Raw genomic sequence first — 55,457 nt, 5'->3', positions numbered from 1 at the left:
CACCACGGAGCGGATGCTGTCTGGGTCGTTTGCCTGACGAGATATGATGATCCCCATATCGTCATCCAGACCGATTAGGCCTCGGTCGAACATCCAATGCGCGGTGCCCGAAAGCGCGATGCCGTTGCTGACGATGTCCGGGCCGTTTGCCTCGACCGGGCGGATATGGGCTGCTTCCACCTCCGCCCGGCCGCCACCATTGATGAGTTTCAGGCCGGTCACCGCGCAGCGTTCGTCGTAGGCGCGTAGCACGATCCGCCGGAACACGCGGTCGCGGACCACCCGTGATACCAGGCTTGAAACGCGCTCACGAGTCTCGTCAAACCCGAAGGGCAGGCGCTCCTCGCGGACGCTAGCGGCATCGGATAGGACATCGGTGCGTGGCAGGAGCGCGTCTCCTTCAGCCAGGCCCGCTTGCACAATGCGGTTGAAGTCGCCTGCCGACAGCCCGCGGACTGCTGCTTGCGCTCGACCGGAGATGCGACCCTCCTCGTTGAGCACGCCGCGCTCGATCGGGCCATTTGTGTCGGCAAAGGGGACCGGCATGGCAAAATCGAGATAGCTGCCGGGCTCGATCAGCGCGAGATACATGCCTGGCGTGGAGGGATCGGGGATAATGCGTTCGACGTTGGCGACCGCATGATAGCCCTTCGTCCCGATGACCTTCCGTGGCTCGTAATAGACGATCCAGTCACCGACGCAGGCGCGCGCCCGGTCAAGATATTGCTTCGGAAATTGGTACTTCTCGGCCGGTGTGTCGTCATAGATCGAATCAGATCGGTGGATGAAGACGCCAAATGCCATGCCATTCGATACGGCCGGCCCGTGCCGAACGGAACGGGATTTTCAGCATGCGAGGCGGCGTAACCTCAGAGGCACTGCTATGAGGTGCGCCTGTAGCGCCCCGCAGGGCTGCGTGCCGCCATCGTGACCCTCACGCTCTCTGCCTCGCCTCCTCGGCCAAGGGGATGCTCGGAAGCCGAATTGGTCCCTCGACTCGGTGTGCGGATCGCCTTGGGCAGCCAGCAGGTACACCCCCAAAAATTGAGGCTCTACGAACTTTGCTGACAATGTGCTGACAATGGCGTGTTTTGACCCATTGTAAGCAGCCTCTTTCGAGGCCCGCTTCCGCCAACAGGCGGTACTATCAGGAAAAAATGGTGCTGCCGGTGAGGATTGAACTCACGACCTCAGCCTTACCAAGGATGCGCTCTACCACTGAGCTACGGCAGCACTCGACCCGTTCGGGCGAGGTGCGCCTAGAGACGACCCGGGACGCATTGTCAAGCGCTTGTCGTCGCGGCTAGGCAGATCGCATGGCGGACAAGGACGAACGGGCGCAGCGGCTGGCGGCGCAATTGCGGGCGAACCTGCATCGGCGCAAAGCGCAGGCGCGTGCCGCGGCCCAAGCCGCGCCGGCCCCCGATACTCCGGAAAAGCCTGCCCAGCCCGACGAATAGCCGCTCAGCCGAGCGGCGCGCATTTCGCCGCAAGCCAGGCGCGCTCGTCCGCGGCCAGTTCGGGGCCGATGCGGGCGAGCACTTCGGCATGATAGGCATTGAGCCAGTCGCGCTCGTCGCGGGTGAGCAGCGCGGGGTCGATCAGCGTCCGCTCGATCGGTGCGAAGGTGAGCGTCTCGAAACCGAGCATCGCGCGATCGGGATCGCCGCCGGCGATCGTCACCGGGATGGTGAGCAGCAGGTTCTCGATGCGGATGCCGTATTCGCCGGCCTTGTAATAGCCCGGCTCGTTCGACAGCATCATGCCCGCGCGCAGCGGCTCGAGCGAGGCGCCGCCGGGGTAATTGGGCGCGGCGATCCGCTGCGGCCCCTCATGGACTGCGAGATAGCTGCCGATGCCGTGGCCGGTGCCATGGCCGAAGTCGAGCCCCGCCTCCCACAACGGCCGGCGCGCGAAGCCGTCGATCTGCGCGCCGCAGGTGCCGTCGGGGAAGATCGCGGTGGCGATGGCGATATGGCCCTTGAGCACGCGGGTGAAGCGATCGCGCATCTCGGGCGTCGGCGCGCCGATCGGCATGACGCGAGTGACGTCGGTGGTGCCGTCGCGATATTGCCCGCCCGAATCGATCAGAAACAGCTCGCCGGGGCGGATCGGCGCGTTCGATTCCTCGGTGACGTGATAATGCGGGCTGGCGCCGTGCGCGCCGGTCGCCGAGATCGTGTCGAACGACGTGTCGAGCAGCAGCCCGGTTTCCTCACGGAAGGCGAGCAGGCGGGCGGCGGCGGACAATTCGGTCTCGCCGCCCTTGGGGCATTCGGTCTCGACCCAGCGCAGGAAGCGGGTGAGCGCGGCGCCGTCGCGCAGCGAGGCGGCGCGATGGCCGGCGACCTCGACGGGGTTCTTGCGCGCCTTGGCGAGCACGACGGGGTCGCGCAGCGGCAGCACTCTGGCGCCCGCCGCGCCCAACGCATCGAAGATCGCGGCGACGGCGCGCTCGGGATCGGCAGCGACGCGCTTGCCGGCATAGCCACCGAGCGCCGCGGCGAAGGCGCTGCGGTCGTGCAGGCGGACGGCGTTGCCGAGATGCTGGCGCACCGCGTCGTCGATCTTCTCTGGGGCGACGAACAGGTCGGTGGTGCCGTCGCTGCCAACGATCGCATAGGACAAAGCGACCGGCGTGTGCGCGACGTCGCCGCCGCGGACGTTGAGCGTCCAGGCGATCGAATCGAGCGCGGTGAGCACGACGGCATCGGCGCGCTGGTCGGCCAGCCAGTCGGCGATGCCGGCGCGCTTGGCGGCGGAGGATTCGCCGGCATAAGCGTCGTCGTGCGGCACGAGCTTCGCAGGCGAGGGGGCGGGGCGGTCGTGCCACACCGCGTCGATTGGATTGGCCGCGACCGGGACGAGCGTCGCACCGCGGTCGGCGAGCGCGGCGGCGGTGTCCTTCACCCAGCCGCCGGTGTGCAGCCACGGATCGTAGCCGATGCGCGCGCCGTCATCGACGTTGGCGGCGAGCCAGCCCGCGACGCTCTCCTGCGGCACCGGCACATAGGCCCAGTCGTCGCCCGACACCTGTTCGCGCACCTGCAACGTATAGCGGCCGTCGGTGAAGATCGCGGCGCGGTCGGCGAGCACCACCGCGCTGCCCGCCGAGCCGCCGAAGCCGGTCAGCCAGCCGAGCCGCTGCGCATAGGCGCCGACATATTCGCTCATATGCTCGTCGGTGAGCGGTACGACGAAGCCGTCGAGCCCGGTGCGGGCGAGTTCGGCGCGGAGCGCGGCGAGGCGGGCGTGATGGGGCGTCATGGGAATGTCCGTAGGTTGGGGCAACTGGCCCTCCGATACTACCGTTCGTGCTGAGCCTGTCGAAGCACGGTGAGACTCGTCTGCCCTTCGACGGGCTCAGGGCGAACGGGGGAGGGCGGATCGGTACGGCACAGCGCCGCTCAGGCGATCCGGTCGGGGACTTGGGCGGCGTCGGCGGCGAGCGACTGTTGCGGCGCGACCGCCTCCCACGGGAAGACGAACCAGTCCTTGGTGTCGCACCGGTCGATCGTGCGCGCGGCGTAATCGACGCGCTCGGCTGAGCTGGCATTGTCGATCAGCGTCGCGAAGCGCAGCACCACGGCGGTCGCGCCGGCCTGTGCCAGCGTCTTGCGGATATGGCCGATCGTCCGGCCCGAATCGTTGATGTCGTCGACGAACAGCAGTTTCTCGCCAGCACGCGTGCGTTCGGCGAGGCGGACCAGCGGCGCCTCGGCGAAATCCTCGACCTGGCTGGAATAATCGACCGAGAGCATCGGCAGGCCGGTGGCGTGGCTGAGATAGACCGCCGGTGCGAGGCCGCCGCGGCCGATCCCGATGATGAAATCGGGCGTCCAGCCGTCGTCGCGCACCGCGTCGGCGAGCGTGTGGACCGCGGCGACGAAATCGTCGTGCGCGATATGGGTGAATTTGGGAAGCGCGGGCATCCGCTTATAATCGTGGCATTGCTGCATCGGGGCAAGGCAGTGTGGTTCGCGCGAAGACGCGAAGACGCGAAGGGGTCCCGCCCGCCGCGGGTGTGGCCCGTTCTCCACGTCCGTAGGACGGGTGAGGCAGCCTGCAACGCGACCTCTTCGCGCCTTCGCGCCTTCGCGTGATTCATTTTCGCGCAGAGACGCGAAGACGCAGAGATAATGCGTGCGAGGTGATCCGGGTGGCTTGCCCCCGTTTTGAAGAGCGCCTGTGGCGCAGAAGGGCGGAACCCCTCTGCGCCTCTGCGCGCAAAACCCTTCTTCGCGCCGCCGCGCGACCCGATCAGATCGCGTTCAGCGCCTGATCGAAGTCGGCGATCAGATCGTCGGCATCCTCGACGCCGATCGAGATGCGGACCAGATTGTCGGTGATGCCGAGCGCCGCCTTGCGCTCCTCGGGCACCGACAGATGCGTCATCGCCGCGGGATGGCTGGCGAGCGTCTCGGTGCCGCCGAGCGATACCGCGAGCTTGGCGATGCGCAGCGCGTCGAGGAAGCGGAACGCCTCCGCCTCGCCGCCCTTGACGATCAGCGAGAAGGTCGAGCCCGCGCCAGTGCAATGGCGGCGGTAGATGTCGGCCTGGCGCTCCATCCCCGGCGTGTCGGGCAGGAAGCCGAGATAGCCGACGCGCTCCACCTTGGGATGGTCGCGCAGGAAGGCGCAGACCTTGACCGCATTCTCGCCGGCACGGCTCATCCGCAGCTCCAGCGTCTCGAGGCTGCGCAGCAGCATCCACGCGGTATGCGGATCGCAGATCGTGCCGATCGTGTTGCGCATCGAGCGGATCGTGTTGATGTGCGCCTTGCTGCCGAGCACGCCGCCCGCGACGAGATCGCTATGCCCGCCGGCATATTTGGTGAGGCTGTAGACGACGATATCGGCGCCGTGGCGCAGCGGCTGCTGCCACAACGGCCCGAGGAAGGTGTTGTCGATCGCGATCGGCGGCTTTTCTTGCGTCTCGGCGAAGATCGCGTCGCGGCTCGCCGCCACCGCCTCGATATCGACCAGCGCATTGGTCGGGTTGGCGGGGCTTTCGAGATAGATCAGCGCGACATGGCCGGTCCTGGCTTCGGTCAGCACCGCGTCGATCTCCTCGCGCGTCGCGCCGGCGGGGAAGTCGAGCCACTTGACTCCGAACTTGCCGAGGATGCGGCCGATCAGCGTCTCGGTCGCCGCATAGAGCGGGCCGGAGTGGACGATCGTGTCGCCCGGCTTGGTCATCGCGAGGAACAGCGTGGCGATCGCCGACATGCCGCTGGAGAAGGCGAGCGCATCCTCGGCCTCTTCCCAGATGCCGAGCCGGTCTTCGAGGATCTCCTGATTCGGGCCGTTGAAGCGCGAATAGACGAGGCCGTCGGCACCGCCCGGGCGCTTGCCGGTGACGCCCTCGAAATGGCGCTTGCCCGCGGCGGCATTGGGGAAGACGAAGGTCGAGGTGAGGAAGATCGGCGGCTTCAGCGCGCCTTCCGACAGCGCCGGGTCGAAGCCGTGTCCCATCATCATCGTCGAGGGGCGCAGCTTGCGGTCGCCGATCTTCTCGACGCCGATGTCGGTGGCGGCAGGGCTCGGGGTGCCGCCGGCGCCGGTCAGTTCTGCTTCGTCGGGCATGGTCTTCTCCTTGATGGCGAAGAGCATAGCCGCGGATCGTAACGGATGACACCAGTTTGCGGTTGGTGGTGGGAGATGTGGGCGGACGCGTCCCAGTTCGTCATCCCGACGAAAGTCGGGACCTATGGATACGGTGCCGTCCGCGACAGTGCGCATCATCGGCCGCCCGCACCCATGGGTCCCGGCTTTCGCCGGGATGACAAGGAGGGCGATCCTTACCCAACGCCGATCACGCTGATCTGCCGCCCGTAATCCGCCTCGCCGCGGTGCGTCGCACGGCGGAAGCTGTAGAAACGCTCCTCGTCGCCATAGGTATCGAGCCCGAGCGCCTCGATCCGCGTCACCCCCGCGGCGGCGAGGCGATGCGCGACATAGGCTTCGAGATCGAACTGGTGATGGCCCGCGCGGCCATCGGCGAAGAAGCGCTCGTTCGCTGCATCGGCTTCGGCGAAGGTGCGCAGGAAGCCGTCGTCGACCTCGTAGGAGGCGCGCGCGATGCACGGTCCGATCGCGGCGATGATCCGCTCGCGTCGCGCGCCGCGCGTCTCCATCGCGGCGAGCGTCGCGTCGGTGACGCCGCCGAGCGCACCCTTCCAGCCGGCATGCGCGGCGGCGACGACGCCCGCATCGCGATCGGCGAACAGCACCGGCGCGCAATCCGCGGTGAGGATACCCAGCAGCAGCCCCGGCCGGTCGGTGACCAGCGCATCCGCCCGCGGCCGCGCCGCCTCGGCATAGGGCGCGGTGACGACCACCGCTTCGGCCGAATGGATCTGGTAGAGGCCGAGCAGCGCCGCGCCGGGCAGCACCGCGTCCGTGGCGAGGCGGCGGTTCTCGGCGACCGCGGCGGGATCGTCGGCCGAGCCCAGGCCGGCGTTGAGCCCGGCGACCATGCCGTCCGACACGCCCCCGCGGCGGCCGAAAAAGCCATGCGGCACGTCGCCGAGGCGGCGCGCGCGGATCACCTCGACGCTCACAGTGCGAGCCGCATCAGATGGTCCTCGTCGGCATGATTGCCGACCATGAAGGTGTAGGTGCCGATCTCCTCGAACCCATAGCGTTCGTAGAAACGCCGCGCGCGATGGTTGTCGACATAGACCGACAGGAACAGCTCGCCTGCGCCACGCGCCCGCGCGGTGGCGATCACCCAGTCCATCATCCGCGCCGCCAGCCCGCTGCCCTGCTGCGACCCGCGCAGGTACAATTGGCGCAGCTCGATCATCGTGCCGGCGGGCGTCACCGGCAGCGAATGCGGTCCAAGCTTCGCGAACCCCACCGCCGCGCCGTCGTCCTCGGCGAGCAGGAAGGCGAAGGCGGGGTCGGCCAGCTCCGCACGCCATTTCTCCACCGTCAGCGCATCGAGGAAGCTCGCCAGATCGGCGGGATCGTAGAGCGAACCGAAGGTCACGGTGAAGCAATCCGCCATCAATGCGGCGATCGCCTCGGCATCGGCAACCGTCGGGTTGCGCAGCCTCGCGGTCATGCGCCGAACGCCGCCGGGGTAGGCCAATCGTGGTGCGTCACCGCCAGCGCCTTGAACAGCATCCCCATGTCTCCCATCAATCGCGCGCGGTCGGCGAGGATCGCCTCGGTCCGCTCGGGCGCATGGCGGGCGAGTGCGGTGGCACGGCCATCGATGCCGAGCTGGCCGAGCAGATCGCGCTGCGTCACCGGTCCCCAGGCGACCGCACCCGCCGCCTGCGCCGCGGCGGCGAGCGTGGTGAAGTCGACATGCGCCGAAAGATCCACCTCGCCCGGCGTCTCGAACGGATTGGCGAAGCCGTGGCCGCGCACCGCCTGCAACGTCTCGCCGAGCGCCGGCCCTTCGTAGCCGTAATCGATCGCGACCAGCGCGCCGCCCTGCGCGGCGATGCGGCGGCCGAGCGCCTGCATCACCGCGACGCTCGCCGACGAAATCTCCAGCACCGATCCGGCGGGGGCGTCGCGCAACGGCTCGGGGAGCAGCGCGACCGGTACCGCCTTGCCCGCGATCGGCAGGAACAACGTGTCCTGACAGGCGACCAGCCGTTCGTGCCAGCCCTCCCCGCGGCGGACGAGTTGGCGGATCGGCAAGGCGTCGAAGAATTCGTTGGCGACGACGAGCAGCGCGACGTCGCTGGGCAAGGTGTCGACGCCGTCGTGCCACGTCGCGCCCGGCACGCGCTCGGCCTGCGCGGCGCGGAGGACGGGGCTGGTCTCGACGAAATGCACCGCGGGGACGAGGCCCGCCTTGGCCATCGCGCGCAACGCATCGGCGGCGAGCGTACCGCGACCGGGACCGAGCTCGACCCAGGCGACTTCGGGGCGGCCGGCGCGGTCCCACAGATCGGCGCACCACAGGCCGATCAGCTCGCCGAACATCTGGCTGATCTCGGGCGCGGTGACGAAATCGCCGCGCGCGCCGAACGGGTCGCGCGTTGCGTAATAATGCGCGTTGGCGGCGGCCATGAACTGCGACACCGGCATCGGCCCGGCAAGGGTGATCGCGCGCGCAAGACGGTCGGGGAGGGGGGCTTCGGTCACCCGCCCGAAATGACGGTGTGGAGTGGGCGGCGCAAGGGTTTAGCCGCCCTCCGCCTTCCTTCGTCATCCCCGCGAAGGCGGGGATCCAGACGCGCGGGTCCCCCTTTAAGCCGCTACGTCGGCGTGTATGGATCCCCGCCTCCGCGAGGATGACGGATGTGTGGGGGAGGGGTGGCCGAGGATAACTCCCCCTACGCCACGCTCTGCGTCCCCGCGATCGGTTCCACCCGCGTGCGGCGTTTTGGCGCGGTCAGCACGAGGTACAGGCCGCCGGCGATCATCGGCACGCACAGCCACTGGCCCATATGGATGCCGGTCGCCTCGATGAACGAGCCGCGGAACTGCGCATCGGGTTCGCGGAAGAATTCGACGATGAACCGCGCGACGCCATAGCCGAGCACGAACAGCCCGACGAGCTTGCCCGGCTGGTAGCGCGCCTTGGTCCGCCAGAAGGCGAACCACAGGATCGCGAACAGCACGATCCCCTCCAGCCCCGCCTCGTAGAGCTGGCTGGGGTGGCGCGCCGGCTCGGGCACGTCGAACGGCACGGTCCGCTCGAACACGATCGCCCAGGGCACGTCGGCGGGCTTGCCCCACAATTCGCCGTTCACGAAATTGGCCAGCCGGCCGAAGAACAGCCCGAACGGCACCACGCAGGCGATGTAATCGTGGACCCGCAGCCAGTCGAGCTTGTGCTTGCGCGCGAACAGGATGATCCCGATCGACGTGCCGATCACGCCGCCGTGGAAGCTCATGCCGCCGTCCCACAATCGCAGGATGCGGATCGGGTGGAGCAGCATCTCGGGCGCGTAGAACAGCACATAGCCGATCCGGCCACCGAGGATGATGCCGAGCGTCGCGTAGAAGACGAGATCGTCGGCATGGCGCCGCGCCATCGGCGCGCCGGGCTGCGCGAGCAATTTCAGCAGATACCACCAGCCGACGAGGATGCCGGCGATATAGGCGAGGCTGTACCAGCGCAGCGTGAAGAAGCCGATCGAGAAGATGTCCGGGTGCAGCCCCAGATCGGCGAAACGGATGTGGCCGCCGCCCGCCGGGACGGCGGTGGGGGCGGCAGCGGCGAGCAACGGCAGGATCAAGGCTTTCCCCCAGGGTTTGGCGTCTGCATAGTGGGCCAAAGGCACAAGACCAAGCGGAGAGAGATATGAGGACGACGCTCGACGTGCGCATGGACGCGACCATGGCGGCGCTGACCGCGCCCGGCGGCATGCTGCCGCTCGGCACGGTGCAGCGCGATGGCCGCGACTATCCGGTCATCGCCGCCGCGCCGCCCTCGCTCCCTTATTATTTTGCCCATTATTGTCAGGAACATGCGGACAAGACCTTCCTCGTCTCGGGTGACGAGCGGCTGACCTTCGCGCAAGTGTATGCGGTCGCGACCGCAGTCGCCCAGGCGCTGGTCGCCGCGCACGGCATCGCGCGCGGCGACCGCGTCGGCATCGCGATGCGCAACTCGCCGGCGTGGATCGTGCTCTACATGGGCGTGGTGATGGCGGGCGGCGTCGCGACCCTGCTCAACGGCTGGTGGCAGGCCGAGGAACTGGCGGCGGCGATTCGCGAGGTGGAGTGCGCCTTGGTCTTCGCCGATGCGCCGCGGGCGAGGCGGCTTGCCGGCGTGCCCGCGCCGGTGGTCGCGATCGACGACACGTTGCCGCTGGCGCAGGCGCTCGCCGCGGTGACCGCCGCCGGCCAGCCCGACATGCCGCTGCCCGCCGTCGGGGCGGAGGATCATGCGACGATCCTGTTCACCTCGGGCTCGACCGGCCAGTCGAAGGGGGCGCTGTGCGACCATCGCAGCGTGATCCAGGGCGTCTTCAACTATCTCGCGCAGGCGCTCACCATGCTCGGCATCGCCGCGCAGGACGGCAACGCGCCGACCGAACAGCCCTCGACGCTGCTGACGCTGCCGCTGTTCCACGTCACCGCCGAAGTGCCGGTGCTGCTGCAGAGCTTCGCGATGGGGCGCAAGCTGGTGCTGATGCCGAAATGGGACGCGGGCGAGGCGATGCGGCTGATCGCGCAGGAGCGGATCAGCTATTTCGTCGGGGTGCCGCTGATGAGCTTCGAGATCCTGACCCATCCCGATCGCGCCGATTACGATCTCTCGACCGTCACCGATTTCGCCGCCGGCGGCGCGCCGCGCCCGGTCGAGCACGTCCGCCGCATCGATGCTGAGATGGGCGGCGGCGCGCCGCTGATCGGGTACGGGCTCACCGAGACCAATGCGGTCGGCACGGGCAATTGGCGGACCAACTATCTCGCCAAGCCGAACAGCGCCGGTCGCGCCTCGCCGCCGCTGGTCGATCTCGCCATCCTCGACGATGCCGGCGCACCGGTGGCGCAGGGCGCGCGCGGCGAGGTGGCGATCCGCTCGATCTGCAACTTCCTCGGCTATTGGAACCGGCCCGAGGCGACCGCGGCCTGCATGACTGCCGACGGCTATTTCCGCACCGGCGACATCGGTTATCTCGACGCGGACGGCTATCTGTTCATCGTCGACCGCAAGAAGGACATCATCATCCGCGGCGGCGAGAATATCTCGTGCCAGGAGGTCGAGGCGGCGCTCTACGCGCATCCCGCGGTGGCCGAGGCGGCGGTGTTCGGCCTGCCCGACGCGCGCTTCGACGAGGTGCCCGGCGCGGTCGTCCAGCCGCGCGAGGGCGAGACGCTGAGCGAGGGCGAACTGCAGGCGTTCCTGTCCGACCATATCGCCGCCTTCAAGGTGCCGACCCGCATCTGGATCGCCGACGCGCCGCTGCCGCGGCTGGGGACCGAAAAGATCGACAAGGTCGCGTTGCGCGAGACGTATCGGGCGCTGGTCGCGGCCTGAGCGGCCGCTAGTCGGTCAGGCCGTGCATCAGCAGCAGCGCGACGAAGGTCAGCAGCGCCGCCCAGGCGAAGACCAGCAGCGCCGCGGTCCGCCACAGCGCCGAAACCCTGCGCAGCGTATAGGCGCCGCGCAGCTGGCGGTACATGTGCAGCGGCGGCAGCGCGAACACCGCCAGCACGATCCAGCCACTGCCCAGCCCCGCGACGCCGAGCAGCATCAGCGCGATGACCATCAGCATCATGAAGGCGAGGCTGTAGGTGACGAAGATCGCATGGTCGTACAGGCCGAAGCGCCGCCGCCACAGGAACAGCAGGGCGACGAACGGCGTCGAGATCGGGATCAGCAGCCAGCTGTATTTATACGCGCTCGATTGCAGCTTGTAGAGCGCGAGGCCCGGGTTCTTGCTCGCCTTCTGCAATCCATGGTCGAGTTTCCCCCATCCCGTCTTCGCATTGGTCATCGCGGAGGGGATGTCGCCGGTTTCACCGCTGTTGACGCGTTTGAGCGCGGCGATGGCGGTGCGTAGCGAGGCGATGTCCTTGTCGACCTGTTCCGTCGGCCCGCCCGTGGCGACCAGCTGCGCACGCTGCGCCTCCGCTTTGTCGAGCCCCTGCTGCGCCTTCTCGGCACCGCGCGCCAGGCCGACGACGTTGCTGTTCATCCGCTCGGGCGTGACCAGTTCGGCGATGTCGCCGCCGAGCGCGCTGATCGTCGCGAACATCAGGAAGACGGTGAACAGGAACAGCGCCAGCGGCGAGACGAAACGGGCGCGCTCGCCGGCGACGTAGCGGCGGGTGAGGTCGCCGGGCCGCCACAGCAGCATCGGCAGCGTCCGCCAGATCTTGCCTTCGAAGTGGAAGACGCCGTGCGCGATCTCGTGGCCGATCGCGCCGACGCTGCGATGGACGTGGCCGCTCTGCCCGCAGGCATGGCAATGCGCGCCGATCAGCCGCGTCCCGCAATTGAGGCACAGGCCACTGCCGTGGCCATGGCTTGCGTGTTCGCCCGCATGGGGCTCGACCGCCCGTGCGCCGAGCGCCCCGGTGATGAGGTCGCCTGCTGCTGTGATATCCCCCGACATGGCATGGACGTAGCAAGAGTGCGATCGTGGCGCGAGAGGGGAGATCGTGGTAACGAACCTTATGGCCGACGCAGAGAATCCGACCGAATTGATCGCCGAGATGGGACGGCGCGCCCGCATTGCCGCCGCCACGCTGGCGGGGATGCCGACCGCCGCCAAGGCCGCCGGGCTGCGCGCTGCCGCGGCGGCGCTGCGTTCTGCGGAGGCGCCGATCCTCGCCGCCAACGCGCGCGACATGGCGGCGGGCGAGGCGCGCGGCCTTTCGGCGGCGCTGCTCGACCGGCTCAAGCTCGACGCGGGGCGGATCGCCGGCATGGCCGCGGGGGTCGAGGCGGTGGCGGGGCTCGCCGATCCGGTCGGGCAGGTGATCGACCGCAGCGAGCGGCCCAACGGCCTGCAGCTCAGCCGCGTCCGCGTGCCGATCGGGGTGATCGGCATCATCTATGAATCGCGCCCCAACGTCACCGCCGACGCCGCGGCGCTGTGCGTGATGGCGGGCAATGCCGCGATCCTGCGCGGCGGATCGGAGGCGGTGCATAGCAACCGGGCGATCCATGCGGCGCTGACGGAGGGCTTCGCCGCGGCGGGGCTGCCGGCGGATGCGGCGCAACTGGTGCCGGTCACCGATCGTGCCGCGGTCGGTGCGATGCTGGCGGCGGAGGGCGCGATCGACCTCGTCGTACCGCGCGGCGGCAAGAGTCTGGTCGCGCGCGTCCAGGCGGAGGCGCGCGTGCCGGTGCTCGCGCATCTCGACGGCATCAACCACGTCTATGTCGACGGCTCCGCCGATCCCGCGATGGCGCGGGAGATCGTCGTCAACGCCAAGATGCGCCGCACCGGCATCTGCGGTTCGATGGAGACGCTGCTGATCGATCGCGCCTTCCCGTCGGCGGCGATGCTGGTCGAGGCGCTCGCCGGGGCAGGCTGCACGGTGCGCGGCGATACCGATATCGTCGCGGCAACCGGCGTCGCTGCAGCCTCCGCCGAGGATTGGGACACCGAATATCTCGACGCGATCGCCTCGGTAGCGCTGGTCGACGGCGTCGCGGACGCGATGGCGCATATCGCGCGGCACGGCTCGCACCACACCGACGCGATCGTCGCGGCGGACGAGGGCGTCGCGGAGCGCTTCCTCGCCGGCGTCGACAGCGCGATCGTGCTGTGGAACGCCTCGACCCAATTCGCCGACGGCGGCGAGTTCGGCCTCGGCGCCGAGATCGGCATCGCCACCGGCCGCCTCCACGCCCGCGGGCCGGTCGCGCTGGAGGGGCTGACGACCTACAAATGGATCGGGCGGGGAACGGGGCAGGTGCGCTGACGAGTTGAGAAGTGGTCGCGCCGCGCCTATACTTGCGGCATGGCCAGCCTTCTGCCGATCACAACCGAAGTCGATGCCGATACGATGGCACTGGTCGATAGCGTCGCGCTGCGCCGTGGTATGAGCAGCCGGGAATTCGCGGCCCAGGCGATCCGTCGTGCAGCGGAGACCGACGCCGATTTTGACTCCTTCATTCAGGCCGGCATCGACTCGCTAGATCGCGGCGAAGGTGTGCCGCACGAACAGGTCATGGCCGAACTTGATGCGATGATTGCCAAGCATCGGGAACGATGCGGATAATTTGGTCGCCGCTCGCGCGCGACGACTTGGCGGCGATCAACGGCTGGCTCACGCGCGAGGCGTCGCCGGCGATTGCGTTGCGGATGCTCATCGCGATCCGCGACCGGGCGCGTTTCCTCGAGAATTTTCCCCGGGGCGGGCGGCCACACCGTCATGGCCATAGAATCCTGCGTATTTTCGACACGCCTTATCTGCTGCGTTACCGTATCCGCGACGAAGCGGTCGAAGTGATCCGCGTTCATCATGAGCGGGAAGATTGGCAAATCGAATTTTGACCCCCACCGGCATTCTCGGCGGGTCGTTCAACCCCGCGCATCGCGGGCATCGCGCGATCACGCTCGCCGCGATCCGCGCGCTCGATCTCGACGAGGCCTGGTGGCTGGTGTCGCCGGGCAATCCGCTGAAGGACGGGGTCGGCGACATGGCGCCGCTCGCGATGCGGCTCGCCTCGGCGAAGCGGCAGGCGCGGCGTGCGCCGATCCGCGCGACCGATATCGAGGCGCGGCTGCACACCCGCTACACGCTCGACACGTTGCGCAAATTGCAGCGCCGCTACCCGCGTCGGCAGTTCATCTGGCTGATGGGCGCGGACAATCTGGCCCAATTCCATCGCTGGCGCGGCTGGCGCGAGATCGCGCGTACGATGCCGATTGCGGTGATCGCGCGTCCGGGGTATGAGCGGGCTGCCCGGGCGAGCGTCGCCATGGGTTGGCTGCGACGCTTCCAACGGCCCGCAAGCCACGCGAAGCATTGGACGATGTGGAGATTGCCGGCACTCGTGCTGTTGCGCTTCCGCCCCGACCCTACCTCCGCTACCGCGGCCCGTGCGGCCGATCCCGACTGGCACCGGCGCCACCCGGCCCAGCAACCCAGGAGTCCCCTTGGCGACTAACCCCCAAGCCGTGCGTCCGGCCGACCCGGCCGAAGTCGACGCGCTGCACCGGCTGATCATGGCGTCTCTCGAAGACGATCAGGCCGAGGACGTGATCACCATCCCGCTCGCCGGCAAGTCGACGATCGCCGATCATATGGTGATCGCCAGCGGCCGTTCGACGCGTCAGGTCGCCTCGATGGCGAACAAGCTCGCCGAGAAGATCAAGGCCGAATTCAAGCGCAGCGTACGGATCGAAGGCCTGCAGACCGCCGACTGGGTGCTGATCGACGCGAACGACGTCGTCGTCCACCTGTTCCGGCCCGAGGTGCGCACCTTCTACAATCTGGAACGGATGTGGCAGTTCGGCGATACCGTGTCGTCGTCGCTGAAGCCGCTCCCCGTTCCCCCCGCCGCTTCGACGCCCGAGGCCTGACATCCTTCTGCATGTCGTGGCGCGCGGACGGATCGGACGTTCGCCCGAGGCCGAGCTGGTCGCGCGCTACCTCAAGCGGATCATCTGGCCAACGCGCGTCACCGAGCTGCCCGACACCGGCGGCAAGCTGCCCGCGCTCGAGGCGCAGACGGTCCGCGTGCTGCTCGACGAAAAGGGCGAAGTGCTGGGGTCGCTCGACTTCGCGCGCCGGCTGGAGCGCTGGCGCGACACCGGCACGCGCGAGGTGCGCTTCCTGATCGGCGCGGCGGACGGCTTCGGCGATGCCGAGCGCGCCGAGGCGGACCTGTTGCTGTCGTTCGGGCGTGCGACCTGGCCGCATATGCTCGCGCGGGCGATGCTGGCGGAGCAATTGTTCCGCGCGACGTCGATCCTCGCGGGGCATCCGTACCACCGGGAGGGGTGATGGCCGCGTTGCTGTCATCCCGCCGCGACGGGAGGGCGTCGAAAGCGCCCGAAGGGGGCAGGCGGATCGCTTTGTGGTGCCTCGCGCTGCTCGCGCTCGCGCTTCCCGCGCAGGGCCAGACCCTCACCGATCAACGCCAGCGCCTCGCCGCTGCCCGGCGCGACGCCACGCTCGCCGCACGCCGCGCCGACGATCTCGCCCGCGATGCCGCCGCCGAACGCGACGCCGCCGACAAGGCACGCGCCGAGGAGGCGGCGCTGACCGCCCGCGTCGCCGCTGCCGAAGCGACCCTCGCCGCCGCTCGTGCCCGGCAGGCGATCGTCGCGCGGCTGCTCGCCGACCAGCAGGGCCGTCTCGCCGCGCAGCAGCAACCCGTCGCGCGCCTGCTCGCCGCGCTGACCGCACTTGCCCGCCGCCCCGCGCTGGTGGCGATCGCCCAGCCCGGCTCGGTCGACGATCTCGTCCACGTCCGCGCGGTGCTCGGTGGCGCGCTGCCGGTGGTCCGGGCGCGTACCGACGCGGTGCGTCAGGCGATCGCGCGCACCCGCGCCTTGCAGGCCGACGCCGCGCTCGCCGCCACGGCGCTGCGCGACGGGCGCGTGCGGCTCGAAGCCGATCGCACCGCGCTCGCCCGTCTCGAGGCGACGCACCGCCAGCGTAGCGAGACGCTCGGCCGCACCGCGATGAGCGAATCGGACCGCGCGCTGGCGCTCGGCGAGCGTGCCCGCGATCTCGTCGATTCGCTCGGCGCCGGCGATGTCGCGCGCGTCCGCGCCGCCGATCTCGCCGCCCTGCCGGGGCCGCTGCCGCGCCCGCTCGCTGCGGGCAGCATCGCGCCGACACCCGCTCGCGGCGTCTATCGGCTGCCGGTACGCGGTCGCCTCGTCACCGGACTCGACGAGATTTCCGACGCCGGTGTCCGCGCGCGCGGCCTGACCTTCGCCGTCGCCGCCGATGCGCCGGTAATCGCGCCGGCGGGCGGCATCGTCCGTTATGCCCGCGCCTTCCGCGGCTATCGCGGCATCGTCATCATCGATCATGGCGATGGCTGGACCAGCCTCGTCACCGGCCTCGGCGCGACCCGCGTCCGGGCCGGCGAGCGCGTCGCCGCGGGCATGCCGCTCGGTCGCGCGGCCGCCGGCGAGGCGCCGCAGATCACCGTCGAGCTGCGCCGCCGCGGCCGGCCGATGGACATTGCCGCGCTGCTCGGCTGAGCCGGCCGCGAAGTCAGCCTGCATTCAGCCGCGCTGCGCTTTGCTCCGGCCCGAGAATGCGGCTAAACGAGCCCAGTCTCTCCGCCTTCAGGATGTTCGATGGCCCGTCCGCTACTTACCGCGACTGCACTCCTCGGCTCGCTGTCCCTCATCCCGCTCGCGACGCAGGCGATGGCCGCGGTCGACACCGATACCTATCGCGAATTCGACCAGTTCCTCGACGTCTTCAACCGGATCAAGTCGGACTATGTCGACAAGGTCGACGACCAGAAGCTCATCAAGGGCGCGATCCAGGGCATGCTCGCCAGCCTCGATCCGCATTCGAGCTACGTCGACGCGCTCGACTACGACAATCTTCGCATCCAGACCGAGGGCAATTACGGCGGCCTCGGCCTGACCGTCCAGATGGAGGACGGCGCGGTCAAGGTCGTCGCGCCGCAGGAGGATGCGCCCGCGCAGCGCGCCGGCGTCAAGTCGGGCGATTACATCACCCATATCGACGGCAAGCTGATCTACGGCGAGACGCTCGACGAGGCGGTGGCGCTGATGCGCGGCAAGCCGGGCACCAAGATCAGCCTGACGCTGGTGCGGCCCGGCCAGACCAAGCCGGTCGAGGTGACGATGAACCGCGAGGTGATCGTCCAGAAGCCGGTGAAATGGGAAGTCCGCGGCGACGTCGGTTACGTCAACATCAATACCTTCTCGGAAAGCACCGGCGCCGACACCCGCGCCGCGATCATGGCGATCGACAAGAGCCTCGGCCACCGCCCGCTCGGCTATGTCGTTGATCTGCGCGACAATGGCGGCGGCCTGCTGACGCAGGCGATCGCGGTCAGCGACGCCTTCCTCGATCACGGCGAGATCGTCTCGCAGCGCGGCCGCGAGAAGAGCGACATCGAACGCTATTTCGCCAAGCCCGGCGACGACGCGCACGGCCTGCCGGTCGTCGTGCTGACCAACCCCGGCACTGCCTCCGCCTCGGAGATCGTCGCCGGCGCGTTGCAGGACCATCACCGCGCGCTGGTGATGGGCGAGCGCAGCTTCGGCAAGGGCTCGGTGCAGACGCTGCTGCCGCTCGGTCCGCAGACCGCGCTGCGCCTCACCACCGCGCGCTATTACACGCCGTCGGGACGCAGCGTGCAGGAGGGCGGGATCGAGCCCGACATCAAGGTGCCGCAGATCAGCGACCCCGATTTCAAGTCGCGCCCGGTGTTCCGCGAGGCCGATTTGCGCCGCCACCTGATCAACGAGGTCAAGGCGGACAACAAGATCCTCGAGGAGGACACCAAGGACGATCCGCGCTTCGCGATGACCGCCGACCAGCTCAAGAAGCAGGGCATCGACGATTTCCAGCTCTATTATGCGCTGAAGACCGTGGCGCGGCTCGGCGGCCCGGCGCAGGTCGCCGCGGCGACCAAGCCCCGACCGATTCCGGCGACAACGCCGACCCCGCCGGCGAAGTGAGGTCGGAATGACCCGCAACGAGCGCCTCGCCCGCTGGATCGCGCTGCTGCTGCCCGCGGCGCTGCTCGCCGGCGCGTGGGGCTCGCAGCTCGTCGGGCATCTCTACCCGTGCGAGATGTGCCATTGGCAGCGCTGGCCGCATTATGCCGCGCTGCCCTTCGCTTTGCTCGCCTTCGTCGTGCCGCAGCGGAGCATCGCCAAGGCGTTCGTCATCGTCGCCGCGCTGCTCATCGCGGTGTCGGGCGCGATCGGCGTCGCGCATGCCGGGGTCGAATATCATTGGTGGAACGGCTTCACCGCCTGCACCCAGACGGTCGACTTGCGCGGTCTCGGACCCGACGCGCGGCTGGCGGCGCTGATGAGGGCGCCGGTGATCCGCTGCGACGTCGCGCAATGGAGCCTCGGCGGGATTTCGCTCGCCGGCTTCAATGCGATCCTTTCGCTTGGCGGCGCCGGTCTTATCTTGTGGCTGATGAGGAAAGCGCGATGACGGCAGAGACCCCGCAGCCCGCCCGCCGGTGGAAGCCCGGCGACCGGCGCGAACCGACCGAGGCGATGATCCGCGTCGATCAGGCCGGCGAATTCGGCGCGATCCGCATCTATGCGGGTCAGCTCGCGGTGTTTGGCGATCGTCATCCGGCGAGCCGCGCGATCCACCATATGGCGAGCCAGGAGGAACGCCACCGCGCCTTCTTCGACGATCTGATCGTCAAGCGCGGCGTCCGCCCAACGCTGCTCCAGCCGATCTGGGACAAAGCGGGGTTCGCGCTCGGTGCGATCACCGCGGCGATCAGCCCCAATGCGGCGATGGCCTGCACCGCGGCGGTCGAAACCGTGATCGACACCCATTATCAGGAGCAGCTCGACGAACTCGGCGCGAGCGAGCCCGAGCTGACCGAGGCGATCCGCGACTTCCAGGCGGAAGAGCTGGAGCATCGCGACCATGCGCTCGCCGCCGGCGCCGAGAATGCCATCGCCTATCCGGTGCTGAGCGGGCTGATCCGGCTCGGTACGCAGGCGGTGATCGCCGCGGCGAAGCGGATTTGAGAGGAAGACCCATGCGTAGGATCATCGCCACCGCCCTGTTGCTGACCGCCGCCGCGGCGCCGGCCCAGCAGGCGACGCCCGGCGCGGCGCAGGTGACGTCGACCCCCGCCGGCCCCGCCGCCGCCAAGCCGGTGGTGATCGCCACGCCGGGCGAGGTCGCCAAACGCGCACCGGTGAACGGCGTGCTCGTCCTCTACGGCAACGAACGCTGCCCGACCAACAACGACGGGCAGGAGATCGTGATCTGCGAACGGCGCAGCGCGCGCGAGCAATATCGCGTCCCCAAGGAGCTGCGCGAATTCCAGGTGACGCCGCAGAACGAAAGCTGGGCGGCGCGCGCGCAGGGCACGCTCGACGCGGGCGTCGGCGTCAACGGCACGGGTAGCTGCTCGACGGTCGGCGCGAGCGGCCAGACCGGCTGCTTCCTCCAGAACGCCCGCGCCGCGCGCAAGGAGAATCAGGCACGCAAAGCCGAAGAGGCGCGCGTTCCCTGATGACCCGCCGGTCGCAGCGGTAACGACGGCATCACGCCGCCCCATGCGTGATCTCCGCATCGTGCTGTTCGCGCTCGTCTGGTTCAGCTGCGCCTGGTTCGGCTCGTGGGAGCTCAACCCCAATAATGCGACGCGGATGTTCGCCGCGATCAGCCTGGTCGAGGATGGCGATGCGACGATCGACGAATTCGCTCCTCTGACGATCGACAAGGCGAGCTTCGACGGTCACGCCTATCTCGACAAGGCACCGGGCATGACGCTGATGGCGCTCCCCGCGGTGTGGATCGCCGACGCGGCGACCGGGATGCGCGCGACACGATTCGGCAACGCCCCCGCCGGCCCCGAATTCGAACGCTACCTCCGGCTGCGCACCCGCATCGCCGCCGCGATCGGCCCGGCGCTGCTCACTGCGCTCGCTGCCGTGCTGCTCTTCGATCTCGCCGCCGGGCTGACCGGCAGCGTCGCGGCCGGGCTGTTCGCCGCGCTGGGCTATGCATTGGGCACGCCGGTCTGGGGCTGGTCGACGACATTGCTGGGCCATGCCGTGGTCGCCGATTGCTATGCCATCGCATTCTGGGCGATCTGGCGCGGCAGCCGGCCCGGTGCGCAGGGTGCCGGCGCGGCGGCGCTCGCCGGCGCGGCGCTCGGCTGGGCGGTGGTGGTGGAGCATCAGGCGGTGCTTGCCGCGGTGCCGATCGCCGGCTGGGCGCTCTGGCGGCTGCGCGACCGGCCCGACCGGTTGCGCCTCGCCGGCGTCGCGATCGCCGCGGGCGTGGTCGCGCTGCTGCCGCTCGCGCTCTACAATTTCGTCGCCTTCGGCACGCCGTTCCGCGTCGGCTATTCCGGCGTCGTCGGCTGGGAGGGGATGCATCAGGGGCTGTTCGGGCTCGGCTGGCCGCGCTTGTATGCGATGCGCGCGGTGCTGCTCAGCTTCCAGCTCGGGCTGATCTGGGTCGCGCCGGTGCTGCTGCTGGCGCCGCTCGGCCTGTGGTACTGGCTGCGCCGTCCGCCGCTGCGGCCGGTGGCACTCGCCGCCACGCTGAGCGCGCTGATCGTGCTGCTGGTCAATGCCGCCTACGTCTATTGGGACGGCGGCAATACCACCGGGCCGCGCTTCCTGATCCCGGCGGTGGCGCCGCTCGCGCTCGGGCTGGCGGCGGAATGGATGCGCGCCGGCGGCCGCGGCGAACGGATCGCGATGAGCCTGTTGCTGGCGCTGTCGATCGCGATCAACGCCATGATCGCCGCCGCCGAGATCTTCGCGCCGCCGCTCGTCACCTTCCCGATCTGGCAATGGGTGCGCCCCGCCTTCATGCGCGGTGGTCTGCGCACCGTGCCGAACGAATGGTTCGGCTGGACGCCATGGGCGGGCTTTGGCGTGTGGGCGGTGCTGGCGCTGCCGATGCTGGGCTGGCTGGTCTGGCGGGTGCGTCGCGCTCAGCCGTGACGCTTGAGCCCGCGCACCCGGTGCCAGATGTAGAAGGCGACCAACGCGACCAGCACGATGCCGATCAGCAGGTCGGCCTGGTGGAAGGCCGCCTTGACGCGCGGGTCGCTGTTCCATTTGTCGCCGAGCTTCATGCCGACCCAGGCGAGGCCGAAGCACCACGGCCATGAGCCGAGGAAGGTATAGACGTGGAACGGCACCAGCCGCATCCGCGCGACGCCGGCGGGAAAGGCGATGAAGCTGCGGATCACCGGCAGCAGCCGCCCGATCAGCACCGCGAGACTGCCCCAGCGCGCGAAGAACCGGTCGGCGGCGTCGAGCTCGCCCGGGCCGATCAGGACGTAGCGGCCCCAGCGCTCGGCCATCGGCCGGCCGCCGCGCTTGCCGACCTCATAGCCGACGATCGAGCCGATGTTGCAGCCGATCGCGCCCGCCGTCGCGGCGAGGATCAGGTCGAACCGCCCGGTCGAGACGAGATAGCCGGCGAACGGCATGATGATCTCGGAGGGGAGCGGGATGCACGCGCTCTCGATCGCCATCAGGATCGCGATGCCGACATAGCCGCCGCTGGAGATCACCCAGATAGTGAAGGTGGCGAGAACGCCCAGGATCTTTTCGAACATGGGACCGGGACTTGGCGGATCGGGGCGGCCAAGGGAAGGGGGAACCGGGCGGCGACCCCATGCGCTCGTGCCATTATGGATGACCTCACCTTCAACAACGGCCGCACGATGCCGCGGCTCGGCCTCGGCACCTGGAAGCTCCCCGACCCGCAGGCGCCACTGGTGGTGCGCCGCGCGCTCGACCTCGGCTATCGGCTGATCGACACCGCTGCGATCTACGGCAACGAGCGCGGCGTCGGCGAGGGCGTCCACGGCAGTGCGGCGTTCCTCACCACCAAATTGTGGAACGACCGGCAAGGCGATCCCGAGGCGGCGCTCGACGAGAGCCTCGCGCTGCTCGGGGTCGACGCGGTCGATCTGTATCTGATCCACTGGCCGGCGCCGGGGCAGGGGGAATATGTCGACGCGTGGAAGGCGCTGGTCGGCTTGCGCGATGCGGGCAAGACGCGGTCGATCGGCGTGTCCAACTTCCTCCCCGAGCATCTCGACGCGATCATCGATGCGACCGGGGTGACGCCGGTGCTCAACCAGATCGAGCTGCATCCCTATCACCAGCGCCGCGAGGAGCGCGCCTATCACGATGCGCACGGCATCGTGACGCAAGCGTGGAGCCCGCTCGGGCAGGGCGGCGAGCTGCTGCGCGATAATGCGATCGTCCGCGTGGCGGAGAAGCACGGCCGCTCCCCGGCGCAGGTGGTGATCGCCTGGCATCTCGCCCACGGCCTGTCGGTGATCCCCAAAGCGGCAGACGCCGAGCATATGACCGACAATTTCGCCGCGCTCGACCTGACGCTGGACGCGGACGATATCGCGGCGATCGACGCCCTCGAAACCGGCGAACGCATGGGCCAGGACGCGCGCGAGATGTGACCAAAGTCCTCCCCCGCCAGGGGGAGCGGGACCGTTCGGCGCGAGCCGAATGGTGGAGGGGGAGGAAAGGGCGGGAGCGCTGTTACAAAGCTCAAGCCCTTTCCTCCCCCTCCGTCACCGCTTCGCGGCGCCACCTCCCCCTGGCGGGGGAGGAATAATCACAATTCCTCCCCGGCACGGGGAGGTGGCACGGCACAGCCGTGACGGAGGGGGGCTTCCACACGCACCGCGCTTGCGGCGATCCCCCCACCCGGCTTACCCCGCCGCCGCCTTCGCCTTCTTCAGATCCTCGACGAACCGCGCGAATTCGTCCTCCTTCTGCGCCGGGTCGGGCAGGCGGAGGAGATAGCTCGGATGCACGGTGATCCACGCCTCGCCACCCTCCGGCAGCCGCAGCGCCTGCCCGCGCTCGCGACCGATCGTCACCGCCCGCCCGAACAGCGAGCGGCCCGCCGTCGCGCCGAGTGCCACCGTCACCTGCGGGCGGACCAGCATCTGCTCCTGCTCGATCCACCAGCGGCACGCCTGGATCTCTCCGGTATCGGGCTTGGCGTGGATGCGGCGCTTGCCGCGCTGTTCGAACTTGAAATGCTTGACCGCATTGGTGACGTAGACGCGCGACCGGTCGATCTCCGCCGCGGCGATCGCGCGGTTGAACACCTGCCCCGCCGGACCGACGAATGGCGTGCCGGCGAGATCCTCCTGATCGCCGGGCTGTTCGCCGACGAACATCATCCGCGCATCGACCGGCCCCTCGCCGAACACCGTCTGCGTCGCATGTTTGTAGAGATGGCAGCGGGTGCACGTCGCCGCCTCGTCGCGCAGCGCCGCCCAGGCCGCCTGCACATTGTCGCCGATCGTCGGCGCCTCGCGTGACTGGGTGATCATCCCGCTCTCCCGTGCCTGCGCGCCGGCGATCAATTGCCCGACGAGCGCCGTCTCCGGCATGTTCTTCCAATATTTGCGCGGCATCTCCTTGAGCATCGCGCCGACCTTGACGCGTGCCGGGTTGAAGATGCTGGCATAATAGGTCTTCCACACCTCTTCGGTGGGATCGCCGTCGGGGGCGTCGCCTTTGCTCGCGCCCGGCCCTTCCGAAAGCGCCTTGCCGTCCCAGTGCAGCGACACCTCGGGCGTCAGGATCGACCAGCGCATGCTGGCGAAGCGGTTGACGAAGAAGGCGGCGTTGGCGCGGACGATATGATGTTCGGGCTCGAACCAGGCGACGTAGCGGCTGGCGCCATCGTCGTCGGCGACCTCACGAAAGCGCAGGAAGGCGCGCATCTTGTGGATGTCGCGACGGACATTCTTGGCGATCACCTCCAGCTTGCGGATGAGTGGATCGGCGTGATCCTCCATCAGCTTGGGTTCGCGGCGCAGCCGGTGCAGCACGGTATAGAGCAAGGCGAACCGCTCGGGCTCGGCCGCCATCACCACGCTGCGCGCGAGGTCGATGAACGCGCGCGGCACCGACAGCGTCCCGACCGGCGGCGGCGGAGCCGATTCCTCGGCGGCGGCGGCGAACAGGTCGGCGGGGGTATCGCCGACCTGCCACACCACGTCGTCCGGCGGCACGTCCCCCGCCGCGAGCGCCCGCGCGGTATCGCGCCAGGCGTCGAAATCGTCGGGCGCGGGGAGGGTCGCCAACCGCATGCCGGATCAGTCCCGCTCGTCGCCGCCGGGCGGATTGTCCCTGGCGATCTCCAGCTCCTCGGGCTTGCGCTCCTCGTAGATCGTCGCGAGCTCCGCCTCGGTGCTGTCGTCGAGTTCCTCGGCGGCGGCGGGGAACATCTCTTCCTCTTCCTCGGTGATGTGATGCTCGTAGCGGCGGCGCATGTGGAAGAATTTCTCGCTCCACGCATCCGAACCGAACTCTTCGTCGGCCATCTCGCCGAGCAGGTCGTCGACTTCCTTGTGCTCGCTCACCGAATGACGCGCATCGTCGCGCAGCTCCGGATCGCGCAGCATCGTCGCGTAGAGCGATTCCTCCTCGGCGGCGGCATGGCTCTGGATTTCGAGGCGGAACGCCTCGAACAGCTGCTGCCGCTCGTCGCTCGCGCCCTGCAGGTCGGCGAGCTGCTTCAGCATACCGCGTTGCTTGTCGTGATCGCGTTTCAGGTCCGCGTAGATCTGCGCCAGCGCCATGATCGTATCTCCTTCGCGGCAACCAACCGGCGAGGACGCGGGGCGTTTCACCTGTGAGTCATTCTCATGCGGCGAACAATTCGAGCTGCTGGCGCCTGGGCGCGACGAGCGGCTTGAGATCGGCGCGATCGGTGAGCAGTACCGGCCGCCAGTCCTCGGCGACGATGAACGGCCGCACTTTCGTGACGCTCACCGTCAGCCGCGCGACATCGTCGAGCCGCAGCCGCCGCCAGCGCCGGCTGGCGACGATCCGGTCGACCGCCTTCACGCCCAGCCCCGGCACACGCAGCAGCATCTCGCGCGGCGCGCGGTTGACGTCGACCGGGAAGCTCTCGCGAAATTTCAGCGCCCAGGCGAGCTTGGGGTCGATGTCGAGCGGCAGCATGCCGGTCGCATCGTCCGCCGCGGCGACCACCTCGTGCGGGCTGTAATCGTAGAAGCGCATCAGCCAGTCGGATTGATACAGGCGATGCTCGCGCATCAGCGGCGGGCGCTGCAGCGGCAGCACCGTGCTCGCATCGGGGATCGGGCTGAACGCGCTGTAATAGACGCGACGCAGCCCGAACCGGTCGTAAAGCGTCGAGGCGCGGGTGACGATCTCGCCGTCAGTCGCGGCATCGGCGCCGACGATCATCTGCGTCGACTGGCCGGCGGGGGCAAAGCGCGGTGCGGATTTGTACTTCTTGCGGGCATCGCCATTGTCGGCGATCGACGTCTTGACGTCCTTCATCGCACCCTCGATCCGCGCGCCGTCCTTTTCGGGGGCAAGCCGCTTCAGCCCGCTGACCGTGGGCAGCTCGACGTTGATCGAGACGCGATCGGCGTACAGCCCCGCCTGATGCACCAGTTCGGGATCGGCGTCGGGGATCGTCTTGAGGTGGATATAGCCGCGGAAGTGATGGTCCTCGCGCAACGACCGCGCGACCTCCACCATCTGCTCCATCGTATAGTTCGATGACTTGATGATGCCCGAGGAGAGGAACAGCCCCTCGATGTAATTGCGCTTGTAGAACGAAATGGTGAGGTTGACGACCTCCTGCGCGGTGAAGCGCGCGCGGCGGACGTTGCTGCTCTTGCGGTTGATGCAATAATGGCAGTCGAAGATGCAGCTGTTCGTCAGCAGGATCTTGAGCAGGCTGATACAGCGGCCGTCGGGCGCATAGGCGTGGCAGATGCCCATGCCCTCAGTCGATCCCAGCCCCTTGCCGTCGCGGCTGTCGCGCTTGGCGGTGCCGGACGAGGCGCAGGACGCATCATATTTCGCCGCATCGGCGAGGATCGCCAGCTTTTCACGGGTGTCGAGCTGGGCCATCCGTTCGATATACGTTCCGCGACCCTTTGGAACAAGGGGCGGTGGAAACACGATTTTCATCGCCGGCAACACGGCCGCAATCCGCGTCGTGCAGACAGGATCGGGCAGGGGGATGGAAGAGGAACGCGCCATGACCCGCAACGACACGCCCTATCTGTCCGACCGATCGTTCGTCGAAGCGGTCCGTGCGATCCAGGCGAATCATCCCGCCGCCGCCGCGGTCCATCAGGAAATGTGCCTGCTGTATACGGGCCGGGTGCTCGCCGACCTGCTGCGCGGGCGGCGGGGGTGATGGGGCCGCGCAAACCCCAATTACTGCCGTTTGCCCTGAGCCTGTCGAAGGGCAGGTGAGTCTCAGGCCCTTCGACAGGCTCAGGGCGAACGGGAAGGAGCGAGTGCCGGCTATTCAGCCGCCAGCAGTGACGTCGCGCCGCCGAGGTCGACCGACACCAGCCGGCTGACGCCGCGCTCGACCATCGTCACGCCGAACAGGCGGTGCATCCGGCTCATCGTCACCGCATTGTGCGTGACGATCAGATAGCGGGTGTCGGTCTCGCGCGACATGCGGTCGAGCAGGTCGCAGAATCGCTCGATATTGGCGTCGTCGAGCGGCGCGTCGACCTCGTCGAGCACGCAGATCGGCGCAGGGTTCGTCAGGAACAAAGCGAAGATCAGCGCCACCGCGGTCAGCGCCTGTTCGCCCCCCGACAACAGCGTCAAGGATTGCAGCCGCTTTCCCGGCGGCTGCGCGAGGATCTCGAGCCCCGCCTCAAGCGGATCGTCCGAATCGACCAGTTCGAGATGCGCCGCGCCGCCGTCGAACAAGGTGCTGAACAGCCGCCGGAAATGTCCGTCGACCGCCGCGAAGGCGGCGAGCAGCCGCTGCCGCCCCTCGCGGTTGAGCGTGCCGATCGAGCCGCGCAGCCGGTTCACCGCCTGCCCCAGTTCGTCGCGCTCGGCGGCATTGGTCCGGCTCGCGCCTTCCAGCTCGGCGAGTTCGCGCTCGGCGACGAGGTTGACCGGCCCGATCCGCTCGCGATCCGCGGTGAGCCGGTCGTGCGTCGCGGCTTCCTCGGCGGGGCCGCGTACCTCGGCAACCGCGAAGCCGAGCCGTTCGGGCAACACCGGCGCCGGACATTCGAACCGTTCGCCTGCCAGCCGGCCGAGCTCGACCCGCCGCTGCGCGTGATTCTCCAGCCGCGCGGTGGTGCCGGCGCGCGCCTCGCGCGCCTGGCTGAGCGTCTCGATCGCGCGACGTTGCGCCTCTTCGGCACGGCGTAGCACCGTCTCGGCGTCGCGCTCCGCGGCGGCCGCGGTTTCGGCGGCGGCGCGCGCGGCGCCGTGATCCGCCTCCTGCGCATCGATCGCCGCGGCGAGCGCGGCGGGCCGGTCCGCCACCTCCGCCGCGGTGGCGGCGAGCGCGGCGTCGCGCTTGTCCATCTCGGCGATGCGCTTGGCCGCTTCGCCGGCGCGCGCGCGCCAGCTCCGCCCGTCCGCCTGCGCCGCAGCGAGCCGCTCGCGATTCGCCTGTACCGCGCGGTCGAGCGTCGCGCGGCGTTCGCGCGCCTGTGCCACCGCGCCGCGCCGCTCATCGGCGGTACGGGCGAGCGCCGCGACCGCCGCGTCACTCTCCCGCCCATCCGGCAGCGCATCGCGCGTCGCCTGCGCGCGCGTGCGGTCGGCGACCGCCTCGGCCAGTTCGTCGGCGATCCGTGCGGCGCGGGCGTCGAGATCGGCACGCTGGCCGGCGAGCCGTTCGAGCGCACTCGCGGCGCGATCCTCGGCGCGCTCGGCGTCGCGGCCGGCGGTCTCCGCCTGCGTCAGCTCCGTCCGCGTCGCCTGTGCCGTCGCCCGCGCCGCGGCGATCGCGCGATCGACCGCCGCCCGCGCCGCCTCCGCCGTCTCCAGCGCGGCGACGGCGGCCGGCCGCGCCGCGGCCAGCGCCTTCAACCGGTTGAGCCGTTCGAGCCGTTCCGCCGCCGCCGCGCCGCTGCCGCTCGCGACGAACCCGTCCCAGCGCCGTAGCTGCCCGTCGCGCGTCACCAGCCGTTGCCCGACCGCGAGCGCCTGACCGGTATCCGCGCCGACGAAGGTCTGCGCGAGCCGCCGCGCGAGCGCTGCCGGTGCCTCGACCCGCATCGCCAGCGCTTCGGAACCGGCAGGCGCCGCCGGGTCCTCCGGCCGCACCGCCGCGCCCGTCCACGCGTCGAGCCCGACGTCGAGATCGTCGCCAAGCGCCGCCGCCAGCGCGCGCTCGAAGCCCGCTGCCGGGACGACATGGTCGAGCAGCCGGTCGCGCCCGTTGCGCTGCGTCGCCTTGGTCAGCGCCGCCGCCTCGCTGTCGAGCGCGGCGAGATCGGCGCGCGCCGCCGCCCGCGCCGTCTCGGCACCGTCCCGCCCGGCGATCGCTGCGCGTTCCGCCGCCTCGGCCTCGGCAAGCCCCGTTCGCGCACGGTCGGCGGCCTGTGCGGCATCCCGCCGTTTGCCGGCGGCCTCCTCACGCGCGGCGGCGAGGGGGGCGGCATCGCCGAGCGCGGCGATCGCCTGCGCGACCTGCGCCGCGTCGCGCTGCGCCCGATCCGCGCGCGACCGTGCCGCCGCGAGCGCGGCATCGGCCACGCGTGCCTCCGCCGCCTCGCTCGCCTGCCGCGCCATGCCCTGCGCCAGCGCGACCTCGGCATCGCGCGCGTCGCGCTCCGCATCGGCCAGCGTCGCGGCCAGCATCGGCGCCTCTTCGGCAGCGGCGGCGATCGCGCGGTCGAGCGCCTTGCCTTCCTCCGCGAGCCGCGCCAGCGCCGCCGCGGCATCGGCGGCGAGCGTTCCCTCGCGCGCGCGATCCTCGGCGATCCGCGCGCGCGCCTCGGCCAGCTCGGCGACCCGCCGCGCCGCCGCCTCCCGCTCGGTGCGCAAGGCGGCGAGCGCATGGCCCGCCTCGCTCGCCCGGTCGCGTGCGGCGAGCGCGGCGGCACGCGCGCCGACGACCGCGGCGGCGGCATCGTGCTGCGCGGCGGCGGCGGTCCGTTCGGCGGCGGCGGCGGCGGTGACCGCCTCCTCGGCCGCTGCCGCCTCCGCCTTGGCCGCTTCCGCGGCAGCGACCGCCTCGCGCCAGCGCGCGAAGATCGTCCGCGCCTCGGCGATGCGGATCTGTTCGGACAAATTGCGATAGCGTTCCGCCGCGCGCGCCTGCCGGCGCAACGCCGCGGCGCGTGCGTCCTGATCGGCGATCAGTTCGTCGAGCCGCACCAGATTGGCCTCGGTGGCGCGCAATTTCTGCTCGGCGTCGCGGCGGCGGACGTGCAGCCCGGCGATCCCCGCCGCTTCCTCCAGCATCGCGCGGCGCTCGGCGGGCTTGGCGGCGATCACCGCGCCGATCCGGTTCTGGCTGACCAGCGCCGGGCTGTGTGCGCCGGTCGCGGCATCGGCGAACAACAGGCCGACGTCCTTGGCACGGACGTCGCGGCCGTCGATGCGATAGGCGCTGCCTGCACCGCGCTCGATGCGGCGGACGACCTCGCGTTCCTCGCCGTCGGCACCGTCGAGCAGGATCGCGACCTCGGCGAAATCGCGCGGCGGCCGCGTCGCGGTGCCGGCGAAGATCACGTCCTCCATCCCCGCGCCGCGCAGCGATTTCGCGCTGTTCTCGCCCATCGTCCAGCGCAGCGCCTCGAGCAAATTGGATTTGCCGCAGCCGTTCGGCCCGACGACTCCGGTCAGCCCGCGCTCGATGGCGAGGTCGGCCGGATCGACGAAGCTCTTGAACCCGGCGATGCGGAGCCGCTTGATCTGCACGCTGTCCGGGTGCCGTTTATGGCGCGCCGTTGCAAGAGGGGGGCGCGAAGGCGCGAAGGGAAGAAGATGGGTTCGCGCAGAGGCGCAGAGACGCAGAGGGGGCGCTCGGTGGTCGGCCTTTGCGACCGCCACGCCCGTTCGCCCTGAGCTTGTCGAAGGGCTTGGGTCTCACCTGCCCTTCGACAGGCTCAGGGCGAACGGCGGGGGGGGAGCTGCGAGGGGAGAGGGGCGCTACGCGCCGGGCATGACCCCTCTGCGTCTCTGCGCCTCTGCGCGCAAAATCCTTCTTCCCGCGTGAACCCACCACTCCGCGCCGCCGCGCGAGATTTAAGCCCCCGCCGCCTTCAGCAACGGCTCGAGCTGGCCCCAGCTCAGCGCGTCGATCTTCTTGCCGTTGAGGATCAGCGTCGGCGTGCCGGTGACGGTGCCGTCGGCGCTCTTGTCCTGCGTCTGCTTGGTCCAGCGGTCGATCTGCGTCATGTCGGCGAGGCAGGCGCGCGCCTTGGCCTCGGGGATGCCGCGCTGCTTGGCGAAGTCGACCAGCCCCATCTGCTCGGCCATGATGCGGATTGCGTCGACCGGCTTGGCGGTCTGCAATTGCTGCTGCGTCGGCTGCGGCATCGCCTGCAGCTTGGTGTTGAAGCCCTCCTGCGCCTGATACATCTGCTCGAGGATCGCGAAGAAGGTCGAAGGATCGGTGCAATTGCCGAGCAGCGCCGGCGGCAGATCGGGCGCGCCGTGGACCAGGAACTCGCGATATTCGAAGCTGACCTTGCCGGTCTTCACATATTTGTCGAGCAGCGGCGCGAAGCCTTCGCGCGCGAGCGCACCGCAGGTCGGGCACAGGCGCGAGCCATATTCGACCAGCTTGATCGGCGCATTGGGGTTGCCGACGATCGTCCCCTCGGCGGTGCGCGCCGCGGTCTCGGTCCAGCTCTGCCCGGCGGGCGCGGCGACCGAGGCGGCGGGGCTGGCGGGTGCGGTCGGCGTTCCCGCCTCCTTCGAGCAGCCGGCCAGCGCCAGCGGGAGGACGAGAAGCGACGCAAGCATTTTCATCGGGTTACGCTCCATATATCTGGCCACTTATTTGGCGCCCTTGGCGCGCAGGATGGGTTCGAGCTTGTCCCAGCCGGCGGGCGGCTGGACTTCGCCGTTGAGGTAGAAGGTCGGCGTGCTGCGCACCTCGACCGGCGCGTCGCCGGTCATTGCGGTGATCCGCGCCACCTCGGCCTTGTCGGCGAAACAGACGTTGATCCTCGCCGGCGTCAGGCCGCGCGCGCGCATCGCCGCGGTCAGCCCGGCGGCCTCCATATAGGCGCGCGCCTGGTCGAGCAGCGGCTTGGCGTCGATGTCGGGATGCGCCTGCTGATACGTGCCCAATTTGGGCAGCCACGTCGCCTGCGTCGCGAAGATCATCGCATGCGCCGCGCCGAAGCCGTGCGGCCCCGCGCACCGCGCGAGGATCGCCGCGCCGAGATCGGCCGGATCGCGGATCAGATGGCGATATTCGAGGCTGACCTTGCCCGAGCGGATCATCTGCCCCTTGAGCACCGGTGCGCTCTCATTGGCGAAATCGGCGCAATGCGAACAGGTGTAGCTGCCATATTCGACCAGCTTGATCGGCGCGGCGGGGTTGCCGAAGACATAGGCGCCCTTGGCGGTCGGCCGGGCGACCTGGTTCCAGTCGGTCGCCGGCGCGGCGGCGAGCAGCAAGGCGACGGCGGGAACGAAGCGCAGGCGGTGGGGCATGACAGGGCTCATCCTATCTTGGGAATGCCGCGGGTGGCGTGGACCCCGGCGGCGAGCGATTCGAGCACCGCGCGCAATTCGGGATCGGCGATCGCCTTCAGCCCGTCGCCGATCTCTGCGGGGGCGGGCTTGAGCGCCGTCGGCGCGCTGCGCGGCATCGGCTTGGCGACCTCGCCCTGGCGGATCGTCAGCCGCGCCACCGCGGCATAGCCGAAGAAGCGGTTGACCCGCTCGACGATCTCGGGCGCGATATGCTGCATCATCGGCGCATGCGCACCGCGCACGACGATCGTCAGCACGCCCTCGGCCTTCTTGCCCGGCGGGAAGCGCAGCGATTCGGGTGCGGAGGCGGCGGCCCAGCGGGTGCCGACGATCTCCGGCCAGCGCGTCACCAGCGCGCTCTGCACGAAGCCGAACCGCTTGAAGGCGGCGCCATGGATCGCGGGCAGCAATTCGCTGACCGCGCGGGCGCGGTTCTGGCGGGGGGGCTCGACATCGGGGGCGCGGACGCGCTTGCTCATCGGCGGTCCCATGCCATAGCCAAGTCGTGGACGCTACTCGCTCTTATCCCGACCCCGCGGCGATTTCCCCGGCGCTGCTCGCCTGGTACGATCGCCATCGTCGCGCGCTGCCATGGCGCGCGCTGCCCGGCGTAACGCCCGATCCCTATCGCGTCTGGCTGTCGGAGGTGATGCTGCAGCAGACGACGGTCGCCGCGGTGTGCCCGCGATTCGCGGCGTGGGTGGCGCGCTGGCCCGATTTCGCCAGCCTCGCCGCCGCGGAGGATGCCGAGGTCATGGCCGCCTGGGCGGGGCTCGGTTATTATGCCCGCGCGCGCAATCTGGTCGCCGCGGCGAAGGCGGTGGTCGCCGATCACGGCGGCGTCTTCCCGCAGGACGAGGCGGTGTTGCGCACGCTGCCGGGACTCGGCGCCTATACCGCCGCGGCGGTGGCGGCGATCGCCTTCGGCAAGCGCGCGGTGGTGGTCGATGCCAATGTCGAGCGCGTCGTCGCGCGGCTGTTCGCGATCCGCACGCCTTTGCCCGGCGCGCGCGTCGCGATCCGCGCCGCCGCCGACCGGATCACCCCCGACGACCGGGCCGGCGACTTCGCCCAGGCGATGATGGACCTTGGCTCGGGCATCTGCACGCCGAAGGCACCATCCTGCCTGCTCTGCCCGCTCGAACCGGAATGTCTCGGCGTGCGGGAGGGCGCGCCCGAGGCGCTGCCGGTCAAGGCGAAGAAGAAGGCCAAGCCGCAACGCCATGGCACGATCTTCTGGGTCGAACGCGACGGCAGCGTGCTGCTCGTCACCAGGCCGGACAAGGGATTGCTCGGCGGGATGCGCGCGCTGCCGACCGGGCCGTGGGTCGGGGCGCCGCCGGGGCTCGCCGATGCGCCGCTCGCCGCCGACTGGGAGATGCGCAACGCGACGGTGGCGCATGGCTTCACCCATTTCGACCTGCAACTGGCGCTTGCCGTCGCCCGGACGGACGCGCATCAGGCGGGCGAATGGTGGCCGATCGCGGAGCTCGACCGCGCCGGCCTGCCGACGGTGTTCGCCAAGGCCGCGGCGGCGGTGCTGAGGAGAGACGGATGACGCGCAACATGATCGCCGGACTGGCCCTCGTCGCCCTGGCCACCACCGCCGCGATCGGCGGGCAGGCGCTGCAACCGCCCGCCCCGACGACGCAGACCGCCGCGCTGCCGCAGACGCAGGCGCTGTTCGACGGCTATGTCCGCGACGGCAAGATGCCCGGCATCGTCGCGGCGTTCGGCGTCGGCGACCGGCCGACCTGGTTCGTCTCGGCCGGTCGCCTGTCGACCGAGGCGGAGGCCGCGCCGGCGACGCCGGACAGCCTGTGGCGCGTCTATTCGATGACCAAGCCGGTCACCGCGATGGCGGCGATGATCCTGATCGAGGAGGGCAAGATCGGCCTCGACGACCCCGTTGCCAAATATATCCCCGCCTTCGCGACGATGAGGGTCGCGACCAGCCCGGAGACGAGCCTCGCCAGCGTGCCCGCGGAACGGCCGATCACGATCCGCATGTTGCTCACGCACACTTCGGGCCTCACCTACAACATCATCGCCAAGGGCGCGCTGCTCAAGGAATACGAGCGGCTCGGCATCCTCCCCGCCGAGGTCAGCGCCAGCGTCGAGCCGGCGATGCGCCGCACCCGCGCGCCGACGCTCGCCGCATTCGCCGACCGGGTCGCGCAGGCGCCGCTGATCGCGCAGCCGGGAACGGCGTGGAATTATTCGGTCGGCCTCGACGTCATGGGCCGGGTGATCGAGGTCGCCGGCGGCATGCCGTTCGACCGCTTCGTCGACACGCGCATCTTCGCGCCGCTGCGGATGACGTCGAGCTCCTGGACCGTGCCGCGGTCGCAGGCGCGCCGGCTCGCGACCAATTACGCCTTCACCGGCGATGCGCTGGTGCCGCTCGATCCCGCCGCGACCTCGGTCTATCTCCAGCCGCCGAGCTTCCCCTATGGCGGCGCCGGGCTGGTGATGTCGGCGCGCGACTATGATCGTTTCCTCCACATGCTCGCCGACGAAGGCACGCTCGACGGCGTGCGGATCATGAAGCCCGAGACGGTGCGGCTCGCCATGTCCAACCTGCTCCCCGCCGGCGTGACCTTCGGCGGGGTCGGCGGCGCCACCGGTGGCGCCACCGCGCGGGCGACGCCGATGGGCTATGGCGCGGGCGGCTCGGTCTATCTCGCCGACGGGCCGGGCGGCATGCCGTCGAAGGGCACCTATGGCTGGGGCGGTGCCGCCGGCACGGTCGCCTTCGTCGATCCCGTGAAGAAGGTACGTGGTACGATCATGGTCAATTACTTTCCCGCCGACCGCTGGCCGCTGCGCCAGGAAACGGTCGCCGCCTTCGTCGCCGACATGGCGCGGTTCCGCCGATGACCCCCGGCTTCACCGGCGGCACGCTCGACCGCGCCGATGCGCTGCGCCACGATCCCGTTGCGCTCGCCGCCAAGCTCGACGGCAACGCCCGCGTGCTCGCGCTCGACGGGCTGATGCCGGAGGTCACCGCCGACGGCCTGCTCGCCTGGACCTCGCTCGCCGCGGTGCCCGAGGGGGCGGAGACGATCCTGCTCGGCCTCGACGGCGCCGGCCGCGCGCATGTCGTCGTCGTCCCGCCCGCGGGGACCGAGGGCACCGCGCCGGCGATGCGCTCGCCGGCGTTGATGGCGGTGCTCGCCGCGTTGCAGCCCGGCGAGGCGGCGACCTATGCCGCGGCGCGCAGCCTGCTCGACTGGCACGCCCGCCACCGCTTCTGCGCGCGCTGCGGATCGACCACGCATCCGTTCCGCGCCGGCTGGGGGCGGCAATGCGACGCCTGCGGCACCGAACATTTCCCGCGCGTCGACCCGGTCGTCATCATGATCGCCGAACATGACGGCCGCGCCCTGCTCGGCCGCGGCAAGGGCTGGCCGGAGGGCCGCTATTCGGCGCTCGCCGGTTTCCTCGAACCCGCCGAATCGATCGAGGAGGCGGTCGCCCGCGAGATCCACGAGGAAGCCGGCGTGCGCGTCGGCAACGTCCGCTACGTCGCCAGCCAGCCTTGGCCCTTCCCCTCGTCGCTGATGATCGCCTGTATCGGCGAGGCGGAGGACGATGCGATCACGCTCGACACCAACGAGCTGGAGGATGCGATGTGGGTCCCGCGCGACATGGTCCGCGCGGTGCTGGCCGGCGAGCCCGGCCCGTTCCTGCCGCCGCCGCCGTACGCGATCGCGCACACGCTGCTGACGGTGTGGGCCAACTCTTAAGCCCTCCCCCGCCAGGGGGAGGTGGCAGCGCGAAGCGCTGACGGAGGGGGAGGAAAGGGTGGGAGCCAGGTGATCGAGCGTCTCCCCGTCCTCCCCCTCCGTCACGCCTTCGGCGCGCCACCTCCCCCTGGCGGGGGAGGATTTGGACTCACCGCATCGCCGCGACCAGCTCGTCGAGCGAGGCGATCGCGAAGCTCGTCATGTCGTCGGCGAGCGCATAGGGCAGCAGCAGCGTCCGCCCGCGCACCAGCGCGCCGCACGAATAGACGACGTTGGGCACATAGCCGTCCCACGTCTCGCCGTCCGGCGCGATCAGCGGTTCGGGCAGCCGCCCCAGCATTTTGGTCGGATCGTCGCGGTCGAGCAGCGCGGCGCCGATGCAATAGCTGCGCACCATGCCCACGCCATGGGTCAGCACCAGCCAGCCCTCTTCGATCTCGATCGGCGAGCCGCAATTGCCGATCTGGATGAACTCCCACGGATATTCCGGCGTCATGATCCGCACCGGATCGGGCCAGGCGAGCGGCGTGTCGCTCTTGGCGAACCACAGATTCTCGTTGTCGTGGCGGAACAGCGCGGCGAACTGGCCGTCGATCTTGCGCGGGAACAGCGCCATGCCCTTGCCGCTCGCCACCGCGCCGTCGACGGGGTGCATGTGGAACAGGCGGAAATCGTCGGTCTGCAACACCTCCTGCCGCGCGCCCTGGCCGCCGACCGCGGTATAGGTGCCGATATAGGTCTCGCGCCCGTCCTCGTCGCAGAAATGGGCGAGGCGCAGATCCTCGATGCCGCGGTTCTGGCTCTCGACGACCGGGAACAGCACCGTCTCCGACGGCTCGCGCGCATCGCGGCAATTGAGCTGGACGAGCGCCTTGGCGCCGATCTCGCGGACCAGTTCGATCGACGGCTCCTCGATCACCGGCGGCACGCCCTGCCGGCTGGGCGTGTCGATAACGAGGTCGTCGTCCGCCGGACCCCAGGTGCCGGTGCGGAAGGTGACCGACGACAGATGCCCCTCGCCGATGCCGCGCAGCGACAGCACGAAGCGGATCGCGCCCTCGGCGCAGCCGCTCTGGTCGGGATGCGGCACGATGCTCGGGTTGAACAGCGCCGCCGCCTCGAACGAATATTCGGCGCTGAAATAGGCGCCGACCAGCATCCTGCGCGATTCCGACAGTCCGGCATCGAGCTTCAGCGGCTCGGCGACCTCGTCGAAGCGGCGCAGTAACAGTCCGGGGATTTCGCGATGCCGCGATCCCAGCCCCTCGACGACGACCGCGACCAGCTCCTCGATCTCCGCATCGGACATCGCCAGCATCCGATCGACGATCCGATCGCCGCGCGGCGCCCCCTCGACGCGGAACGGATCGGGGTCCTCGGGCAGGAACGGGCGGATGACGGTGCGCTTGGGATCGGGGAGCAGCGTCGGTTCGAGATGACGCACGAAGGAAGCGGCCAAGGGGGACCCTCCGGATGGAGTTGCGCCGGCGGCTGCCGGCTTCGCGCATCAGACGCGCGAAGCCAAAGCCCGGGTCCATTCATACTAACGGCTTTGCGTTAGGAATCATTGCCGGTCAGCAGCGCGTCCCAGCGCCGCGCACGCGCTGCGGTCGCCGCCGCCGCGATCGCGGCGAGCAGCGGCGGATCGCCGGCGACCTGCGGCGGCAGGCCGAGCCCCGCCTCGGCGAGGCGGCGCACCACCGTCGCCGGATCGGCATCGTGCGCCGCGGCGGCAAGCTGCGCGCCGGCGGGATCGGCGATGGCGACCCCTGCTTGCGCGCGCGCGATCAGGAACGCGACCCAGCCGCCCAGTGCCGCGACGACATGCGCCGGCATCCGTCCGTCCGCGCGATGCGCGGCGAGCGTGTCGCCGAGGCGATAGGGCAGCTTCTGCGATCCGTCGGTGGCGATCTGGTCGAGCCGGTGGACGATCGCCGGATTGCGGAACCGCGCCAGCACCGCGCGGCGATAGGCGTCGAGGTCGAGCCCCGCCACCACGGGCAGCATCGGCACGATGTCGCGCCGGATCATCGCATCGACGAAGCCCGCGAGCGCGGCATCGGCCATCGCCTCGGCGACGCTGGCATGACCGCGCAGCAGCCCGAGATAGGCGAGCGTCGAATGCGCGCCGTTGAGGATGCGCAACTTGGCTTTCTCGTAACCGGCGACATCGCCGGTCAGCGTCGCGCCCGCGCCGGCGAGGTCGGGGCCGAGCGGCACACCGACATCCTCGATTACCCATTGCGCGAACCGCTCGCGCTGGACGGCGGCGCGATCCTCCAGCCCGATCGTCGCCGCGACCGCCGCGTACAGCGCCTCGTCCGACGCGGGGGTGATCGAATCGACCATCGTCGACGGCACCCGCACCTCGCCCGCGATCCAATCGGCGAGGCCCGCATCGCCGACCCGCGCGAAGGCGACCAGCGCCGCGTGCAGCTTGGCGCCGTTGCTGGCGAGATTGTCGCACGGCATCGGCACGAACGGCCGCAGCCCCGCATCGCGCCGCGCGGCGAGCCCGGCGACGATCCAGCCGATCACGCTGCGCGGCACCGCGGCGCCGGCGAGATCGTGGACGATATCGGCATGGCCGAGGTCGAGCGTGCCGTCGCCGGCGAGGCAATAGCCCTTTTCGGTCACCGTCGTCGTCACCAGCGTCACCGCCGGATCGGCGAGCAGCGCATGCGTCTCCGCCGCAGCATCGGGGGCGAGGAAGCGGCGATGCGCACCGATCACCCGCATCGCCGGCTCGGCGTCGCGGATCGCCAGCGTGTACAGGCCGTCCTGCTGCTCCAGCGCCTCGACCGTGCCGCGGCTGCGCATCGACACCGCCGCGATTCCCCAGCGCGGATCGTGCTGCAGCACCGTGTCGATATAGGCCGCCTGATGCGCGCGGTGGAAGGCGCCGGGGCCGAAATGGACGATACCGACCCCGTAGCCGACCTCGCGCAGCGGCCGGCCGATCGGACCGGAAACGGCGGCGGGCAGCCGGTCGAGCGTGCTGCGGGTCAATCGGGTCACAAGCGTCGTCCCTCGGTGGTGCGGATCGGTGTCTTGCCGCTGCGCGCGGTGGTTGTCTACCGGTGTCATCGGCGCGCTGGCGGAGCCGCGGGTGGGCGGCTATCGTCGTCGTCATGCGCATCTCAGGCCAGCCGACGATCAACGACGTGGCCCGGATCGCCGGCGTATCGAAGAAGACGGTGAGCCGCGTCATCAACCGCTCGCCGCTGCTCCACGCCGAGACCCGCGCGCGGGTCGAGCAAGTGATCGGCGACCTCGGCTATATCCCAAATCCGCAGGCGCGTGCGCTGGCGCTGCGCCGCAACTTCCTGATCGGCCTCGTCCACGACAATCCCAATGCGCAGACGGTGATGAACGTCCAGCACGGCCTGCTCGCCGGGCTGCGCGGCACCGAATTCGAACTGGTCGTCCGTCCGGTCGATCGCGCCTCGCCGACGATGCTCGACGATCTGCGCCATTTCCTCGAACGCCAGCGCCTGTTCGGGGTACTGCTGATGCCGCCGATCAGCGAGGACGACGGCGTCGCCCGGCTCTGCGCGGCGATCGGCTGCCGCTACGTGCGGATGGGCTCGGCGATGCTCGACGCACCCGCGCAGATGGTCGCCTCCGACGATCGCGCCGCGGTGCACGAGGCCGCCGCCCATCTGGTCGCGCGCGGTCACCGCCGCATCGGTTTCGTCGGCGGCCCCGCGGGGTTCCGCTCGGCGCACGAACGCCGCGCCGGCTTCGACGCCGCGCTCGCCGCCGCGGGCCTCGATCTGCCCGACGATCTCGTCGCCGCGGGCCATTATACGTTCGAATCGGGGCTGGCGGCGGCCGAACGCCTGCTCGACGCGGTGCCACGGCCCACCGCGATCTTCGCCGCCAACGACGAGATGGCCGCCGGCGTCGTCCACGCCGCGCGCCGCCGCGGCCTCGTCGTCCCCGACGATCTGTCGATCATCGGCTTCGACGACACCCCGATCGCCGCCCACCTCTGGCCGCCGCTGACCACCGTGCGCTGGCCGAGCACCGCGATGGCGCACGCCGCCGCCCGCAAGCTGATCGCCGGGGACGACGAGCAGCCGGCGCATTTCCCCTCGACGCTCATCCACCGCGCCTCGGTCGCCGCGCCACCTTCCATTCCTCCCCCGCCAGGGGGAGGTGGCAGCGCACAGCGCTGACGGAGGGGAGGACGGCCGAGCCCTCACCCAAACCACGGTTGCACCCCATCCTGACACCGGTTACCACCCGCGCAACGCGAGAGGACAGCGCATGACCCGCAGCCTGGAATTGCACCCCGACCGGCTCTTCCCCGCCGACCCGACGACGCGCGGCATCGCGCGCACGCTCTATGCGGAAATCGCCGATCTGCCGATCGTCAGCCCGCACGGCCATACCGACCCGATCTGGTTCGCCGACGACCGGCCATGGACCGATGCGACGACGCTGCTGCTCGCCCCCGACCATTATCTGTTCCGCATGCTCTACAGCCAGGGCATCGATCTCGACGCGCTGGCGATCCCGCGTGCCGACGGCACGGCGACCGCCGACCGCCGCGCCGCGTGGCGGCTGCTCGCCGATCATTATCATCTGTTCCGCGGCACGCCGTCGCGAATGTGGCTCGACCACGTCTTCGCCGACGTGTTCGGCATGACCGTCGCGTTCGAACCCGCCACCGCCGATCTCTATTACGACGCGATCGCCGAGAGACTGGCGACCGACGCCTTCCGCCCGCGCGCGCTGTTCGACCGGTTCCGCATCGACTTCCTCGCCACCACCGAGGGCGCGCACGACAGCCTCGACGCGCACCACCGCATCCGCGCGAGCGGCTGGACCGGCCGCGTCGTCACCACCTACCGCCCCGACGGCGTCATCGACGTCGAGCACGAGCAATTCGCCGGTGCGCTGCGCCGCTTCGGCGAACTGACCGGCGAGGACGTCTACAGCTGGCAGGGCTATCTCGCTGCGCACCGCAAGCGCCGCGCCGACTTCCGCGCCGCCGGTGCCACCGCCACCGATCACGGCCACCCCACCGCCGCCACCGCCAACCTCTCCGGCGCGGAATGCGAGGCGCTGTTCGCGCGCATCACCGGCGGCGACTGGACCCCCGCCGACGCCGAGCTGTTCCGCGCGCAGATGCTCACCGAAATGGCGGGAATGAGCGTCGAGGACGGCATGGTGATGCAGATCCATCCCGGCAGCGTCCGCAACCACAATGCCGGCCTGTTCGCCAGCCACGGCCGCGACAAGGGCGCCGACATTCCCGGCCGCACCGATTACGTCCACGCGCTCAAGCCGCTGCTCGACCGGTTCGGCACTTCGACCGACCTGTCGATCATCCTCTTCACGCTCGACGAGAGCGTCTACGCCCGCGAACTGGCGCCGCTCGCCGGCCATTATCCCTGCCTCAAGCTCGGCCCCGCCTGGTGGTTCCACGACAGTCCGGAAGGCATGCGCCGCTTCCGCGAGATGACCACCGAGACCGCGGGCTTCTACAACACCGTCGGCTTTAATGACGACACCCGCGCCTTCCTGTCGATCCCGGCGCGGCACGACGTCGCGCGGCGGATCGACTGCGGCTTCCTCGCCCGCCTCGTCGCCGAGCATCGCCTCGCCGACTGGGAGGCGGCGGAGCTGGCGCAGGAGCTGACCAGCGGCCTCGTCCGTCGCGCCTATCGCATCGATCGCTGAGGAGGCGCGCATGACATTCCTGGCATTCGGCGAGACCATGCTGCGCCTGTCGCCCCCGGGCCGCGAATTGCTGTTGCAGACGCCCAAGTTCGACGTCTGGGTCGCCGGCGCCGAGGCGAACGTCGCCACCGCGCTCGCCCGGCTCGACCATGACGTCGCGCTCGCCAGCATCGTCCCCGACAACGACCTCGGCCGCTCGGCGATCGCGACGCTGCGCGGTCACGGCGTCGACACTCGCCGGATCGCGCGCGCCGGCGAGCGGATGGGCCTCTATTTCGTCACCTCGGGCGCCGGCCTGCGCGCCACCGAGGTGATCTACGACCGCGCTTATTCCAGCTTCGCGGCGGCGCCGGTGTCGGCGTGGGACTGGGACGCGCTGCTCGACGGCGTCGACTGGTTCCACCTCTCCGGCATCACCCCGGCGCTCGGCCCGGTGCCGGCGGAGAGCGCGATCGCCGCCGTCCGCGCCGCCGCCGCGCGCGGCATCCCGATCTCGTTCGACGGCAATTACCGCGCCAAATTGTGGGAGCGCTGGGACGGCGATCCCCGCGCCATCCTGACGCAACTGGTCGAGCACGCCGACCTCCTCTTCGGCAATCACCGCGACATCGCGCTGCTGCTCGACCGCGACTTCGCCGGCCATGACGGCGAGGATCGCCGCCGCGACGCCGCCGAGGCCGCCTTCGCCGCTTTCCCCAAATTGCGCACGATCGCCTCGACCGCGCGCCATGTCGAGAACGTCGACCTCCACCGCATCTCGGCGCGCGTCGACACCCGCGACGGCCACGCCCAGACCGGGGAGGTGACGCTCGCCGGCATCGTCGACCGGATCGGCGGCGGCGACGCCTTCGCCAGCGGCGTGCTGCACGCGCTGCGCCGCGGCGGCGACATCGGTGCCGCGGCGGCGACCGGCCTCGCGCTCACCGCGCTCAAACATTCGCTGCCCGGCGACGCCGCGCTGTTCCGCCAGGCCGATATCGACGCCTATCTCGCCGGCGGCCTCGACGTCCGCCGCTAGGCGGGCAGCGCCCGCGCCGCACGGATGCTGCTCCACGCATAGAGGCCGCAGCCGAGCCAGATCAGCGCGAAGGTGGCGAGCTGCGTCGCGCGGACCGGCTCGCGATAGACCAGCACCGCCAGCAGGAACTGCAACGTCGGCGCGATGAACTGGAGCAGCCCGACGGTCGTATAGCGCAGCCGCCGCGCGCCCGCGGCGAACAGCAGCAGCGGCGCCGCGGTCACCGGCCCGGCGAGCACCAGCAGCAGGTCGAGCGTCCGGTCGTGCCCGAACGCCGCCGTGCCGCCCTGGTTCGCCTGCACCAGCACGACGAGCGCGAACGGCGCGAGGATCAGCGTCTCCATCGTCAGCCCGCCGAGCGCGTCGATCGCCGCCACCTTGCGGATCAGCCCGTAGAAGCCGAAGCTCAGCGCCAGCACCAGCGACACCCACAAGGCCCCGCCGCCGCCCGCGGCGAAGATCGCGACGCCCAGCGCCGCCACGCCCACCGCCGCCACCTGCAACCGGTTGAGCCGCTCGCCGAGCAGCAGCATGCCGAGCGCGACGTTGAGCAGCGGGTTGATGAAATAGCCGAGGCTCGCCTCGACCAGATGCGCGTTGGTCACCGACCAGATATAGACGAACCAGTTGATCCCGATCAGCGCCGCGCTCGCCACGAGCATCGCCAGCACCCGCCCGCGCGCCGCCGCGACCAGCGGCCGCAGCCGCCGCGTCGCCGCGACGATCGCGAGCAGCAGCAGCAGCGACCACAGGATGCGGTTGGCCAGCACCTGCGCCGGCGGCACCGCGGTCAGCAGATGCAGATACAGGGGCAGCAGCCCCCACAGGGTATAGGCGCCGATGCCGTAGAACAGGCCCGCGCGCGCGTCGGAGGAATGCGCCATACGCCCTCCCTGCGACGCCCGTTGCGGCAACGCAACAAAGCCGTGCTTGGTGGTGGCGCTGCCGCACCTTGCCCCGGCGCTTTTCCTCGCCGGCGCAGCCGGCTAGGGCGGGCGGCATGACCAGCGCCATGCTCCACGACCTGTTCCTCTCGACGCTGGTGAAGCTGGCCGGCGGCAACCGTCGCCGCTGGCGCCTGGTGCTCGGCGAGATCCGCCTCTACGACCCGGCGACGCATCCGCATTGCAACTGGTCGGTGACGCCGACCGGCGCGGCCGGCGAGAACGACACGATCGAACGCATCGCCGACGACCTCCGCCTCCGCTACCCGATCGTCACCGCCGGATAAGGGCGCGATCCGGGGCGCCCACCCGGTACCCAGAGCGAGCGTCCCCCAAACTGGCGCCCTGCTCCTGCGAACGTTCCGCGACACTCCACCAGTGCTCCTGCGAACGCAGGAGCCCAGGAGTCGCGAACGTCGTCAGCCGTTATTCTGCTTGGCCCTGGGTTCCTGCTTTCGCAGGAACACTGTGCTGCTCCGATATCACCGCGGAGGCAGCTACACGCGCTGGTTACCGCTGTTCGATCCCGCGCAGCGGCAGCGCGGCGATCTCGCCGAGCCAGGTGCGGATCGTCGTGCGGCCCTGCGGGCTCAGCGCCAGCATCGTCACGCGGCGGTCGCTGACATCGTCGCTGCCGTCGACCAGTCCGCGATCCTGCAACAGCTTGATCCAGCGCAGCGCGGTGGTGCGCGGCACGCCGGCGGCGGCGCAGCAGGCGTTGGTCGTCACCGTCGCGCCGTTGATCCCCTCGGCGAACAGGAACAGCATGATGTCGAGCCCCGGATTGGCGAACAGCGAGGCTTCCAGATGCGTGCCGAGCTTGCGGCGCGCGGCTGCGATACTCGACGCCAGCGACGCAAGCGCGGCGGCCTCGGGATCCTGTCCGTCGATCACCGGCGGCACCGGCAGGCCGGCGAACGTCTTGCTAGCGGCGTCCGAACCCGAAAAAGTGAAATCGTCGCGTAACCCGGCACCCATCGTGTTCGTCGCTCCCGTAGACGCAGCAGGGCATAACCCGCGCAATTCCGAAATCAAGCCGCTACGTCGCTGTCCGGCCCGGCGGCCGCCACCCTTGGCGATCCGTCCCGTACGACTCGTACTGCTAACGCTACCAGAGGCCGCTGTCACGGCCTTGCTGGACTGGACGCGGGCGATGATGTGCCATTATCGCATCGGGCACAAGCCGTGTCGCACCGACCGCGGCGGGGAGGCGATCGATGGCCTGTTACGCATTGGGTGACGTCGCACCGCAGCTGGGCGAGGCGGCCTATGTCGCGCCGGGCGCGCAGGTGATCGGCCGGGTCGTGCTCGGCGCCCGCGCCTCGGTGTGGTTCGGCGCGGTGCTGCGCGGCGACAACGACCCGATCACCGTCGGCGACGAGAGCAATATCCAGGACGGCGCGATGATCCATGCCGACCCCGGCGTACCGACGACGATCGGTCGCGAGGTTACCGTCGGCCACCACGCCATCGTCCACGGCGCCAGCGTCGGCGACCGCAGCCTGATCGGCATGGGCGCGACGCTGCTCAACCGCGCGGTGATCGGCGCGGATTCGATCGTCGGTGCCAACGCCCTGGTCACCGAGGGCAAGGTCTTCCCCGACGGATCGCTGATCGTCGGCGCACCCGCCCGCCTCGTCCGCCCGCTGACCGCGGCGGAGATCGCCCGCCTGCGCCTGTCCGCCGCGACTTATGTCGCCAACGCCCGGCGCTACGCCGCGGAACTGACCCCGGTGTGATGCCGCGGCGGCGTCGGCGCTGTCCTACACGAGACGGCGCATGCTAGGCTTCGCCGGCTCTTTCTCACCGTCGAGTCGCATCGCCTGCTGGGTCGACGGCTGCTTCCCATCCGGCTTCTGCAAACGCGTGACCTTCCCAAGCCCCTCCAGTGCTCCCGCGAAGGCGGGAGCCCAGGGTCCCGGACGCCGTCAGCTGTCGTTCTGCATGACCCTGGGTTCCTGCGTCCGCAGGAACACGGAAGGATTAGCATCCAAGCGAACTGTACAAAACGCCTCACCTTGGCGGGAGTACGAACGATGGCGTTCAGCCCAGCCCCACACATCGCCACAAAAACGGAAACGATGATCCACGATCGTTTCCGTTCAGGTGTCCATCTTGTCCACGCTGCCCCAATTCAGCCACAATTGGCGGAGGCCTCGCGCACGAACCGGGCCGTCGCCTCCGGCGCGGTGATCGGGATCATATGGCCACCCGGCACGATCGCGATCCGCGCGCCCGGAATGATCGCCGCGGTGCGCTCGCCATGGCGGACCGGGTCGAGGATCGCGTCGTCGCGGCCGAACAGAATCGCGGTCGGCACCGTCAGCGACGGATAGTGCGCCGCGATCCCCTCGATCTCCTGTGCTGCGGCGGCGAGGTCGGCGGCGGCGGCGGCGATATTGGCGGGTCGCTGCGACAAGGCGCCGCCGCCGCGGGTGACGAAGTCGGCGGGCGGCGCCTCCGGCGCGAACACCGCCGCCAGCGTCCGCTCGGCGGTCAGCCGGCTGAGCGGCGTCGCGATCGTCTGCGCGAATAGCCGGCGCACCCCCGGCGGGATCGCCGCCAGTCCCTTGAACGCCTCGGGCACGTCGTCCTGCGGCTGGGTGAGCGGGGCGATCAGCGCGAGGCCGCGGACCAGCTCGGGCCGCTGGATGGCGAGCGACAGCGCCAGCGCACCGCCCAGCGAATGGCCGACGACCAGCGGCCGCTCGATGCCGAGTAGATCGATGAACCGGCCGAGGATCGCCGCCTGCGCGGCGATGCCGGGCTCGCCCCCGTCGTCGGCGACCGAATAGCCCGAACCCGGCCGGTCGACGAGGATGACGCGATGGTTGGCGGCGAGCGGCGCGAGCATGCCGTAGCTGAAGTTGCGCAATTGCCCGCCGAGGCCGTGGACCATGACGATCGCCGGCCCGCTGCCGCGGTCGACGTAATGGAGCCGGGCGCCCTCGACCTGAAGGTGGCGGCCGTCCTGCGGCACCAGCCGCTCCGCCGCGCGTGCCACCCGCTCGGAATAGAGCGACAGGCCGATCCCGCCCGCGCCGAGGGCGGACGCCCCGATCAAACCCGCCAGGCTCCAGCGTGTCCCGCCGATCATCTCCGTGCCTCCTCAACCCCCGCGCCAGCGGCGGAGTGTAGCAGCGGCGGGCGATTTGTCAGGCGGTCGTGACGACCCCGTCGACCACCGCGACCGGCCACGCGCCGAGCCGCTGGCCGAGGCACGGGCCGCCGACGCACAGCCCCTCGTCGAGCGTGAACAGCGCGCCGTGCCAGCTGCACGCGATCAGATCGCCGGCGGGGGTCAGATAATCGTCCAGCGTCTGCGCCAGCGGCACGCCGGCATGCGGGCAGCGGTCGACATAGCCGACGACGCCGTCGCCGCGGCGGACGACGAAGCCGTGGAAGCGCCCGGCGCGCATCTGGAGCACGAAATTGCGCGCCTTGCCGTCGGCGATCTCGGCGAGCGGCGCCAGCGCGACGCCGGCGGGGGTGGCGGACAGGCGTTCGCTCACGCGTCGGCGTCGGGCTGGCGGCCGGGGTGGGCGGCTTCGGCGCGCGCCGCGGTCCGCGAGGCCGTGGCGACGAGGCGGGGGAAGGGGCCGGTATCCACGCCGAACCGGGCCGCCGAATAGAGCGCCGGCACGGTGACGCAATCGGCGAGCGTCGGCGCGTCGCCATAAGCGAAATCGCCGCCGTGGCGCGCGATCAGCGCCTCGATCGCCGCGAAGCCATCGGTCATCCAATGCGCCATCCACGCGTTGACCTGCGGTTCCGACGCGTCGAAATCCTGCCGCAGCGCCTTCAGCGTGCGCAGATTGTGGAGCGGGTGGACGTCGGTGGCGAGCGTCGCCACCATCGCGCGGACGATCGCCCGGCCGTCGGCATCGCCGGGCAGCAGCGGCGGCGACGGGAAGCGCTCGTCGAGCCATTCGAGGATCGCGACGCTCTGCGTCAGGACCAGGCCGTCGACCTCCAGCGCCGGCACCAGCCGCTGCGGGTTGAGCGCGGCATAGGCCGGGTCGGCCTGTCCGCCGGTACGCAGGTCGTGGTTGACCTGCTCATAGGCCAACCCCTTCAGCGCCAGCGCGATCCGCACCCGATAGGCGGCGCCCGAGCGCCAATAGCCGTGAAGGATCACGCCGCCGGGCTTTGCGGCAGCACCGCCTTGGGGAAGTCCGCCCATACCGCGTCGTAATCGAGCTGGGCATGGTCGAGCGCGTGGCGGGTCGGCCGGTAGGGCCAGCAACTCTCCAGCATGAACGCCATCGTGCCGTCGATCTTGTGCGGCTTGAGCTCGGCGGCGGAGGCGCCCTGCCAGCTCGCCAGATCGGGGCCGTGCCCGGCCATCAGATTGTGGAGGCTGATCCCGCCCGGCGCGAAGCCGTGCGCCTTGGCGTCATAGGCGCCGGTGATCAGCCCCATCGCCTCGGACATGACGTTGCGATGGAACCAGGGCGGCCGGAACGTGTCTTCGGCGACCATCCAGCGCGGCGGGAAGATGACGAAATCGGCGTTGGCGCGGCCCGGCACGTCGCTCGGGCTGGTCAGCAGCGTGAAGATCGAGGGGTCGGGATGGTCGAAGCTCACCGTGTTGATCGTGTTGAACCGGGCGAGGTCGTAGCGCCACGGCGCGAGATTGCCGTGCCACGCCACCACGTCGAGCGGGCTGTGGTCGAGCGTCGTCGTCCACAGCGAACCCATGAACTTCTGGATCACCTCGGTCGGTTCGTCGCGATCCTCGAACCAGGCGACCGGCGTCCCGAAATCGCGCGGGTTGGCGAGGCCGTTGGCGCCGATCGGGCCGAGGTCGGGCAGCCGGAACAGGCTGCCGTGATTCTCACAGACATAACCCTTGGCGCTGCCGTCGGGCAGCAGCGCGCGGAAGCGCACGCCGCGCGGGATCAGCGCGATCTGGCCGGGCGCGACCATCATCCGGCCAAGCTCGGTCAACAGTTCGAGCCGCCCCTCCTGCGGCACGAACAGCAACTCGCCGTCGGCATCGGTGAAGACGCGCGCGGTCATGTCGGCATTGGCGGCATAGACGTGGAGCGCCACGCCTTCGAGATCGGCGGGATCGCGGTTGGCAAGCATCGTCGTCATGCCGTCGATCAGGTCGGTGCCCGCCGGTGCATCGGGGCACGGGTCCCAGCGCAGCCGGTTGGGGGCGAGCGGCGCATCGGTGGTGCCGGGGGCGAACCGCTGCGCGCCCTCATAGCGCACGTACGGCGGATGCTCGGCGGTCGGCCGCATCCGGTAGAGCCACGAACGGCGGTTCTCGTGCCGCGGCGCGGTGAAGGCGGTGCCGCTGAGCTGCTCGGCATACAGGCCGAAGGCGGGCCGCTGCGGCGCGTTGCGGCCTATCGGCAGTGCGCTGGCGACCGCCTCGGTGGAAACGTGATTGCCGAAGCCGGGGATATAATCGGCCTCGCTCCCGGGGTGGTGGACCGTCATTGTTTTAGCGTCCTCTCCTGCTCCACCACCCCGTCCGCAAACTCATGCGTCGACGGTGATCACCCCGCGACGGATCTGGTCCAGCTCGATCGACTCGTACAGCGCCTGGAAATTGCCGTTGCCGAAGCCCTCATTGCCCTTGCGCTGGATGATCTCGAAGAAGATCGGCCCGACCATCGTCTCGGTGAAGATCTGCAACAGCAATCCCTCCTCGCCGACGTTGCCGTCGATCAGAATGCGGTTGGCGCGCAGCCGTTCCAGATCCTCGCCATGATTCGGCACGCGCTTGTCGACCAGCTCGTAATAGGTCTCGATCGTGTCCTGCAGCTTGACGCCGCGGGCGCGCAGCTTCTCGACCGTCGCGTAGATATCGTCGGTGGTCAGCGCGAGATGCTGGATGCCCTCGCCGTTGTAATCGCGGATGAATTCCTCGATCTGGCTCTTGTCGTCCTGGCTCTCGTTGAGCGGGATGCGGATCGCGCGATCGGGCGCGATCATCGCCTGGCTGAACAGACCCGTCGCCTTGCCCTTGATGTCGAAATACTTCTGCTCCTCGAAGCCGAAGATCTGGCCGTAGAAGGCCGACCACGTCCGCATCTGGCCGCGGCGGACGTTGTGGGTGAGGTGGTCGAGCACGTCGAGGCCGACGGAATTGGCCGCCTCCGCCTCGGCGGCGCCGGGAACCTGATCCCAATCGTCGTACACGCTGCCCGTCGCACCATGGCGATCGACGAGATAGAGCAGCGAGCCGCCGATCCCCTCCAGCGCGGGCAATCCCTCCAGCGCCGCGCCGGCCGGCGCCGGCTTGGCACCGCGCGCGATCGCCGCGTCGTACGCGGCCTGCGCATCCGCGACACGGAACGCCATCGCGCTCGCCGACGGTCCATGCGCGGCACGGAAGTCGGCGGCGTGGCCGGTCGGTTCGCGGTTGAGCAGCAGGTTGATGCGCCCCTGCTTGTAGCGGGTCAGCGCCTTGGTAGGGTGTGTCGCGGCGGCGACGAAGCCCAGCGCCTCGAACTGCGCGGCAAGCGCATCCGGATCGGGCAAAGTGAATTCGCAGAATTCGAAGCCGTCGAGCCCCATCGGGTTGACGTCGATCTGATCGGCCGAAAGGTCGGACATGGCAGCAGCTCCGAAATGGTATCGTCTGTTACCAAATCTTTGCGGCATTGCCAAACTGGTGTCAACTGATACGAAACCGCATGGCCTCGTCCGTTCGCCGCCTCGTCCTCGACGACTTCATTCCCTATCGACTGTCGGTGACCTCCAATCTGGTCAGCGACTCGATCGCACGGGCCTATGAATCGCTGTTCGGGCTGACCATCCCCGAATGGCGGCTGGTGGCGGTCATCGCCGAGACCGGCGGCATCACCCAGCAGGCGATCGGCGCCAAGACTCTGATGGACAAGGTGACCGTGAGCCGCGCCGCGATCGCATTGGTCGGCCGCGGCCTGCTCGCGCGGCGCGATAATCCGGAGGATCGGCGCTCGCACCTGCTCGAACTCACCGATGCCGGCCGCGACCTTTATGCCGTGGTGGCGCCCAAGGCGCTCGACCTCGAAAGCCGTATCTTCGACGCCTTCGACCCGCAAGAGGTCGCGCAATTCGTCGCGATGCTGCGGCGGATCGAGAGCGTGACGCTGGATATCGGCAGATAAGCCACGGTCGATCCTCCGGCCGGCACAATTATGCGACAATTGCCGATTAGCAGCACCCGGAGTGTTCAAAGGGTATTCGGTATGCGTGTCGCGGTGGTGATGATGATGGCGGTGAGCTGGCCGGCGCTGGCGACCGCGCAGCAGGCGCCTGCGCCGACCGCCGCCGCGACGCAGCCCCCGGCCGCGGCGACCGCGGCGGAGGCCCCCGCGACGGCGACGCCGGCGGCGCAATCCACCACGCCGACCGCAACGGAGGCCACGCCAGCCGCGCAGACGTCACCGGCGACGGAGACCGAAGAGGAGGATAGCGACATCGTCGTCACCGGCCGTCGGCCGCCCGGCTCGGTGGTCGGCGACATTCCCGCCGAACAGGTACTCAGCCCGGCCGACGTGCGCAGCTATGGCGTCAGCAGCGTCTCCGACCTGCTCACCGAACTGGCACCGCAGACGCGCAGCGGCGCGGGTGGCGCACCGGTGGTGCTGCTCGACGGCAAGCGCATCTCGGGCTTCCAGGAAATCCGCGACATCCCGACCGAGGCGATCCTGCGCGTCGACATCCTGCCCGAGGAGGTGGCGCTCAAATACGGCTATACCGCCGACCAGAAGGTGGTGAATTTCGTGCTGCGCCGCCGCTTCAGGTCGACCACGGTCGAATTGGCCGACAAGGCCCCGACCGAGGGCGGCACGAACAGTCCGCAGGGCGACCTCGACCTGCTGACGATCCGCAACGGCTCGCGGCTCAACATCCACAGCAAATACACGCAGAGTTCGGCGCTGACCGAAGCGGAACGCGATATCAGCGTCGCGACGACCGAAGGCGCGACGCCCGGCTACGACCAGCGGCCGTACCGCACGCTCCAGCCGTTCAGCCGCAGCTTCGGCACCAACGCCACCTATGCGCGGCCGATCGGCGACGTCAGCGCCACCTTGAACGGCGAGCTGACCGCGACGCAGACCGTCGGCCAATTCGGGCGGCAGCTCGATGCGTCGGGCCAGCCGATCAGCGACGCGCTGACCCAGCGCAGCAACGGTATCACCGCGCATCTCGGCACCAGCCTCAACGGCCGGCTGAGCCCGCGCTGGCTCTGGACGGTGACCGGCGCCTACGACCGCGCGGAAAACCGCACCGACACGCAGACCGGCGTCACCACGCCCGACAATCGCGCGCGCTCGACGTCGAACACCGGCGACCTCGAAGCGCTCGCCAACGGTCCGCTGTTCACGCTGCCCGCGGGCGACGTCTCCACCGCGATCCGGATCGGCGCGCAGACCAGCGATTTCACCAGCGCCTCCTTCGGCGAGCGGATCAGCAGCGGCAGCGTGTCGCGGGACGCGGTCAACGGTCGCGTCAACATCGACGTGCCGATCGCCAGCCGCTCGCGCGCCGTGCTCGGCTGGCTCGGCAACCTGTCGGTCAACGGCAATGCCGCGATCAACCAGCTTTCCGATTTCGGCACGCTGACCGCTTATGGTTATGGCGTGAACTGGGGGCCGATCGACAGCCTGCGGGTGATCGGATCGATCAACCAGCAGGATGTCGCACCGACCGCGACGCAGCTCGGCAACCCGACGGTGGAGACGCCCAACGCGCGCGTCTTCGATTATGTCAGCGGCCAGACGGTGACGGTGACGACGATCAGCGGCGGCAATCCCGACCTGCGGTCGAGCAGCCGCCGCGTCACCCGGCTTGGCGTGACGCTCAAGCCGTGGAGCGACAAGGACCTGACGCTGATCGGCACGTACACCAAGCAGGACACGCGCAACCCGATCCAGTCCTTCCCGTCGCCGACCGCGGCGATCGAGGCGGCATTTCCCGATCGCTTCACCCGCGACGCGGCGGGCGATCTCACCCGGCTCGACGCGCGCCCGATCAATTTCGCGCGGGCGGTGAGCGAGCAGTTCCGCTGGGGGATCAACTTCTCCAGGCCGATCAAGTCGAAGGTGCAGAAGGAGCTCGAGGCGTTCCGTGCGGGTACCGGGCCCAACCCCTTTGCCGGCATGCGCTTTCCCGGCGGGGGCGGGCGGTTCGGCGGCGCGCGGGCCAGCGCCGACGGCGCTCCGCCGTCACCGGGTGCGGAGGGGGCGCCGCCGCCACCACCGCCGGGTGCCGATGGCGCGCCCCCGCCGCCGCCGCCTGGTGCCGATGGTCCACCGCCGGGCGGCGGCGGCGGGCGCGGCTTCGGTGGCGGTGGTGGTCGCGGCTTCGGCGGCGGCGGTCGTGGCGGTCAGGGCGGTGGGCGTATCCAGTTCGCGCTTTACCATACGTGGCACCTCACCGAGCGCGTTACCGTCGCGAACGGCGGGCCGCTGCTTGACCTGCTCAACGGCGATGCGACCGGATCGAGCGGTGGCCAGCCGCGGCACGAGTTCGAGGCGCAGGCCGGCTATTCGAACAACGGCATCGGCGTGCGCCTGTCCGCCGATTACGCGACCGGCACCCGCGTCAACGGCGGGACGTCGGCCAATCCGCAGACGCTGCGCTTCTCCGGCCTTGCCACCGCCAATCTGCGGCTGTTCGCGGACCTCGGCCAGCAACTGAAGCTGGTCAAGGCGCATCCCTGGGTGCGCGGCGCGCGCGTGACGCTGTCGGTCGACAACATCCTCAACACGCGCCAGACCGTTCGCGATGCGGCGGGCGTGACGCCGATCAGCTACCAGCCCGATTACCTCGACCCGCTCGGCCGCACGGTGCGGCTGAGCCTGCGCAAGCTGTTCTTCTGAGGACCTAAAGCCCCAGTCGTCGCGCCAGCCACGTCGCCGCCTGCTCAGGGGTGCGCTTGCCGGCGTCGCGATCGACCTGATAATTCGCCTCGCGCATCGCGGCGACCGGGATACGCCCGACCAGCGGCGCCAGCGCGGCGGTGAAGGCGGCGTCCCCCGCGCGTGCCGGTGCAACGAGCAGCAGGGCATCGTAACTCGGGATCGCATGTTTCGGGTCGGTCAGCACCGTCAGCCGGTCGGCCGCGATGCGGCCGTCGGAGGAGAAAGCGGAGATCACGTCCGCCTCGCCGCTCGCCAGCGCGCGATACATGAAGGTCGGCGCATAGGGCGTCGCCGCCGCGAAGCGCAGCGGATAGACGTGGCGTACCGCCGCCCATTCGGGACGTTCGAGGAATTCGAGGTCGCTGCCGAAGCGCAAGGCGGGCGCCGCACCGACGAGGTCGGACAGGCTGGCGATGCCGCGGCGGCGCGCGTCGTCGCCACGCATCGCGAAGGCATAGGCATTTTCGAAGCCGAGCGATCCGACCAACCGCACACCGCTGCTCGCCTGCGTCCAGCGGCCGATCGCGGCGGCCATCGCCTTCGGGTCGGGGACGTCGCTGCGCCGCATCGCGCCGGTCCATAGCGTGCCGGCATAATCCACGTAGACGTCGATATCGCCGCTGGTCAGCGCGCCATAGATCACCGCCGAGCCGAGGCCGTCGCGATAGCGGACGGTATAGCCGGCGCGGGTCAGCCGGTCGCCGATCAGCCGGGCAAGGATATATTGTTCGGAAAAATTCTTCGCGCCGACCGTCACCACCTTGTCGCCGCCGCGCTGCCAGAGCGGCGCGGTCGCGGCGAGCAGGCCGGCGACCAGCGCGAGCGTCGCGCCGAGCCACAAAGCGCGGCGGCGATGCGCGATGCCGCGCTCGATCAGGCCGATCAGCGCGTCGACGGCAAGCGCCAGTCCCGCCGCGGCGAAACAGCCGGCAAGCACCAGCGCCCAATTCTGCGTCTGCAGGCCGGCGAAGATCATGTCGCCGAGGCTCGGCTGGCCGACGGTGGTCGACAGCGTCGCCGCGCCGATCGTCCACACCGCGGCGGTGCGGATGCCGGCGATCAGCACCGGCGCGACCAAAGGCGCCTCGACCAGCCGCAGCGTCTGCGCGGGCGTCATGCCGACCGCTTCGGCCGCCTGTCGCACGGCCGGATCGATCCCGGTGAGGCCCGCGACGCCGTTGCGGATGATCGGCAACAGCGCATAGAGCGTCAGCGCGATCAGCGACGGCAGGAAGCCCAATGCCGGGATGCCGCCGCCGATCAGCGCCGACAGCCAGAGCAGCAGCGGATAAAAGAGCGCGAGCAGCGCGAGGCTGGGAATCGTCTGGACGAGGCTGGCGAAGCCGAGGATGACGCGGCCGGTGCGCGGCCGGCGCGCGGCGACGATGGCGAGCGGCAGGCTGATCGCGATGCCGAGCAGCAGCGCCGCCGCCGACAGCAGCACATGTTGCGCAAGCAGCGGCGGCACCCGGCCGAGCGCATCGAGGAAGGCGCTCACGCCGCTTGCTCCCGCGCGATCCCGCGCAGCCGTTCGGCCTGATCGCGCGGCACCGCGACCAGCGCCTGCGCCGCTTCGCCGCCATCGCCATGGAGCAGGTCGGCGGGCGTCGCATCGGCGACGATCCGCCCTGCCTGCATTACCAGCACGCGGTCGGCGAGCAGCAGCGCCTCGGCCATGTCGTGCGTGACGAGGATCGTGGTGAGACCGAGCCGGTCGTGCAGCGCGCGGATTTCACTGCCGAGCGCGTCGCGCGTCACCGGATCGAGCGCGCCGAACGCCTCGTCGAGCAGCAGCAGCTTGGCGCCGGGTGCGAGCGCCCGGGCGATGGCGACGCGCTGGCGCTGGCCGCCCGACAGCGCCTCGGGCAGCCGGTCTGCGATGGCGCGCGGCAGCGCGACGAGATCGAGCAGCGCGTCGACGTCGGTGGCGGGGAGGCCGGCGATGCGCGGGCCGATGCCGATATTTTCGGCGACGGTCATATGCGGGAACAGGCCGATGCCCTGAAAGACATAGCCGATCCGCCGGCGCAGCGCCGGGGCGGGACCGGCGGCGACATCCTCGCCGTCGAGCAGCACGCGGCCCTCGCTCGGCTCGATCAGCCGGTTGATCGTCTGGAGCAGCGTCGATTTGCCGGATCCCGACGCGCCGACCAGCGCGACGAAGCTGCCCGTGGCGATCGTCAGCGAGACTCCGTCGACCGCCCGCGTCTCGCCATAACGTTTGCTGACGGCGTCGAAACGGAGCGATTCTGCTGGCATCGTCCAGAACGATGCGGGATGCCCGCTACAAAGTCCAATGAATGGACGGCAGGAGAGGCTTATGAGCGAGGTACGCGCGATCTTCATCACCGGCGGCGGATCGGGCATCGGCCGCGCCGTCGCGCGGTTGTTCGCGAGCCGCGGCTGGCGGGTCGGCATCGCCGACGTCAACACCGCCGGGCTCGACGAAACCGCGGCGCAGATCGCCGGCGGCATGGTCGAACGCTATGTCATGGACGTGCGCGACCGCGACGCCTGGACCGCGAGCCTCGACGCCTTCACCCGGGCGAGCGGCGGACGGCTCGACGTTCTGTTCAACAATGCCGGGATCGGCACCG

55 protein-coding genes and 1 tRNA gene (2 of these 56 cut by a window edge) are annotated in these 55,457 nt (G+C 70.0%); 27 read left to right on the top strand and 29 right to left on the bottom strand.

Going from position 1 to position 55,457, the window contains the following annotated elements; genetic code table 11:
* Nucleotides 1-804 carry the 5' portion of an HNH endonuclease gene (locus AC07U4_RS08380; protein WP_495195103.1) on the bottom strand. Its footprint begins 96 nt before the window's first position, so 804 of the gene's 900 nt are visible here — the first part of the coding sequence; its start codon is at nt 802-804; its stop codon lies off the left edge, out of view.
* Nucleotides 805-1,158: 354 nt separating this feature from the next.
* Nucleotides 1,159-1,233, bottom strand: a tRNA-Thr gene (locus AC07U4_RS08375).
* Between the two features lie 83 nt (nt 1,234-1,316).
* Between AC07U4_RS08375 and AC07U4_RS08370 the strand changes: the two genes are divergently transcribed.
* Complete coding sequence (locus AC07U4_RS08370; RefSeq protein WP_495195102.1) at nt 1,317-1,460, top strand: hypothetical protein; 144 nt, start codon at nt 1,317-1,319, stop codon at nt 1,458-1,460.
* 4 nt (nt 1,461-1,464) lie between these two features.
* Here the strand turns inward: AC07U4_RS08370 and AC07U4_RS08365 are convergent, their stop codons facing one another.
* The 7 genes from AC07U4_RS08365 to lgt form a co-directional block, all read right to left on the bottom strand.
* A complete protein-coding gene (locus tag AC07U4_RS08365; RefSeq protein ID WP_495195101.1) occupies nt 1,465-3,267 on the bottom strand; it encodes an aminopeptidase P family protein in 1,803 nt (600 codons plus the stop codon).
* 140 nt (nt 3,268-3,407) lie between these two features.
* Nucleotides 3,408-3,932, bottom strand: a complete 525-nt coding sequence (locus AC07U4_RS08360; protein ID WP_495195100.1) for a phosphoribosyltransferase — start codon at nt 3,930-3,932, stop codon at nt 3,408-3,410.
* Between the two features lie 328 nt (nt 3,933-4,260).
* Complete coding sequence (locus AC07U4_RS08355; RefSeq protein WP_495195099.1) at nt 4,261-5,586, bottom strand: cystathionine gamma-synthase family protein; 1,326 nt, start codon at nt 5,584-5,586, stop codon at nt 4,261-4,263.
* 215 nt (nt 5,587-5,801) lie between these two features.
* On the bottom strand, nt 5,802-6,563 hold the full coding sequence (gene pgeF, locus AC07U4_RS08350; RefSeq protein WP_495195098.1) for a peptidoglycan editing factor PgeF: 762 nt from the start codon (nt 6,561-6,563) through the stop codon (nt 5,802-5,804).
* Nucleotides 6,560-7,069: a GNAT family N-acetyltransferase gene (locus AC07U4_RS08345; protein WP_495195097.1), complete on the bottom strand. Its 510-nt coding sequence runs from the start codon at nt 7,067-7,069 to the stop codon at nt 6,560-6,562. Before AC07U4_RS08345 ends, pgeF begins: the two co-directional genes overlap by 4 nt.
* Entirely contained in the window at nt 7,066-8,052 is a 987-nt protein-coding gene (locus AC07U4_RS08340) for a class I SAM-dependent methyltransferase (RefSeq protein WP_495195835.1), read from the bottom strand. Before AC07U4_RS08340 ends, AC07U4_RS08345 begins: the two co-directional genes overlap by 4 nt.
* Nucleotides 8,053-8,300: 248 nt before the next feature.
* Nucleotides 8,301-9,209: a prolipoprotein diacylglyceryl transferase gene (gene lgt, locus AC07U4_RS08335; RefSeq protein WP_038664861.1), complete on the bottom strand. Its 909-nt coding sequence runs from the start codon at nt 9,207-9,209 to the stop codon at nt 8,301-8,303.
* A gap of 65 nt (nt 9,210-9,274) precedes the next feature.
* Between lgt and AC07U4_RS08330 the strand changes: the two genes are divergently transcribed.
* Entirely contained in the window at nt 9,275-10,960 is a 1,686-nt protein-coding gene (locus tag AC07U4_RS08330) for a class I adenylate-forming enzyme family protein (protein ID WP_495195096.1), read from the top strand.
* A 7-nt stretch (nt 10,961-10,967) separates the two neighbouring features.
* Here AC07U4_RS08330 and AC07U4_RS08325 read toward each other — a convergent pair whose 3' ends face one another.
* Entirely contained in the window at nt 10,968-12,041 is a 1,074-nt protein-coding gene (locus tag AC07U4_RS08325) for a DUF3667 domain-containing protein (RefSeq protein WP_495195095.1), read from the bottom strand.
* Between the two features lie 61 nt (nt 12,042-12,102).
* On the opposite strand from AC07U4_RS08325, the gene AC07U4_RS08320 reads away from it, so the two are divergent.
* The 12 genes from AC07U4_RS08320 (at nt 12,103) to AC07U4_RS08265 (ending at nt 21,056) form a co-directional block, all read left to right on the top strand.
* Complete coding sequence (locus tag AC07U4_RS08320; RefSeq protein ID WP_495195834.1) at nt 12,103-13,359, top strand: glutamate-5-semialdehyde dehydrogenase; 1,257 nt, start codon at nt 12,103-12,105, stop codon at nt 13,357-13,359.
* A gap of 39 nt (nt 13,360-13,398) precedes the next feature.
* Complete coding sequence (locus AC07U4_RS08315) at nt 13,399-13,659, top strand: CopG family ribbon-helix-helix protein (RefSeq protein WP_137898157.1); 261 nt, start codon at nt 13,399-13,401, stop codon at nt 13,657-13,659.
* On the top strand, nt 13,650-13,934 hold the full coding sequence (locus tag AC07U4_RS08310) for a type II toxin-antitoxin system RelE/ParE family toxin (protein ID WP_137898156.1): 285 nt from the start codon (nt 13,650-13,652) through the stop codon (nt 13,932-13,934). The genes AC07U4_RS08315 and AC07U4_RS08310 overlap by 10 nt, the downstream gene beginning before the upstream one ends.
* Nucleotides 13,916-14,551, top strand: coding sequence for a nicotinate-nucleotide adenylyltransferase (locus tag AC07U4_RS08305; protein WP_495195094.1), 636 nt, complete (start codon nt 13,916-13,918; stop codon nt 14,549-14,551). The genes AC07U4_RS08310 and AC07U4_RS08305 overlap by 19 nt, the downstream gene beginning before the upstream one ends.
* Complete coding sequence (gene rsfS / locus AC07U4_RS08300; RefSeq protein ID WP_495189846.1) at nt 14,541-14,966, top strand: ribosome silencing factor; 426 nt, start codon at nt 14,541-14,543, stop codon at nt 14,964-14,966. The genes AC07U4_RS08305 and rsfS overlap by 11 nt, the downstream gene beginning before the upstream one ends.
* A gap of 1 nt (nt 14,967) precedes the next feature.
* Nucleotides 14,968-15,390 carry a 23S rRNA (pseudouridine(1915)-N(3))-methyltransferase RlmH gene (locus AC07U4_RS08295; RefSeq protein ID WP_495179812.1) on the top strand — a complete coding sequence of 141 codons (423 nt, stop codon included), beginning with the start codon at nt 14,968-14,970 and terminating at the stop codon, nt 15,388-15,390.
* Complete coding sequence (locus tag AC07U4_RS08290) at nt 15,390-16,604, top strand: murein hydrolase activator EnvC family protein (RefSeq protein ID WP_495195093.1); 1,215 nt, start codon at nt 15,390-15,392, stop codon at nt 16,602-16,604. Before AC07U4_RS08295 ends, AC07U4_RS08290 begins: the two co-directional genes overlap by 1 nt.
* A 99-nt stretch (nt 16,605-16,703) precedes the next feature.
* Nucleotides 16,704-18,068 (top strand): S41 family peptidase, encoded by a 1,365-nt coding sequence (locus AC07U4_RS08285; RefSeq protein ID WP_495195092.1) that lies wholly within the window; start codon nt 16,704-16,706, stop codon nt 18,066-18,068.
* Nucleotides 18,069-18,075: 7 nt separating this feature from the next.
* Nucleotides 18,076-18,558: a disulfide bond formation protein B gene (locus tag AC07U4_RS08280; RefSeq protein ID WP_137898153.1), complete on the top strand. Its 483-nt coding sequence runs from the start codon at nt 18,076-18,078 to the stop codon at nt 18,556-18,558.
* Nucleotides 18,555-19,115 carry a demethoxyubiquinone hydroxylase family protein gene (locus tag AC07U4_RS08275; protein WP_038664890.1) on the top strand — a complete coding sequence of 187 codons (561 nt, stop codon included), beginning with the start codon at nt 18,555-18,557 and terminating at the stop codon, nt 19,113-19,115. Before AC07U4_RS08280 ends, AC07U4_RS08275 begins: the two co-directional genes overlap by 4 nt.
* Before the next feature lie 11 nt (nt 19,116-19,126).
* Nucleotides 19,127-19,609 carry a hypothetical protein gene (locus tag AC07U4_RS08270; RefSeq protein WP_038664893.1) on the top strand — a complete coding sequence of 161 codons (483 nt, stop codon included), beginning with the start codon at nt 19,127-19,129 and terminating at the stop codon, nt 19,607-19,609.
* 43 nt (nt 19,610-19,652) lie between these two features.
* A complete protein-coding gene (locus tag AC07U4_RS08265) occupies nt 19,653-21,056 on the top strand; it encodes a hypothetical protein (RefSeq protein WP_495195091.1) in 1,404 nt (467 codons plus the stop codon).
* On the opposite strand, the gene AC07U4_RS08260 is transcribed toward AC07U4_RS08265, so the two are convergent.
* Nucleotides 21,047-21,679 carry a DedA family protein gene (locus tag AC07U4_RS08260; protein ID WP_137899890.1) on the bottom strand — a complete coding sequence of 211 codons (633 nt, stop codon included), beginning with the start codon at nt 21,677-21,679 and terminating at the stop codon, nt 21,047-21,049. The genes AC07U4_RS08265 and AC07U4_RS08260 overlap by 10 nt on opposite strands.
* 75 nt (nt 21,680-21,754) lie before the next feature.
* Between AC07U4_RS08260 and AC07U4_RS08255 the strand changes: the two genes are divergently transcribed.
* Nucleotides 21,755-22,549, top strand: a complete 795-nt coding sequence (locus AC07U4_RS08255; RefSeq protein ID WP_495195090.1) for an aldo/keto reductase — start codon at nt 21,755-21,757, stop codon at nt 22,547-22,549.
* 255 nt (nt 22,550-22,804) lie between these two features.
* Here the strand turns inward: AC07U4_RS08255 and AC07U4_RS08250 are convergent, their stop codons facing one another.
* From AC07U4_RS08250 to AC07U4_RS08240, 3 genes are all read right to left on the bottom strand, one after another.
* Nucleotides 22,805-24,202 carry a UdgX family uracil-DNA binding protein gene (locus AC07U4_RS08250; protein ID WP_495195089.1) on the bottom strand — a complete coding sequence of 466 codons (1,398 nt, stop codon included), beginning with the start codon at nt 24,200-24,202 and terminating at the stop codon, nt 22,805-22,807.
* A gap of 6 nt (nt 24,203-24,208) precedes the next feature.
* Entirely contained in the window at nt 24,209-24,694 is a 486-nt protein-coding gene (locus tag AC07U4_RS08245; RefSeq protein ID WP_495195088.1) for a hemerythrin domain-containing protein, read from the bottom strand.
* A 64-nt stretch (nt 24,695-24,758) separates the two neighbouring features.
* Nucleotides 24,759-26,006, bottom strand: a complete 1,248-nt coding sequence (locus tag AC07U4_RS08240) for a putative DNA modification/repair radical SAM protein (protein WP_038664909.1) — start codon at nt 26,004-26,006, stop codon at nt 24,759-24,761.
* Nucleotides 26,007-26,136: 130 nt separating this feature from the next.
* Between AC07U4_RS08240 and AC07U4_RS08235 the strand changes: the two genes are divergently transcribed.
* Complete coding sequence (locus AC07U4_RS08235) at nt 26,137-26,298, top strand: hypothetical protein (RefSeq protein ID WP_495195087.1); 162 nt, start codon at nt 26,137-26,139, stop codon at nt 26,296-26,298.
* Between the two features lie 110 nt (nt 26,299-26,408).
* Here AC07U4_RS08235 and AC07U4_RS08230 read toward each other — a convergent pair whose 3' ends face one another.
* The 4 genes from AC07U4_RS08230 to AC07U4_RS08215 all read right to left on the bottom strand — a co-directional run bounded on the left by AC07U4_RS08230 (nt 26,409) and on the right by AC07U4_RS08215 (nt 32,077).
* Nucleotides 26,409-29,795, bottom strand: a complete 3,387-nt coding sequence (locus AC07U4_RS08230) for a chromosome segregation SMC family protein (RefSeq protein ID WP_495195086.1) — start codon at nt 29,793-29,795, stop codon at nt 26,409-26,411.
* Nucleotides 29,796-30,122: 327 nt separating this feature from the next.
* The gene (locus tag AC07U4_RS08225; protein ID WP_495195085.1) at nt 30,123-30,851 is read right to left on the bottom strand and encodes a thioredoxin domain-containing protein; all 729 of its coding nucleotides are present in this window, start codon (nt 30,849-30,851) and stop codon (nt 30,123-30,125) included.
* Nucleotides 30,852-30,878: 27 nt separating this feature from the next.
* A complete protein-coding gene (locus AC07U4_RS08220) occupies nt 30,879-31,544 on the bottom strand; it encodes a DsbA family protein (protein WP_495195084.1) in 666 nt (221 codons plus the stop codon).
* 8 nt (nt 31,545-31,552) lie between these two features.
* Nucleotides 31,553-32,077 (bottom strand): DUF721 domain-containing protein, encoded by a 525-nt coding sequence (locus AC07U4_RS08215; protein ID WP_038664925.1) that lies wholly within the window; start codon nt 32,075-32,077, stop codon nt 31,553-31,555.
* A 14-nt stretch (nt 32,078-32,091) separates the two neighbouring features.
* Here AC07U4_RS08215 and AC07U4_RS08210 point away from each other — a divergent pair, with 14 nt between their 5' ends.
* The 3 genes from AC07U4_RS08210 to nudC are packed head-to-tail and all read left to right on the top strand — an operon-like array spanning nt 32,092 to nt 35,335.
* Complete coding sequence (locus tag AC07U4_RS08210) at nt 32,092-33,144, top strand: A/G-specific adenine glycosylase (RefSeq protein ID WP_495195083.1); 1,053 nt, start codon at nt 32,092-32,094, stop codon at nt 33,142-33,144.
* The gene (locus AC07U4_RS08205) at nt 33,141-34,466 is read left to right on the top strand and encodes a serine hydrolase domain-containing protein (RefSeq protein WP_495195082.1); all 1,326 of its coding nucleotides are present in this window, start codon (nt 33,141-33,143) and stop codon (nt 34,464-34,466) included. The genes AC07U4_RS08210 and AC07U4_RS08205 overlap by 4 nt, the downstream gene beginning before the upstream one ends.
* Complete coding sequence (gene nudC, locus AC07U4_RS08200) at nt 34,463-35,335, top strand: NAD(+) diphosphatase (RefSeq protein ID WP_038664931.1); 873 nt, start codon at nt 34,463-34,465, stop codon at nt 35,333-35,335. The genes AC07U4_RS08205 and nudC overlap by 4 nt, the downstream gene beginning before the upstream one ends.
* A gap of 148 nt (nt 35,336-35,483) precedes the next feature.
* Here nudC and AC07U4_RS08195 read toward each other — a convergent pair whose 3' ends face one another.
* A complete protein-coding gene (locus AC07U4_RS08195) occupies nt 35,484-36,794 on the bottom strand; it encodes a glycoside hydrolase family 130 protein (RefSeq protein WP_495195081.1) in 1,311 nt (436 codons plus the stop codon).
* Between the two features lie 98 nt (nt 36,795-36,892).
* Entirely contained in the window at nt 36,893-38,353 is a 1,461-nt protein-coding gene (locus AC07U4_RS08190) for a mannitol dehydrogenase family protein (protein WP_495195080.1), read from the bottom strand.
* 113 nt (nt 38,354-38,466) lie between these two features.
* Between AC07U4_RS08190 and AC07U4_RS08185 the strand changes: the two genes are divergently transcribed.
* The 3 genes from AC07U4_RS08185 (at nt 38,467) to AC07U4_RS08175 (ending at nt 42,044) form a co-directional block, all read left to right on the top strand.
* Nucleotides 38,467-39,516: a LacI family DNA-binding transcriptional regulator gene (locus tag AC07U4_RS08185; protein WP_495195079.1), complete on the top strand. Its 1,050-nt coding sequence runs from the start codon at nt 38,467-38,469 to the stop codon at nt 39,514-39,516.
* A 91-nt stretch (nt 39,517-39,607) separates the two neighbouring features.
* Nucleotides 39,608-41,026, top strand: a complete 1,419-nt coding sequence (uxaC, locus tag AC07U4_RS08180; protein ID WP_495195078.1) for a glucuronate isomerase — start codon at nt 39,608-39,610, stop codon at nt 41,024-41,026.
* A gap of 10 nt (nt 41,027-41,036) precedes the next feature.
* Complete coding sequence (locus AC07U4_RS08175; RefSeq protein ID WP_495195077.1) at nt 41,037-42,044, top strand: PfkB family carbohydrate kinase; 1,008 nt, start codon at nt 41,037-41,039, stop codon at nt 42,042-42,044.
* On the opposite strand, the gene rarD is transcribed toward AC07U4_RS08175, so the two are convergent.
* Nucleotides 42,041-42,928, bottom strand: a complete 888-nt coding sequence (gene rarD / locus AC07U4_RS08170) for an EamA family transporter RarD (RefSeq protein WP_038664946.1) — start codon at nt 42,926-42,928, stop codon at nt 42,041-42,043. The genes AC07U4_RS08175 and rarD overlap by 4 nt on opposite strands.
* Before the next feature lie 116 nt (nt 42,929-43,044).
* Here rarD and AC07U4_RS08165 point away from each other — a divergent pair, with 116 nt between their 5' ends.
* The gene (locus tag AC07U4_RS08165; RefSeq protein ID WP_038664949.1) at nt 43,045-43,275 is read left to right on the top strand and encodes a hypothetical protein; all 231 of its coding nucleotides are present in this window, start codon (nt 43,045-43,047) and stop codon (nt 43,273-43,275) included.
* A gap of 223 nt (nt 43,276-43,498) precedes the next feature.
* Here AC07U4_RS08165 and AC07U4_RS08160 read toward each other — a convergent pair whose 3' ends face one another.
* Nucleotides 43,499-43,966, bottom strand: coding sequence for a helix-turn-helix domain-containing protein (locus tag AC07U4_RS08160; RefSeq protein ID WP_245640743.1), 468 nt, complete (start codon nt 43,964-43,966; stop codon nt 43,499-43,501).
* A 239-nt stretch (nt 43,967-44,205) separates the two neighbouring features.
* On the opposite strand from AC07U4_RS08160, the gene AC07U4_RS08155 reads away from it, so the two are divergent.
* Entirely contained in the window at nt 44,206-44,727 is a 522-nt protein-coding gene (locus AC07U4_RS08155) for a gamma carbonic anhydrase family protein (RefSeq protein WP_495195076.1), read from the top strand.
* A 395-nt stretch (nt 44,728-45,122) separates the two neighbouring features.
* Here the strand turns inward: AC07U4_RS08155 and AC07U4_RS08150 are convergent, their stop codons facing one another.
* From AC07U4_RS08150 to hppD, 5 genes are read right to left on the bottom strand one after another with little or no spacing between them, the layout of a single operon-like run.
* Nucleotides 45,123-46,085 carry an alpha/beta fold hydrolase gene (locus tag AC07U4_RS08150; protein WP_495195075.1) on the bottom strand — a complete coding sequence of 321 codons (963 nt, stop codon included), beginning with the start codon at nt 46,083-46,085 and terminating at the stop codon, nt 45,123-45,125.
* 58 nt (nt 46,086-46,143) lie between these two features.
* Entirely contained in the window at nt 46,144-46,500 is a 357-nt protein-coding gene (locus AC07U4_RS08145) for a Rieske (2Fe-2S) protein (RefSeq protein WP_495179727.1), read from the bottom strand.
* The gene (maiA, locus tag AC07U4_RS08140) at nt 46,497-47,126 is read right to left on the bottom strand and encodes a maleylacetoacetate isomerase (protein ID WP_495195074.1); all 630 of its coding nucleotides are present in this window, start codon (nt 47,124-47,126) and stop codon (nt 46,497-46,499) included. The genes AC07U4_RS08145 and maiA overlap by 4 nt, the downstream gene beginning before the upstream one ends.
* A complete protein-coding gene (gene hmgA, locus AC07U4_RS08135) occupies nt 47,123-48,439 on the bottom strand; it encodes a homogentisate 1,2-dioxygenase (RefSeq protein WP_495195073.1) in 1,317 nt (438 codons plus the stop codon). Before hmgA ends, maiA begins: the two co-directional genes overlap by 4 nt.
* 42 nt (nt 48,440-48,481) lie before the next feature.
* Nucleotides 48,482-49,561, bottom strand: coding sequence for a 4-hydroxyphenylpyruvate dioxygenase (hppD, locus tag AC07U4_RS08130; RefSeq protein ID WP_495195072.1), 1,080 nt, complete (start codon nt 49,559-49,561; stop codon nt 48,482-48,484).
* A gap of 80 nt (nt 49,562-49,641) precedes the next feature.
* Here hppD and AC07U4_RS08125 point away from each other — a divergent pair, with 80 nt between their 5' ends.
* Nucleotides 49,642-50,097, top strand: a complete 456-nt coding sequence (locus AC07U4_RS08125) for a MarR family winged helix-turn-helix transcriptional regulator (protein WP_038664971.1) — start codon at nt 49,642-49,644, stop codon at nt 50,095-50,097.
* Between the two features lie 81 nt (nt 50,098-50,178).
* Nucleotides 50,179-52,818: a TonB-dependent receptor gene (locus AC07U4_RS08120; RefSeq protein ID WP_495195071.1), complete on the top strand. Its 2,640-nt coding sequence runs from the start codon at nt 50,179-50,181 to the stop codon at nt 52,816-52,818.
* A gap of 4 nt (nt 52,819-52,822) precedes the next feature.
* On the opposite strand, the gene AC07U4_RS08115 is transcribed toward AC07U4_RS08120, so the two are convergent.
* Both AC07U4_RS08115 and AC07U4_RS08110 read right to left on the bottom strand, forming a co-directional pair.
* Nucleotides 52,823-54,358 carry an ABC transporter permease/substrate-binding protein gene (locus AC07U4_RS08115; protein ID WP_495195070.1) on the bottom strand — a complete coding sequence of 512 codons (1,536 nt, stop codon included), beginning with the start codon at nt 54,356-54,358 and terminating at the stop codon, nt 52,823-52,825.
* Complete coding sequence (locus AC07U4_RS08110) at nt 54,355-55,119, bottom strand: ATP-binding cassette domain-containing protein (protein ID WP_495195069.1); 765 nt, start codon at nt 55,117-55,119, stop codon at nt 54,355-54,357. The genes AC07U4_RS08115 and AC07U4_RS08110 overlap by 4 nt, the downstream gene beginning before the upstream one ends.
* A gap of 61 nt (nt 55,120-55,180) precedes the next feature.
* On the opposite strand from AC07U4_RS08110, the gene AC07U4_RS08105 reads away from it, so the two are divergent.
* Nucleotides 55,181-55,457, top strand: partial view of an SDR family oxidoreductase gene (locus tag AC07U4_RS08105; RefSeq protein ID WP_495195068.1) — the beginning only. 512 nt of this gene lie beyond the right edge of the window; the window shows 277 of its 789 coding nt (coding positions 1-277); its start codon is at nt 55,181-55,183; the stop codon falls past the right edge of the window.

Source organism: Sphingomonas sp. GW821-FHT02B09 (genome assembly GCF_059421875.1).
Note: the sequence above shows the minus strand (reverse complement) of the source record. Positions and strands in the feature narration are given on the sequence as shown.

Coding starts and splice junctions, on each gene's coding strand:
- AC07U4_RS08370 (WP_495195102.1), top strand. CDS start 1,317: ATGGCGGACAAGGACGAACGGGCGCAGCGGCTGGCGGCGCAATTGCGG.
- AC07U4_RS08365 (WP_495195101.1), bottom strand. CDS start 3,267: ATGACGCCCCATCACGCCCGCCTCGCCGCGCTCCGCGCCGAACTCGCC.
- AC07U4_RS08360 (WP_495195100.1), bottom strand. CDS start 3,932: ATGCCCGCGCTTCCCAAATTCACCCATATCGCGCACGACGATTTCGTC.
- AC07U4_RS08355 (WP_495195099.1), bottom strand. CDS start 5,586: ATGCCCGACGAAGCAGAACTGACCGGCGCCGGCGGCACCCCGAGCCCT.
- AC07U4_RS08345 (WP_495195097.1), bottom strand. CDS start 7,069: ATGACCGCGAGGCTGCGCAACCCGACGGTTGCCGATGCCGAGGCGATC.
- AC07U4_RS08340 (WP_495195835.1), bottom strand. CDS start 8,052: ATGCCGGTGTCGCAGTTCATGGCCGCCGCCAACGCGCATTATTACGCA.
- AC07U4_RS08330 (WP_495195096.1), top strand. CDS start 9,275: ATGAGGACGACGCTCGACGTGCGCATGGACGCGACCATGGCGGCGCTG.
- AC07U4_RS08325 (WP_495195095.1), bottom strand. CDS start 12,041: ATGTCGGGGGATATCACAGCAGCAGGCGACCTCATCACCGGGGCGCTC.
- AC07U4_RS08320 (WP_495195834.1), top strand. CDS start 12,103: ATGGCCGACGCAGAGAATCCGACCGAATTGATCGCCGAGATGGGACGG.
- AC07U4_RS08315 (WP_137898157.1), top strand. CDS start 13,399: ATGGCCAGCCTTCTGCCGATCACAACCGAAGTCGATGCCGATACGATG.
- AC07U4_RS08310 (WP_137898156.1), top strand. CDS start 13,650: ATGCGGATAATTTGGTCGCCGCTCGCGCGCGACGACTTGGCGGCGATC.
- AC07U4_RS08290 (WP_495195093.1), top strand. CDS start 15,390: ATGGCCGCGTTGCTGTCATCCCGCCGCGACGGGAGGGCGTCGAAAGCG.
- AC07U4_RS08285 (WP_495195092.1), top strand. CDS start 16,704: ATGGCCCGTCCGCTACTTACCGCGACTGCACTCCTCGGCTCGCTGTCC.
- AC07U4_RS08280 (WP_137898153.1), top strand. CDS start 18,076: ATGACCCGCAACGAGCGCCTCGCCCGCTGGATCGCGCTGCTGCTGCCC.
- AC07U4_RS08275 (WP_038664890.1), top strand. CDS start 18,555: ATGACGGCAGAGACCCCGCAGCCCGCCCGCCGGTGGAAGCCCGGCGAC.
- AC07U4_RS08270 (WP_038664893.1), top strand. CDS start 19,127: ATGCGTAGGATCATCGCCACCGCCCTGTTGCTGACCGCCGCCGCGGCG.
- AC07U4_RS08265 (WP_495195091.1), top strand. CDS start 19,653: ATGCGTGATCTCCGCATCGTGCTGTTCGCGCTCGTCTGGTTCAGCTGC.
- AC07U4_RS08260 (WP_137899890.1), bottom strand. CDS start 21,679: ATGTTCGAAAAGATCCTGGGCGTTCTCGCCACCTTCACTATCTGGGTG.
- AC07U4_RS08255 (WP_495195090.1), top strand. CDS start 21,755: ATGGATGACCTCACCTTCAACAACGGCCGCACGATGCCGCGGCTCGGC.
- AC07U4_RS08250 (WP_495195089.1), bottom strand. CDS start 24,202: ATGCGGTTGGCGACCCTCCCCGCGCCCGACGATTTCGACGCCTGGCGC.
- AC07U4_RS08245 (WP_495195088.1), bottom strand. CDS start 24,694: ATGGCGCTGGCGCAGATCTACGCGGACCTGAAACGCGATCACGACAAG.
- AC07U4_RS08240 (WP_038664909.1), bottom strand. CDS start 26,006: ATGGCCCAGCTCGACACCCGTGAAAAGCTGGCGATCCTCGCCGATGCG.
- AC07U4_RS08235 (WP_495195087.1), top strand. CDS start 26,137: ATGACCCGCAACGACACGCCCTATCTGTCCGACCGATCGTTCGTCGAA.
- AC07U4_RS08225 (WP_495195085.1), bottom strand. CDS start 30,851: ATGAAAATGCTTGCGTCGCTTCTCGTCCTCCCGCTGGCGCTGGCCGGC.
- AC07U4_RS08220 (WP_495195084.1), bottom strand. CDS start 31,544: ATGCCCCACCGCCTGCGCTTCGTTCCCGCCGTCGCCTTGCTGCTCGCC.
- AC07U4_RS08215 (WP_038664925.1), bottom strand. CDS start 32,077: ATGGGACCGCCGATGAGCAAGCGCGTCCGCGCCCCCGATGTCGAGCCC.
- AC07U4_RS08205 (WP_495195082.1), top strand. CDS start 33,141: ATGACGCGCAACATGATCGCCGGACTGGCCCTCGTCGCCCTGGCCACC.
- nudC (WP_038664931.1), top strand. CDS start 34,463: ATGACCCCCGGCTTCACCGGCGGCACGCTCGACCGCGCCGATGCGCTG.
- AC07U4_RS08185 (WP_495195079.1), top strand. CDS start 38,467: ATGCGCATCTCAGGCCAGCCGACGATCAACGACGTGGCCCGGATCGCC.
- uxaC (WP_495195078.1), top strand. CDS start 39,608: ATGACCCGCAGCCTGGAATTGCACCCCGACCGGCTCTTCCCCGCCGAC.
- AC07U4_RS08175 (WP_495195077.1), top strand. CDS start 41,037: ATGACATTCCTGGCATTCGGCGAGACCATGCTGCGCCTGTCGCCCCCG.
- rarD (WP_038664946.1), bottom strand. CDS start 42,928: ATGGCGCATTCCTCCGACGCGCGCGCGGGCCTGTTCTACGGCATCGGC.
- AC07U4_RS08165 (WP_038664949.1), top strand. CDS start 43,045: ATGACCAGCGCCATGCTCCACGACCTGTTCCTCTCGACGCTGGTGAAG.
- AC07U4_RS08160 (WP_245640743.1), bottom strand. CDS start 43,966: ATGGGTGCCGGGTTACGCGACGATTTCACTTTTTCGGGTTCGGACGCC.
- AC07U4_RS08155 (WP_495195076.1), top strand. CDS start 44,206: ATGGCCTGTTACGCATTGGGTGACGTCGCACCGCAGCTGGGCGAGGCG.
- AC07U4_RS08150 (WP_495195075.1), bottom strand. CDS start 46,085: ATGATCGGCGGGACACGCTGGAGCCTGGCGGGTTTGATCGGGGCGTCC.
- hmgA (WP_495195073.1), bottom strand. CDS start 48,439: ATGACGGTCCACCACCCCGGGAGCGAGGCCGATTATATCCCCGGCTTC.
- hppD (WP_495195072.1), bottom strand. CDS start 49,561: ATGTCCGACCTTTCGGCCGATCAGATCGACGTCAACCCGATGGGGCTC.
- AC07U4_RS08125 (WP_038664971.1), top strand. CDS start 49,642: ATGGCCTCGTCCGTTCGCCGCCTCGTCCTCGACGACTTCATTCCCTAT.
- AC07U4_RS08120 (WP_495195071.1), top strand. CDS start 50,179: ATGCGTGTCGCGGTGGTGATGATGATGGCGGTGAGCTGGCCGGCGCTG.
- AC07U4_RS08110 (WP_495195069.1), bottom strand. CDS start 55,119: ATGCCAGCAGAATCGCTCCGTTTCGACGCCGTCAGCAAACGTTATGGC.